The organism is Nocardia sp. NPDC058658 (assembly GCF_042716665.1).
Classification (GTDB): Bacteria; Actinomycetota; Actinomycetes; order Mycobacteriales; family Mycobacteriaceae; genus Nocardia.
Genome location: NZ_JBHXRR010000032.1, coordinates 1 through 51,240, shown reverse-complemented (window position 1 = coordinate 51,240; position 51,240 = coordinate 1). Strand labels below are relative to the sequence as shown.

Sequence of the window (51,240 nt, the reverse complement as noted above, 5' to 3'; positions counted from 1 at the left end):
CCCCGCGCTTCGCGCATGCGCAACGGCGGCTAACTCGCGGCCGGGCCGCTACCGCCGCTGCGCGGCGGGACCCTCCTCGAGGTCGGGTCGTGCGGGGTTGGGAATGCGGTTATGGCGGTTTTCGGGGTGTGCCTCGACGCAACCGCGGCTAGCTTCGCGGCAGTGCCGCTACCGCTGCTGCGCGGTGGGACCTTTCTCGAGGCTGGTCGTGCGTGGCTGGTGGTGCGGTCATGGGGGCCGGGGTGTGTGGTGGCTGGTGGTGCGGTAGGGCTGCGGGGTTTGAGGTGCGGTAGGGCGGCGGTTGTTGTTCGCCGCCCTACCTGGTGGGTCTACTTTGCGTCGAATTCTCTTGCGCGGAGGGAGCGTTCGATGCCTGCTCGGCCTTCGGAGACCAGGCGGTAGAGGGCGGGTGGGTGGTTGCCTGCGAGGAAGTCGTCGGCTTTGGTTACTGCTTCTTCGGTGATTGCCCAGTGGGGGTAGAGGCCGATGACGACGGTTTGGGCTACTTCGCTCGAGCGGCGGTCCCAGACTGCGGGGATTTCGGCGAAGTACTTGTCCACGTAGGGGGCCAGCAGGTCGCCCTGGCCTGCGGGGGCGAAGCCGCCGACGATGGCGCGGGCGGTGATGTTGGGGACCGAGTCGTCGCCCATCACGGTGTTCCAGGCCTTGGCTTTGACCTCGGCGATCGGGCGCGCGGTGGCCGCGGTGGCCGCCTGACGCTTGCCTGCCGCGGTCGGGTCGGCCTGCAGTTCGGCGTCGATGGTGGGGGTGTCGATGCCGTCGGCGTCGATCCGGCCGCCCGCTGCCAAGGCGGTGACGACGCGCCAGCGCAGGTCGGTGTCGATGGTGAGCCCGGCCAAACCGGCCGCGGCCGGGTCGCCGTCGAGTAGTTGGGCCAGTACGTCGAGGTGGCGTGCTTCCAGCTTCGACCCGGTCAGCGCGTTGACGAAGGCCAGCTGGTAGTCCGAACCGGCCTCGGCGCCGCGGGCCAGTTCGAGCAGCCGGTCGGCGAAGGCGGGCCAGCCTTCCTGGTCGGCCCACGCCGGGTCGGCGTAGCTCGAGATGGCGGTGGCGGCCTGCATGAGCAGGCGCTGCACCACCCCGATCTCGGATTCGGAGCCGATCCCGCGCTGGACGAGTGCGACGAAATCGCGGGCCTTCATCTCGGCCTGCCGGGTCATCTCCCAGGCGGCCGACCAGGCCAGCGTGCGCGGTAGCGAGTCGGCGATGTCACCGACGCGCTGCACGACCACGTCGAGGGAATCGGGGTCCAGACGCAGCGAGCAGTAGGTGAGGTCGTCGTCGTTGACCAGCACCAGCGCACCGCGCGGCACGCCGACCAGTTCGGGCACTTCGGTGCGTCCGGCGGCGTCGAGGTCGAGCTCGACTCGCTTGGTGCGCACCAGCTTTCCGTCGACATCGTCGTAGACGCCGATCGCGATCCGGTGCACCCGGTACTCGCCCGCACCGGGCGCGGCGCCTTCCTGCACGACCGCGAAGTTCGCGAAGGTGCCGTCGGCGGCGACGGTGAAATCGGGGCGCAGGATATTGAGCCCGGTGGTCTTGAGCCACTGCGCGCCCCAGTCGGACAGGTCACGCCCCGACGCCTTCTCCAGCGCGGCGAGCAGATCGTCGAAAGTGGCGTTGCCGTAAGCATGTTCGGCGAAGTAGTCGCGCAGTCCGGCCAGGAACGGCTGCAACCCGACGTAAGCCACGAGCTGCTTGAGTACCGAAGCGCCCTTGGCATAGGTGATTCCGTCGAAGTTGACCTCCACCGCGTGCAGGTCGGGGATGTCGGCGGCGATCGGGTGGGTGGAGGGCAGCTGGTCCTGGCGGTAGGCCCAGGACTTCTCCACATTCGCGAAAGTGGTCCAGGCACTGGTGTATTCGGTGGCTTCGGCCTGGCACAGCACCGAGGCGAAGGTCGCGAACGACTCGTTCAACCACAGGTCGTCCCACCACTTCATGGTGACCAGGTCGCCGAACCACATGTGCGCCATCTCGTGCAGCACGGTCTCGGCGCGACGCTCGTACGACGCGCGGGTCACCTTGGACCGGAACACGTAGTCCTCGAGGAAGGTGACCGCGCCCGCGTTCTCCATGGCGCCCGCGTTGAACTCGGGCACGAACAGTTGGTCGTACTTGCCGAACGCGTACGGCACGCCGAAGTTGTTGTGGTAGAACTCGAAACCCTGCTTGGTCTCGGTGAACAGCCGCTCGGCGTCCATGTACTCGGCCAGCGACGCACGGCAGTACAGGCCAAGGGGGATCTCGCCGCTCGCGTCGCTGAACGTGTCGGTCCACTTCGCGTACGGGCCCGCGATCATGGCGACCAGGTAGGTGCTCATCAGCGGGGTGGTGGCGAAGGTGTGGCGCACGACCGCGCCGATCTTGTGCTGTTCGATATCGGCACCGTTGGAGATGACCGCCCAGTCCTCGGGCGCGGTGGCGACGATGTCGAAGGTGGCCTTGAGATCGGGCTGATCGAAGCAGGCGAACATACGCTTGGCATCGGCGGTCTCGAACTGCGAGTACAGGTACACATTGTCGTCAGTCGGATCGACGAACCGGTGCAGGCCCTCGCCGGTGTGCGAGTACTCGCAGTCGGCCTCGACGACCAGTTCGTTGTTCTCGGCCAGCTCTGGCAGCGCGATCCCGGTCGACTCGTCATATCCACTCACATCGAGGGCAACCCCGTTGAGCACCGCCGACCGCACCCGCGCGGCCACCAGATCGATGTAGGTGCTCGCGCGAGGAGTGGCGGTAAAGCTGACCGTGGTCTTGGACCCGAACGTGTCCGACACCTCGGACCCGGCACCGCGCGGCTGATCGGTGAGGTCGAGTTCGATCCGATAGTTCTGCACAGCCACAACGGCGGCACGCTCGACCGCTTGATCGCGGGTGAGATTCGGGGCAGACATTGATCTCCTTCGCTCTACGACGTACACGGCTCTTCGGCGTCCACAATGCCACCCCGGCCGTAGCGGCGCGCGCAAGTTTTCCCTGCGATGATTTCGGCTCCTGGTCGGCCGAGTACATTCCCGATGACCATGAACGATCGTGGTCGCTCGATCGGCGCGACGGCGCCACGCTCGTAGGGAATTTCGTGATCATCTGGACCCGCTGGGGAATCTTGTTCTTTCTGCTCATCCCGGTGGTGATCCTGCCCGCGCTCGCGGTCGAGGAGTCGCTGATGGGTGGGCCTGCGCGCGGCGCGGGCGCGGCGCTGTTGTTCGGGCTGAACGCGCTGATCGTCACCGTGGTGTGGGCGTTGCTGTGGTACCTGATCGACGGGCTGGACAAGCCGCGCCGCCTCGAGGTCGTCGGTGTCGACGGCACGACGATGGTCGAGGTGACCCATCCCGAGACCGGTGAGCCGATCGAATACGCGCCGACGTCGTCGTTGTTCTTCGTTCCGATCAAGTATCTGCCCATGGTGTCGGGCACGGTCGCCTTCATCGCGCTCGTCGCCGGTGCCACGCTGACGGTCGCGACATAGGCGACGGTATCGTTTCCCCACGACAGGTTCGGTTCAGGGATTCGGAGGTCCACGGTGAAGCATGTGCACGCGGGGAAAGTTCGCGACCTTTACGAGGACGGCGATACCCTGCTGCTCGTCGCGTCGGACCGGGTTTCGGTCTACGACGTGGTGCTGCCGACGCCGATTCCGGACAAGGGCGCGCTGCTGACGCAGTTGTCGAACTGGTGGTTCGAGTACTTCACCGGGATCCCGAATCATGTGGTCTCGGCGACCGATGTGCCCGCGGAGTTCGCCGGGCGTGGGATTCGGGTGAAGCCGTTGAAGATGCTGCAGGTCGAGTGCATCGCGCGCGGGTACCTGACCGGCTCCGGTCTCAAGGAGTACCAGCGGTCGGGGACCGTGTCGGGGATCGCGCTGCCTGCGGGTCTGCGCGACGGGGACAAGCTGCCCGAGCCTATTTTCACGCCGTCGACGAAGGCGTCCGAGGGGCACGACGAGGCGATCAGTTTCGCCGATGTGGTGAACCAGGAGGGGCGTGAGGTCGCGGAGAAGCTGCGCGACCTGACCCTCGAGATCTACTCGCGTGGGGCCGAGCACGCCGCGAAGGCGGGCGTGATCGTCGCTGATACGAAGGTCGAATTCGGTTGGGACGGTGACGTTCTCACCCTCGGTGACGAAGTGCTGACCTCGGACTCCTCGCGGTTCTGGCCCGCCGACGAGTGGGAGCCGGGTCGCGCCCAGCGGTCCTTCGACAAGCAGTTCGTGCGCGACTGGTCGACCTCGACCGGCTGGAACAAGGAATACCCGGGCCCCGAGATCCCGGCTGACGTCGTCGAAGGAACTCGCCGCAAGTACGAAGAGGCTTACGAGCGGATCACCGGCCAGAAGTGGGCGGGGACGCAGGCTTGATCGGATGCGGCGCCAGGCGATAAGTTCTGGTGCCGCAACATCTTTGACGCAAGGTCACGCCGCGTTTTATCCGGGTACAGAAGGTCTTTTCGACGGCTGATCTTCGTCAGTGCACAGGCGCGTCTACGCCTTTGACTGCGCAGATGTGCGTCATGTTCTCCCTACCCCAGGCGCCGAGGGCGGCCAGCGCCGCGTTGAGTGAGACTCCGCGGTCGGTGAGCGAGTACTCGACCTTCGGAGGCACCTGCGCGTAAACCTCGCGGCTGATGATCCCGTCGTGTTCGAGCTCGCGTAGCTGCTGGATCAGCATCTTCTCGGTAACGCCCGGGATCAGGCGTTTCAGGTCGCCGAAGCGTTGGGTGCCGGTGAACAGAGCCCACAGGATCAGGGCTTTCCACTTGCCGCCGACGACGTCGAGAGCGGCGTCGAGTTCGCAGGAATATGGGCGCTCGCGTTGCTTCATGCTCGCCTTACTTACCTTTTGGTGGGTATTGCACTTCATAGTCGGTACTTGTCCAGTGTAGCGCAACAGGTGATTCTAGGAGGGCGTTGCTGATCGGCGGCGCAGAGCTTCGGAACTAGGAGAAAAATGGTCAACCAAGTTGCGGCACAGCATGTTTCGGTTATCGGACTCGGAGTGATGGGTACTGCACTGGCGAAGGCGCTGCTGGCCGGTGGCCACGAGGTGACGGTATGGAACCGCACTGCGGCGCGGGCTGAAGCGCTGGTTTCCGATGGTGCGAAGGTCGCGGCGAATTCCGCCGAGGCGATGGCGGCGGGGGATCTGGTCATCCTGTGCGTGCTCGATGATGCCGCGGTACGGGAACATCTCGAGCCCGCCGCGGACCAGGTACGCGGGAAGGTGGTGGTCAACCTGACCACCACCTCGCCCGAGCAGGCACGTTCGCTGGGTCGCTGGGCTGAGGCGAACGAGGTCGAATTGATCGACGGCGGCATCATGGCGGTGCCCGAAATGATCGGCGGACCTGAGGCTTTCGTGCTCTACAGCGGTGCGACCGCCGGATTCGAGCGATTCCGCGCGGTACTGGAGTTGTTCGGTCGCGCCGAATTCGTCGGCGAAGACCTCGGCGCCGCCGCTATGTACGACGTGTCGATCCTGGGTGCCATGTACGCCATGTTCGCCGCGTTCCGCCAGGGCGGCACGATGGTGCGTTCCATCGGTGGCTCAGCAGCACGACTGGCCGAGTTGACGGCGCCGTTCCTCCAGTCGGTGGCGGCCTTGCTCGAGGGGTTTGCCCCTGGCGTCGACAACCCGGCGGACTATGTACAGCCGCAGAGCGACGAGTTCACCGCCGCCGCCATCGACCTGATCGACAAGTCCGCGGCCGAATCCGGCAATCCCACCGAGCTTTACGGCGTGCTGCGCCGCGCGCTCGTCGGCTTGTGACCGAGAGTTCGACCGGCGTAATCGCACAAAACGGCGTCCGAGAATCAGTTTTCTGATTCTTTCGCGCCGAATTGTGTGATTACGCCGGACTGCGACACGGTCGGCCTGGCTCGGGAGGTGCACCCGAGCGCGCAGTGACCGGCCAGGGGCCACTGCGCGTCGACGGGGGTCAGGCCGTGACGAGGTCGACGGCGAGCAACTCGTCGACGAAGGCCTCGGCTTTCGCGTCGAACGCGGCGTAGTGGACGGTCCGCGCGTCACCGCTGATCGCCTCGCCGATCACGAGATTGCCCTCGGCGTCGATACTTTGGGGCTGCTCCTCGGCATCGGGGAGCAAGCCCACCCGGGAATTCGTGATGCCCGCGTATTCGGCCAGACCCACGTTGAGCTGGGCCTCCAGCAGCTGCTGCATGCCGGGGATGATCTCGTCATCCGCTGTCGCCCCTGCCAATCCGAGCCACAGGATGCGCTTGCCCGCCAGTCGGGGCTTGCTGCGGCCGTAGGCGAAACCGTAGTTCCAGACGCTGTCGATCCACCCCTTGAGCAGCGCGGGCACACTCTGCCAGTACACCGGGAACACCACGACCATGACGTCGGCGGCCAGCATGCGCCGCATGTGCGCCTCGACCGTGGGGGAGTAGACCTTGTCGCGATTGCCCCAGTCGGGCTGGTCGGCCACGGTCATGCGCGGGTCGAAGTTCTCGGCGTGCAGGTCGAGGAAGTCGATCGCGTAGCCGGCGGCGGTGAGCCGGTCGGCGGCCCGGCGGGCGATGTGGGCCGACAGTGAATCGGCGCGATGGTGGCCGAGGACGACGAGCGCGGTCGGGGCGGATCGGTCGGCGGTCGGCGCCGTGGTGTCAGGAGTTGCCGTGCCGCCTGCGACCGGCGACGTGCTCGGTGTCGGGGAGTCGGCGGTGCGCGATCCGGTGGTGGTCGGGTCGGCGGTGGCAGTCGTGGTAGCGGCGGACTGGGTCACGGTGGGCTCCTGTTCGATCGGATGCGGGCTTGTCGGCCCGGTCCATTCAGTGAACCGCGGATCACGTGGACGATCTATGGGTGATCATCTCCAGTCGATAGGAATTCGTCTACGCTGGTGAGGTGGACCCATTGAGTTCGTTGCTGAGCGGCATTCGTGCCGAAGGATCGGTCGTGGCCCATGCCGTGCTGCGCCCACCGTGGACGATTCGCTTCGCCGATCGTGCGCCGCTGATCATGGTGACGGTGCTGCGCGGCGGTGGCACGCTGGTGCTCGCCGACGGATCGCGCACGAGTCTGATCGCCGGTGACACCGCGCTCGTACAGGCCGGTGAACCGTTCCACCTCGCCGACACGCCCGCCGCGCTAGACCGTCCGCACGAGCGCTACGAGCTGTCCTGCTTCGTACCCGACGGCTTCGGACCCGCCGACTTCAACTGTGCCACACCGGAATTGATCGAGCTGCCGACGAGAACCGGTGTGCCAGGCGAGACTTCGCTGCTCGTCGGCGCCTACCGGGCCTCGGGGCGACGACACGAACGGTTGCTGCGAGCGCTACCGCAGGTGATGGTCGTCCACGAAGACCCCGAAATGTGCCGGTGGCTGGAACAATCCGCCGCCGACGCGGTTCGCATGAGCGCAGGCTCGCAGGCGCTGATGGACCGGCTGCTCGACTGGGCGCTGGTCTGCACGCTGCGCTCCTGGCTCGCCGAACAGCAACACTGCGCACCCGCCTGGTACCGGGGCATGGCCGACCCGGTGGTCGGACCGGCGCTGACCGCCATCCACGACCGGCCCTTCGACCGCTGGACCGTGGCGAGCCTGGCCACCGAGGCGGCGGTCTCGCGCGCCCTGTTCGCCCGGCGGTTCACCGAGGTGATGGGCGAACCGCCGCTGGCCTACCTCACCGAATGGCGGATGGCCGAAGCCGAGGAACTCCTGGCCGACCCTGCCCGCAGCGTCGCGCAGGTGGCGACCACCGTCGGCTATTCCGACGCCTTCGGCTTCAGCGCGGCGTTCAAACGACTGCGCGGCACCAGCCCCACCGAGTTCCGGGCCGCGCGGGTGTAGCGGTCGCCTCGTGCCGGGTGCCCACGCGCAGATTCGCCCGAGGCCACCCAGACGTGGAGCCTGTCTGGGGAGAGCTGCGCTTGTGTGGACCGGATCGTGGGGATCGCACCGTGGAGACCTGACTACGGCGCGGCGGGCGACCCCGAAGAAATTCGGAGTCTTCAGGTTCGCGGGGTGAGTAGGACGAGGGGAATCTCGCGGGTGGTCTTCTTCTGGTAGTCGCCGTAGCCCTTGTACGCGGCGACGACGCGCGGCCACAGCTGCGCGCGCTGTTCGGGGGTGGCGATGGTGGCCCGCATCGGGCGCTCCGGTCCGTTGCGCAGCGAGACCTCGACGTCGGGGTTGTCGCGCAGGTTGAGGAACCAGGCCGGGTGGGTGTCGTCGCCACCGCGTGAGGCGACGACGACGATCGTGTCACCGTCGATGATGGGGGCGGTCAGCATGGACTTGCGTGGCGAGCCGGACTTGCGCCCGATCGTGGTGAGTTCCAGGGAGGCCATCCCCATGAACGAGGTGCCGATACGGCCGCCGCTCACGGTGAGCAACGCGCGATGGACGGTGTTCATGATCTTCAGCTGCAGGTCGCTGGGCATACTGTGAAATCTACTCCGAGCGCCCCGGATCTCAACCGAGCTCGATGACCAGACGGTTCAGGAACGGTCGCTGGCCTTTACCGAGCTTCTCCGCCGCGGTGGCGAGGTCGAACCAGTCCGCCCGGTCGATCTCGGGGAACTCCGCGACCTGCCCCGATCGCGGCGGCCACTCCATCTCGAACGTGCCGGGCACCACCTCGGCCGGGTCGAGATCGCCCTCGACGGCCCACACCTTCAGGATCTTGCGCTTGGCCCCGCTGCGATAACTCACCTGACCGAGTTCGGCGAACTCACCCTCGGGTGCGGGCAGTCCGAGTTCTTCGGTGAACTCGCGACGGGCGGCGTCACGCGCGGATTCCTCCTCCGACACGTACTCACCCTTGGGGATCGACCACGCCGAGGCATCCTTCTTCGCCCACAGCGGCCCGCCCATGTGCCCGAGCAGCACCTCGACCCCGGCCTCGCGGCGGCGATACACGAGCAGGCCAGCACTGAATACGTCCGTCATAACCGTGAGTCTGCCAGGCGCGGTGGTGTGACCCGGTCGTGGCGTCAGTCGAGTGCGCCGACGAATCGGGGGCAAGCGGGTGAACTCGGCCCGGTCGGCGTCGGCCCAGCCGGTCATCGCGCGATCGAAGGCACCCGCGGATGGTCTCGGCGTCTACGCAGTGGCCTGCGGGCGGTGCGGTGTCGGACCTGATCCGTTGCGGTCGCCGGGTCGCAGTGCTCGGCGGCGGTGTGATCACCGCGGGGTGTCACTCGCGCGCAGGTGAGCGGTTACTCGCGTGCAGGCGAGTGGTCAGTCGCGCGCAGGCGGGCGGCGCGCAGGAGTAGGTAGTCGCGCTCCGGGACGCTCGCGGTCTGCCGCGCGGCGCGCTGGTATTCGCGCACGGCGCCAGCGGAATCACCCGCCATTTCGTGCAGGTGGCCGCGCACCGCGGCGAGGCGATGGGAGCGCGCGAGCGGCTCGGCGACGGTGTCGGTGACGGCGAGCCCCGCAGCCGGGCCGTGCACCATCGCGGTGGCGACGGCGCGATTGAGGGTGATCATCGGGTTGGGAGTCCTGCGTTCGATCATGTTGTACAACAGCAGGATTCGCGACCAGTTGGTGTCTTCGACCTGGCGCGCCCCGGCGTGCAGACCCGCGATGGCGGCCTGCATCTGGTACAGCCCAGTCAGCCCGGCGGGCAGGGTCGCGGTGAGCAGGCGCAGGCCTTCGGTGATCTGCGTGCGGTCCCAGCGCGAGCGGTCCTGTTCGGTGAGCGGGATCAGTTCGCCGTGCGGTCCGGTGCGGGCGGCGCGGCGGGCGTCGGTGAGCAGCATCAGCGCGAGCAGGCCGGTGACCTCGGTGTTGTCGGGGATCAGCGAACTGAGCGCGCGGGTCAGCCGGATCGCTTCAGCGGACAGGTCGCCGCGTCGCAAGCCGGCGCCGGAACTGCTGGTGTGGCCTTCGGTGAAGATCACGTACAGCACCTGCAGCACCGCATCCACTCTGGCGCTGTCGTGTGCGCCGTCGGCGAACGGCCGCTCCGACTCCGTCAGCCGCTTTTTCGCCCGTGAGATCCGTTGTCCCATGGTCGATTCGGGGACCAGGAACGCGGCGGCGATCTCGGCGGTGCTGAGGCCGCCGACCGCGCGCAGCGTCAGCGCGACCGCGCCCGCGGGTGGTAGGTCGGGGTGGCAGCACAGGAAGTACATGTCGAGGGTGTCGTCGTGCGCGACCGACTCCACGGGCACTTCCCGCAGGAAATCCGTTGTCTCCCTGCGTCGCCGCGCCACCTCGGCCCGCACCGCGTCGGCCATCCGACGCTGGGCGACCTGGATCAGCCAGCCGCGCGGATTTTCCGGCACGCCGTCGCGCGCCCACTGGGTCGCCGCCGCCAGCAGCGCATCCTGCACCGAGTCCTCGGCCAGGTCGAAATCGCCGAAGCGGCGGACCAGAACGCCGAGGACCTGCGGCGCGAGTTCACGCAGCAGGTCCTCGACACGGCGGATCACGCGGGTTCGGGCGCGCTCATCACCTGACGCACCTCGATGTACTCACCGATCGGCACGCCGCCCGGCCCTGGCGCCTCCGAGGCCTGCGCCGCGATCTCGACCGCCCGCTCGGCGGAGTCGACATCGACGATCCAGTACCCGGCCAGGAACTCCTTGGTCTCCGGGAACGGTCCGTCGGTCACCACCGGGGCCGAGCGACCATCGGAGCTCACGATCATCGCCTGATCGGGGGCGGCGAGGCCCTGTGCGTCGACGAGTTCGCCCGCGGCGGCGAGCTGTTCGCCCAGTGCTCGCTGGAAATCGATGTGGGCGGCGATGTCCTCCGGTGCCCATTCCGGCAGCGGGATATCGCAGTTGGCGGCGGGGGAGTAGGTCTTGACCAGCATGAATTTCATGATTCGGCTCCTGTTCGGTGCGCCGTGGTGGCGCATTCGACAACTGGTCGGAGCCGAGCCGCCGTCTTCGACACAACCGGCGATGTGAACTGGATCACAGTGGAATATTCGTGTCCGCGAGTCGGTCGGGATCGACGGGCTCTTCGGAGCCGATCAGCTCCTTGATCCGGTCGGTCACATCCCAGACGTTCACGTTCATCCCCGCGCGCACCTTGTTCTGCTTGTCGAGCCAGAACGCGACGAACTCGCGCTTGTCGAGATCGCCACGCACCACCACCCGCACATCGTCGCCGCGCCCGACGTAGCCGGTGTACTCCATCCCGACGTCGTACTGATCGCTGAAGAAGTACGGAAGCCGGTCGTACACAGCGACTTTGCCCAGCATCGTCTTCGCCGCCACCGCGGGCTGATTCAGAGCGGTCGCCCAGTGCTCGACGCGCACCAGCCGATGCAGCAGCGGATGCTCCTCCTCGGCGATATCGCCCACCGCGACCACATCGGGGTTGCTGGTGCGCAACGCCGCGTCCACCAGCACGCCGCCGTCGACCGCGAGCCCAGCCGCGGTCGCCGCCTCGATATTGGGCTGGGCGCCCACCGCGACCAGCACCGCCTGCGCGGGAACCACCGTGCCGTCGCCGAGCTGCACGGCCGTCGCATCGCCTTCGTCGGTGAGGATCGCGTCGACGGTGGTGTTGGTGCGCAGGTCGACGCCGTGCGCGCGATGCAGGTCGGCGTAGAACTTGCCCATTTCGGGGCCGAGGATGTTGACCAGCGGCAGGTCGGCCGACTCGATGATCGTGACCTCGACACCCTTGGCGCGGGCCTGCGCGGCGACCTCGAGACCGATCCAGCCCGCGCCGATGATGACCAGGCGCTTGTCGGTGTGCAGGACCTCGACGAGCGCGTTCGAATCGTTGATGGTGCGCAGCGTGTAGACGTTCGGGGCGTCGGCGCCGGGAATGTCGAGGGTGCGCGCGCGGGAACCGGTGGCCAACGCCAGCTTGTCGTAGTCGAGGGTGGACCCGTCGGGCAGCGTCACCGTCTTGGCGATCGGATCGAATGCGGTCGCGGTGGTGCCCAGGCGCAGGTCGACGTGGTGATCGCGGTACCAGGCGGCCGGGTCGACGGTGAAATCGGGCAGTTGCTGGGTGCCTGCCAGATGCTGTTTGGACAGGGGCGGGCGCTCGTACGGTAGCTCGTCCTCGGCGGCCAGCAGGGTGACGCGGCCGTCGAAGTCGTTGGCGCGCAAGGCTTCGGCGATCTTCGCCCCGCCCAGACCTCCACCGATGACGACGAAATGCTGATTCGAGCTCATGAACGGACTCCTTCTCGCGGACGACTCCGGACTCCTCGCAACTCGAGCCTAGTGCGCGTTCGGGTCGACGGGAACGATTCCGGCGGCGCCGCGGTTGCACCAGGCGACGGGCGGACAATCCCGCCGCAGGCTGACCCGAGAGGAACCCCACTGTGAGCGAACCGGCCACCAAGGATGTCGCCGATTTCTGGTTCGACCCGCTGTGCCCGTGGTGCTGGATCACCTCCCGATGGATCCTGGAGGTCGAGAAGGTGCGCGATATCGAGGCGCGTTTCCATGTGATGAGCCTGTCCGTGCTCAACGAAGGCAAAGACGATTTGCCACAGCGCTACGTGGACTTGATGGCCGCCGGGTGGGGACCGGTTCGGGTCGCCATCGCCGCCGGTCAGAAGTACGGCGACGAGATCCTGCTGCCGCTCTACACCGCGCTCGGCTCGCGGATCCACGACCGCAAGGCCGAATACGAGCGCGAGACGCCGCAGCAGACCTACGCGGCGGTCGTCGCCGACGCCCTCGCCGAGCTGAACCTGCCCGCCGAACTCGCCGAGGCCGCCACCTCCACCGAGTACGACGAGGCGCTGCGGGCCAGCCACCACGCGGGCATGGACAAGGTCGGCCCCGACGTCGGCACCCCGACCATCCACGTGAACGGCACCGCGTTCTTCGGGCCGGTGCTCTCGCGCATTCCGCGCGGTGAGGATGCGGGCCGGGTGTGGGACGGCGTGGTCGCGCTGGCCTCGTACCCGCACTTCTTCGAACTCAAGCGCACCCGCACCGAGGAACCGGTCTTCGACTGAGCGCACAACAGGGGGTGCCGGTAGCGGCACCCCCTCTGCGCGCTAGACCGGCTTCGGCGGCAGCGCGGGCGGTGCCGAATTCAGCGGATAACCACCCGGTGGCGGGATCATGCCGGGGTGCGGTGCGCTGGGCCGCCAGAACATCGGGCCCGGCTTACTGCGGTCGCGCAACGCCCACATCCGCCAGGTGAGCACCGGGTGGCTCGACATCGCGTTGACCAGCCAGATGAAACCGCCCCGGTCGGTGGCGGCCCGATCGGCCATCTCGTCGACACCCACATCGGTGTTGAGGTACTTGCCCGCGGCCAACGTCGCCATCGCGCTCGGCGCACCCTGCGGACGGAAACAGAAGCCGTGATTGTCGGCGGTGTACTCCTGCGCGCGGATCAGCGACGACCCGAGCAGCGGCAACCACTGCGCGGCGAACATGCCGAGCTGGCGCCAATACGACACGTGACCGGCGGCGATATGGCCGACCTCGTGGCCGATGATGAAGGCGAGACCCTCGGGTTCGCGTGCGGCGCCGCCGATTTCGAACAGGTCGCTGTAGACCACCACGAACCGGCGGAACCCGTGCCCGGAGGCGAACGCGTTGATCTGGCCGTTGCCCAGGATGACGTAGGCGTCGGGCGCCTTGGACATCCCGAATCGCGCCGCCGCCTCCTGCACCATCCGGTACCCCTCGGGGAACTGGGTGGGTGACATCTTCACGCCGTTCACCCGCTGGGTCGCCATGTTCAGACCACGACCGGCCCACAGCAGCACCGGCGCGAACAGCAACAGCAGCACATACGGACTGCTCAGGATCGAACTGGATTGCTCGACACCGTTCTCGTCGACGATGGGATCGGCGAAGATCGCGAAGGCCGTGAGCAGCAACGCCAGCAGGTACGCGACCGCGGTGATCATGATGACCACGATCAGCAACGGGATCTCCCACGGATGGCGGGCGGGGCGATCCCACGGCATCAGGCCGCGCGGGCGGTGCTGGGGTGGGGGCGGCGGGACGTGGCCGGGGGTGTAGTGACCGGGTGTGACGGGCGGATAGGCACCCGTCGGGCCGGGGAACGGCGAGTTCGGGTGCGCGCTCCCGGGGAACTGAGGCGGCGCAGGGTTGTCCTGTGCGCGGAAATCGCCGGGCCGCGAATCGGGTTGGGCCCACGGTGACGGCGGCGCGGCGTCTTTGTTCAGCGACGGCGTGTGCTCGGGTGCGGCGTCGGTGTGCTCCGGCGGGGGACCTGCCGAATGCGGGGAATGCGGTTCGTGCGGGTGCATGAAACGACTCTAAGCGGGCCTGCGACAATCGCAGCCATGCGCGTTTACCTGGGTGCCGACCATGCCGGTTTCGAACTGAAGAATCACGTCAAGGCCCATCTGCAGGAGGCCGGACTGGAGGTCGTCGACTGCGGCGCCCTCGAGTACGACGCCCTCGACGACTACCCCGCCTTCTGCATCGAGGCGGCCCGTCGCACCGTCGCCGATCCCGGCTCGCTCGGCCTGGTCTTCGGTGGCAGCGGCAACGGCGAGCAGATCGCCGCCAACAAGGTCGCCGGCGCCCGCTGCGCCCTGGCCTGGAGCGTCGAAACCGCCGTGCTGGCCCGCGAACACAACAATGCCAACCTGATCGGCATCGGCGGCCGCATGCACTCCACCGCCGAGGCGCTGGCCATCGTGGACGCGTTCATCGCGACCGCGTGGTCGGAGGAGGCGCGCCACCAGCGCCGCATCGACATCCTGGCCGAATACGAGAAGACCGGCATCGCCCCCGAGATCCCCGCGTACTGATACTGCTCCGCGTATCGCTCGGTTTGTCGACAGGAGTGTTTCTTGCCTGAGGGGCACACGCTCCATCGGATCGCACAGCTCCACCAGGATCGCTTTGCTGGTGGAGCTGTGCGGGTTTCGAGCCCGCAGGGGCGGTTCAGCGAAGGTGCGGCGCTGGTGGACGGGCAGGTGCTCGAGCGGGCCGAGGCCTACGGCAAGCATCTGCTGCATCACTATGCGTCCGGCCTGACGGTGCATGTGCATCTCGGGTTGTACGGCACCTTCAGTGAGGTCGAGTTGCCGATGGCGGCGCCGGTCGGGCAGGTGCGGATGCGAATGCTCGGGGCCGCAACAGATTTCGGCACCGACCTGCGCGGACCCACCGCCTGCGAAGTCCTGCTGCCACCCGAAGTGGAGGCGCTCACCGCGCGCCTGGGCGCCGACCCGTTGCGTGCCGACGCCGACCACGAACGAGCGGGAGAGCGAATCCGCCGCTCCCGCAGAGCAATCGGCGCCCTGCTGATGGACCAGGCTCTGATCGCGGGCGTCGGCAACGTCTACCGCGCGGAAGTCCTCTTCCGCCACGGCATCTCACCGTTCCGCCCCGGCACCTCGATCACCGCCGACGAATGGGACGCCCTCTGGGCGGACTTGGTCGACCTGATGCCCATCGGTGTCACCACCGGCCGCATGCACGTGGTCCGCCCCGAACACGACACCGGCGCACCGTCCTACAACAAGGACCGCCCCCGCACCTACGTCTACCGCCGCCAAGGCGAACCGTGCCGAGTCTGCGCGACCCCCGTCGCGCACAAGGTCATGGAGGGCCGAAACCTCTTCTGGTGCCCCACCTGTCAGCCCGACTAGAAAGAATCGGCTGAGCCGGATCGCGAAGTGCAGGCTTCGCGATCCGACTCAGCCGGCGACCGCCGTTCCCAGTTCGGGGTCGCCCGATTCAGCGAGCGCGAAACGCCGCCCGCCCGCCGATTTCGCCGAGTACATCGCGCGGTCGGCGCGGCGTAGCAGGTCGGTGAAATCGCACGTTTTTCCCGGTGGGCAGAAAGCGGTGCCCACGCTGGCCGAAACCGGTACCGGACCCGCGCTCGACCACACCGGGTCGCGCAGCGCCGCGACCACGCGGTGAGCCAGCTCGCCGAGGGTGTCGCGGCGCGGGTTGGCCGCGACCACGAACTCGTCGCCGCCGTACCGGCAGATCACCGTGTCGGGCGGGCACACCTCGCGCAGGCGGTTGGCCAGTTCGACCAGTACCTCGTCGCCGATCGCGTGTCCGTAGCCGTCGTTGATCTGTTTGAAGCGGTCGAGATCCACCACCAGCACGCCGACACCGCGGCTCGGGTCGGCGGCGAACGCACGGACCCGTTCCTGCAGGAGCGTGCGGTTCGCGAGATCGGTGAGTGCGTCGTGGGTCGCCTCGTGGCGCAAGCGGTGCTGCAGCGCGGCGATCTCCTGTACGCGCAGTGACACTTTCGCCGAGATGTTCTGTTCCTGTTGCGCCAGCGCGCGTTCCTGCAATGCCTGTGCGTAGCTGTCGATGGCCTGGCTGGCCACCAGCGGCCAGCGGGTCGCCACCAGCGAACCCGGAACCCCGGAGGGGAAACCGAGCAGCCAGCGACTGGCATGCGCCAGCATTCTGGTGCGTTCGAAGGGTGCCTCGGCCAATCGCGCGCCGAGCTTACGCGCCTGTGGGACCGGGAACGGTTCGGTACGGGCCAGGTGCAGCAGCCGCTCGACGATCTCGACGAGCACCGGCTCCAACTGGTGCGGCGCCGTGGAAGAGCCCGGTTCGGCGCAGACCGCGCGGGCCCAGGCGCGGGCCATCGCGGCGACCGGTGGCTCGATGTGGGTCATCGACATCACCGGCAATCATTCGCACTGCTACGCGGTTGGGTCCACCGAGTTCGGTACACGCTCACCGCCCCCTTTCCAGATACCCCCGTCCGGCAAAAAGGATCCTAGCAAGCCACCCGAGACCGAAAAGTCACGTTATAGAACGTGTTCTCGCGTCTCTCGCGAATGGCGATCGGCTATGACATCGCTGCAGCGTCTCCGGCGTTACACATTTCCCGAAAAGAATTTCGGGAGCCCGAAACATGCAGCGTGGAGCCCCTCTCGGGGTGGTGGACGTTGCGTTGCCATGGTCCCTCCTGGCACGGGGTGCAGGTCGTGACGATGTGGCAATAGTCGTCACGCGCACTCTCATGGTGGCCTACTCGCCGCCCACGTGCCAGGTTTTTAAGGAAAATTCTCCTATTTAATCCCCCGGTGGAGCTGACGCCGGTCCCCATGGGCGCACCAACCATCGTCGCGGGGCGGCTGTTTCAGGGATAGGGTCATTAGGCCCTAATCGGGCACGGTGACGATTGATCGCGTGCGGAGTGGGGTGCACCGGCTCACCGATGGCGCATCAATCGGGCAGGCAGAGGCCGGATTGGCATTTATCGCGCGGGGTTCGGTACAGTCGTGTCGCACACGACATCGTGGCGATCCCATCGATGTCGTATGCCTGCGGGTGTAGTTCAATGGTAGAACCTCAGCCTTCCAAGCTGATGGTGCGGGTTCGATTCCCGTCACCCGCTCAAACATGTATTGCCTCGACGGTGTTCTCGCTGATGAGGTATCGGGGTGTAGCGCAGCTTGGTAGCGCATCCGCTTTGGGAGCGGAGGGTCGCAGGTTCAAATCCTGTCACCCCGACCATCATTCGAATCCAGCCCCGGACCAGGGACTTTCCCCGGACCAGGGGCTTTTTTCGTTCTCGGGGCGCGATAGGGTGGCGCTCATGTCTGCAAACTCCAGGGTCGCGATCGTCACCGGTGCCGCACGTGGGATCGGCGCCGCCGTCGCCATCAAGCTCGCCGCCGACGGTAATGCTGTCGCCGTGCTCGACCTCGACGAAGCCGCCTGTGCGGGTACCGTCGCCGCCATCGAGGCCGCGGGCGGCACCGCGCTGGCCGTCGGCGCCGACGTCTCCGACGAAGCGGCGGTCGCGGCCGCGGTGGAGCGGATCGCCACCGAACTGGGCGCGCCGACGATCCTGGTCAACAACGCGGGCGTGCTGCGCGACAACCTGCTGTTCAAGATGTCAGTGGACGACTGGGACACCGTCATGAACGTGCACCTGCGCGGCGCGTTCCTGATGACGCGCGCGGTGCAGAAGTACATGGTCGAGGCGAAGTACGGTCGCATCGTCAACCTGTCGAGCACCTCGGCGCTGGGCAACCGGGGCCAGGCCAACTACTCGGCGGCCAAGGCGGGCATGCAGGGCTTCACCAAGACCCTCGCCCTCGAACTCGGCAAATTCGGGGTCACCGCCAACGCGATCGCCCCGGGCTTCATCGAAACCGACATGACCGCGGCCACCGCCGCACGGGTCGGCGCCGACTTCGAGGCGTTCAAAGCGGCTGCCGCAGCCGCGATTCCGGTCAACCGGGTCGGCACGCCCGCCGATATCGCCAACACGGCCTCGTTCTTCACGAGCGAGGGTGCCGGCTTCGTGTCGGGTCAGGTGCTCTACGTGGCGGGCGGCCCGAAGGACTGAGCAGGCTCCGGCCGTGCGCGCGTAATGGACGCTGTCGTGCCGGCTACGCGCAGCCGAAGCGGAAGTCGGCGCGTGACTCGGTGCCTGCCGTCAGGGTGACTCGAACGGGTTCGGTGACGGCCAGCCCGCAGCCACCGGGCACCGTCACGACTTTCGCCTCGTAGCAACCCACCGGCAGCGCCACGCTCGCCCGTCCGTCGGCCCCGCTGACCAGCGTGGCGACCACCTGCTCGGCGCCGCACGGTGTCACGGCGATATCGGCTCGATTCACCGGAATCGGTTCGCTGCCGGTGAAGGCCCAGGCGGTCAGGGTTCCCGTTCCCGGCGGGGCGGGGTCGGCGGTGGCCACCCCGGTGACCATCAGTGGTGCGAGTACGGACAGTGCGAGAAATGTGGCGCGCATGAACCTCTCCTCGTCGATGAGTCGGGTCGTCCGGTGCTGATGGTAGGCCTATCTCGGCGCGAATCCGCATGTCACGCGGGGGTTCGTCGTTGACGATTCGGCGACAGTCGGCGTCCGGATCGGCGGGCGCGCGACTCGGGTGGCGAAAACCGCTGGTCGTGCCGTTTTCGAGGCATCGGCTGTGTCATCATCCGTCGATGACCTATGTCGCTGATCCGCGCGTGGACGCCTACATCGACGCGCTACCCACTTGGCAGCAGGCGATTTGCCGCCAGGTGCGTGAGCTCGTCCACGCCGCCGATCCGGAAGTCACCGAGACGGTCAAACGTCGCGTCCAGCCCTACTTCGTTCTCGACGGCAACATCTGCGCACTGCTCGCCGCCAAGACCCACGTCAATATTTTTCTCTACGACGGCGCGATCGTGCCCGACCCGGACCACATCATCACCGGTGGGCACGACAACAAAACCGCCAGGACAGTGGCGGTCTACGAGGGCCAGATCCTCAACGAACGCGCGCTGTCGAAGATGCTGAAACAGATCATCGCCGACAACCGTGCGGGCGGCTGGCGCAAGATCAAGAAGGAGCGCGGTGCGTCGGAGTGATTCCCGCGCGTTCGCTCCAGACCTGTTCGGCGGCAACGGAGACGGTGGTCTGCTCCGGGTAGCGCACCGCCGACAGGGTGCCGCCGAAGACCGCGCCGGTGTCGAGGCACAGGGTGTTGTTCACCCAGGTGAGGGTGTGGACCGGGGTGTGGCCGTAGAGGACGGTGGCGCTGCCACGGTAGTCCTGGGCCCAGTCGTAGCGGACGGGGTAGCCGTGTTCGTCGAGTTCGCCGGTGGGGGCGCCGTAGAGGGCGAAGGAGCGGGCCCGGCCCGTGGTGGCGCCGTGCAGACTCTCGGGCAGACCGGCGTGTGCCACCACGAGCTTGCCTCGGTCCAGGAGGTAGTGGGCGGGTAGGTCGCCGAGGAAAGTGTGTGCGGCGGTGCGGAATTCGAGGTCTTCGTCGGCCAGCTGGGACAGCGACTGTTCGAGGCCGTGCGCGATGCGGACATTGCGGCCGTCGAGGGCGCGCATCAGCTTGTGATCGTGGTTGCCCGCGACGCACAGGGCGGTTCTCGCCGCCACCATTCCCATGACCAGGCGCAGCACGCCGGGCGTATCGGGGCCGCGGTCGACGAGGTCGCCGACGAAGACCGCAATGCGGTTGCCGGGGTGGGTGGCGCCGATCGGGCGGGCGCGGTCGTCGCGGTCGATGTCGTAGCCGAGCTCGCCCAGCAGGGTTTCCAGTTCGCTGCGGCAGCCGTGGACGTCGCCGATCACGTCGAACGGTCCGGTCAGGTCGCGGCGGTCGCGGGGGAGCAGGTCGGGGCGGCGGGGTTCGGTCATCTCCCCTTCATCGTCGTGCAGAGCGGGCTCGTGCCGCAACTGCGTTACTCGGCGGTGGGGATCGCCGAGTCCGGCCAGACCCAGTTCGCGACGACCGGGATGTCGGCGCCCTGTTCGCGGGTCCACCGGCGCGCGATCAATCGGGCATCGACGATCTCCTGGCGCAGGCCCGCCGCCCGCTCGCGTAGCCCGGGAACGCGGTCGATCACGTCGAGCACCAGGTGGAAGCGGTCGAGGTCGTTGAGCATCACCATGTCGAAGGGGGTGGTCGTGGTGCCCTTCTCCTTGTAGCCGCGCACGTGCAGGTTGGCGTGGTTGGTGCGGCGGTAGGTGAGCCGGTGGACCAGCCACGGGTAGCCGTGGAAGGCGAAGATCACCGGGCGGTCGGTGGTGAACAGGGCGTCGAACTCGGCGTCGGGCAGGCCGTGCGGGTGTTCGTCTGCGGGCAGCATGCGCATCAGGTCGACGACATTGACGAATCGAATCCGTAAGTCCGGCAGTCGATCTCGCAGGATCGCGACCGCGGCGAGGGTTTCCAGGGTCGGCACGTCGCCCGCGCAGCCGAGTACCACATCCGGTGTCGTGCCGAGATCGTCGTTGTGACAGGCCCATTCCCAGATCCCGAGTCCACGCGTGCAGTGCAGCGCTGCCTCTTCGGCCGAAAGCCAGTCCGGCCCAGGCTGTTTGCCTGCCACCACCACGTTGGCGTAGTGCAGCGACCGCAGGCAGTGGTCGTAGGTCGAGAGCAGGGTGTTGGCGTCCGGCGGGAGGTACACGCGCACGATGTCGGGGCTCTTGTTCGCCACCACGTCGAGGAAACCGGGGTCCTGGTGGGTGAACCCGTTGTGGTCCTGGCGCCACACGTGGGAGGTGAGCAGGTAGTTCAGGCTGGGGATCTTGCGCCGCCACGGCACGGCCAGGCTGGCGTCGAGCCACTTGGCGTGCTGGTTGAACATGGCGTCGACGATGTGGATGAACGCCTCGTAGCAGGTGAACACGCCGTGGCGGCCGGTGAGCAGATAGCCCTCGAGCAGGCCCTCGCACATGTGCTCGGACAGCACCTCCACCGCGCGCCCGACTGTCGACAGATCGACATCCCAGCGCCCGACTTCCTCCTGCCAGTCGCGTCCCGTCACCTCGAGAATGTCCTGCAATCGGTTGCTGACCAGTTCGTCGGGGGCGAAGGTGAGGAAGTTGTGCGGATTGCGCGCGGTGACATCGCGCAGCCAGCTGCCGAGCCCCCGGGTGGCCTCGTGCTGACCGGCGCCGGGTGCGACGACCTCCACGCAGTAGGTGCGCCAGTCGGGTAGGTCGAGATCGCGAATCAGTAAGCCGCCGTTGGCAACCGGGTTCAGGCTCATCGGCTGCGTGGGGACCTGCTCCAGCAGGGCGGGCACCGGCGAGCCGTCCTGTTCGAACAATTCCTCCGGCCGATACGACCGCAACCACAGCTCTAGCACCCGCCGGTGTTCGGCGTTGGTGCGTGCGTTGGGAAGGGGCACCTGGTGCGCGCGAAAAGTGCCCTCGACCTGGACGCCGTCGACCACCGGGGGACATGTCCAGCCCTTCGGGGTGTGCATCACGATCATCGGCCAGCGGGGACGTTTCATGTCGCCGTCTTCACGGGCGGCCTTCTGGAACTGCGCGATCCGGTCCATGCAGGTGTTCATCGCGGTGGCCATGGCCTGGTGGACCGGGGCGGGGTCGTTGCCGGAGACGATCAGCGGCTCGTAGCCGTAGCCACGCAGCAGCTCGACCAGTTCCTCTTTGGGGATACGGGCGAAGATCGTCGGATTGGCGATCTTGTATTCGTTGAGCGCCAGGATCGGCACCACCGCGCCGTCGCGACCGGCGTTGAGGAATTTGTTCGCGTGCCAGCTGCCCGCCAGGGGGCCGGTCTCGGCCTCGCCGTCACCGATCACACAGAACACGACCAGATCGGGGTTGTCGAGGGCGGCGCCGTAGGCGTGCAGCAGGCAGTAGCCGAGCTCGCCGCCCTCGTGGAACGAGCCGGGAGTTTCGGGTGCGCAGTGGCTCGGCACGCCGCCGGGGAAGGAGAACCGGTGGAAGAATCTGCGCATGCCGTCGGCATCGCGCGGGATGTCGGGTTCGAGTTCGGTGTAGGCGTTCTCGAGCCAGGCGCAGGCATTGGGGCCGGGTCCGCCGTGGCCGGGGCCCGCGACATACACCGCGTTCAACCCGCGCTCGCGGATCACCCGATTGGCATGGGCCCACACCAGATTCAGGCCGGGCACGGTGCCGAAATGGCCGAGCAGCCGCGGCTTGATGTCGGTGGGGACCAGCGGGGTGCGCAGCAGCGGGTTGCCCATCAGATAGATCTGGCCGACTGCGAGATAGTTCGACGCGCGCCACCACGCGTCCACCGCGACGAGTTCGGCGCGCGAGAGCGGACCGGGCGCGTCGGTGAGGATGTAGGGCTTCGGGGCGATGGTCTTGCCATGACCGTCGCCCACATTGTCCGCGGCGGTATCGGTCGTTGCAGTCATCGCGGACTCTCCTCGTGCTCGGTGAGCGGCGCAGTCCGCGCCGCGGGGCCTGTACGGGCACCGATCGAGGACCGGTGACACCGGTGGAGAAACGCACCGCCGAGCCTACCGTCGTGCCGGTTCCCGACCCCGTCACGGCGGTCGATTACTGTGCGGGCCATGCATTCTCTCGCCAGGTTCATCGGAATCGGACTCGTCGCGGCCGCCGCGATCACCACTGCGGCCTGCGGCTCTGACTCGGATTCGAGCGGATCACCGAGCACCACCGGCGGCAAGAGCACGGGACTGGAATGCACCGCTGACGACGTGAAGGTCACCGGCGGGTTCGGTGAGGCGCCCACCATCACCATCCCCGACACCTGCGAGGCACCCAAGACCCTGATCACCAAGGACCTGGTGGTCGGCAGCGGGCCCGGTGCGGTGGCCGGACAGCCGCTGACCATGAACTACGAGCTGGTCACCTGGTCGGACAAGCAGGTACTCGACAGCTCGTTCAAGCGCGGTAAGGCGTTCGGGCTCACCCTCGGTACCGGCCAGGTCATCCAGGGTTGGGACGAGGGTTTGGTCGGCGTGCAGCAGGGCACCCGCCGACTGCTGATCGTGCCGCCGAACCTGGGCTACGGCGAAGGTGGCAACGGCGTCGCGCCCAACGAGACGTTGGTCTTCGTCACCGACGCGGTGCAGGTCGGCCGCTAGCGCCACCCACCGATTGCGCGACCGCGCAGGCGGTCAACTACCCTGGTCGGGATGCGCATTATGCGCCGCACCTGGCTTAGCCGTGCCTGACTTTGGCGCGTCGCCCCTTTGCGGGGACACCACCATGAACTACGAACCGAGGAGTATGTCCGTGAAGAGCACCGTCGAGCAGCTGAGCCCGACCCGGGTCCGGATCAACGTCGAGGTGCCCTTCGAGGAGCTGAAGCCCGACTTCGACAAGGCGTACAAGGCACTGGCCAACCAGGTCAAGATCCCCGGCTTCCGTCCCGGCAAGGCCCCGGCCAAGCTGATCGAAACCCGCGTCGGCCGTGGCGCCGTGCTCGAGCAGGTCGTCAACGACGCGCTGCCGAACAAGTACGCCGAGGCCGTGCAGGCCGGCGAGGTGAAGGTCATCGGCCAGCCCGAGATCGAGATCACCAAGATCGAAGACGGCGAAGAGCTGGCGTTCACCGCCGAGGTCGACGTGCGTCCCGAGATCGCGCTGCCCGACTACTCGGGCATCGAGGTGAGCGTCGACTCCTTCACCATCGGTGACGACGACATCGAAGAGCAGCTGCTCTCGCTGCGTCAGCGTTTCGGCACCCTCACCGGTGTCGAGCGTCCCGTGGCCGACGGTGACTTCGTGTCGATCGACCTGTCGGCGACCGTCGATGGTGAGGACGTCCCCGAGGCGTCCACCACCGGCTTGTCGCACGAGGTCGGTTCGGGTCAGCTGATCGAGGGCCTCGACGAAGCCGTGATCGGCCTGAAGGCCGGCGAGTCCGCCGAGTTCACCTCCACCCTGGTGGCGGGCGACCACGCCGGCAAGGAAGCCGTGATCACCGTGGCCGTGCAGTCGGTCAAGGAGCGCGAGCTGCCCGAGGCCGACGACGAGTTCGCCCAGCTGGCCAGCGAGTTCGACACCATCGACGAGCTCAAGGAAGACCTCAAGGGCCGCGTCGAGCGCGTCAAGAAGGTCGAGCAGGCCGGTTCCATCCGCGACAAGGTGCTCGACACTCTGCTCGAGACCGTCGAGGTCCCGCTGCCCGAGGCCGTCGTCAAGGCCGAGGTCGACGCCGTGGTCCACGACGCCGTGCACGGCTTCGACCACGACGAGGCCAAGCTGGCCGAGGCCCTCGAGGCACAGGGCTCCTCGCGCGAGGAGTTCGACAAGGACACCCAGGAAGCCGCCGAGAAGTCGGTGAAGACCCAGCTGCTGCTGGACGCCATCGCCGAGGCCGAGGGCACCCAGGTCGGCCAGCAGGAGCTGACCGAGCGAATCCTGTTCCAGGCGCAGCGTTACGGCATGTCGCCCGAGCAGTTCATCCAGCAGGTGCAGCAGGCCGGTCAGCTCGGCGCGGTGTTCGCCGACGTGCGACGCGGCAAGGCGCTGGCCGGAGTTGTCGGTCAGGTGAAGGTCACCGACTCCGACGGCAATGTGGTCGACACCACCGAAATGTTCGGTGACCCTGCGGATTCCGCTGAAGGCGAGCAGGTCGAAGCCGCTGCTGAGTAGGTTTCAGCGGCGTGATTTGATTGCGCTGTGAGCGAAGAAGGGCGGTACCGGGAGTTCGGTGCCGCCCTGCTTCGTTAGTGTTTGTGACGACGAACCGTATTCGTATGGCCGTAGCAATCGGTGAGAAGAGAAGGCAGGTATCCGTGACGATCAACCAGGCAGGGGTCATGACAGCCGCTACCGCTGGACTCAACCTCAGTGATTCCGTGTACGAACGGCTGCTTCGCGAGCGCATCATCTTCCTGGGCACCCAGGTCGACGATGAGATCGCGAACAAGATCTGCGCGCAGATCCTGCTGCTCTCGGCCGAGGACGCGACCAAGGACATCGCGCTCTACATCAACTCGCCCGGTGGCTCGGTCACCGCGGGCATGGCCATCTACGACACGATGCAGTTCGCCGAGTGCGACATCAAGACCGTCGCGATGGGTCTGGCCGCATCGATGGGACAGTTCCTGCTCACCGCGGGAACCAAGGGCAAGCGTTTCGCGCTGCCGCACACCCGGATCATGATGCACCAGCCGTCGGCGGGCATCGGTGGTTCGGCGGCCGATATCGCGATCATGGCCGAGCAGTTCGCCCACACCAAGCGTGAGCTCAACGAACTGCAGTCGCTGCACACCGGCAAGTCGGTGGAGCAGGTGACCGAGGACGCGGACCGCGACCGCTGGTTCACGGCGAAGGAAGCCCTCGAGTACGGCTTCATCGACCACGTGGTCGCGCACGCGAACCAGGCGAAGTAACCGCCGCCGTCCCCCCTCACTCGAGACAAGCTTGGAGATAAAGATGGCCAACCTCTTCGACCCGCGCGCCGGCCACGGCTCCGGTGCGAGCCTGCCGCAGTCGCGCTACATCCTGCCGCAGTTCACCGAGCAGACTTCGTTCGGCGTCAAGACTTCCGACCCGTACAACAAGCTGTTCGAGGAGCGCATCATCTTCCTGGGCAACCAGGTCGACGACGTTTCGGCGAACGACATCATGGCGCAGCTGCTGGTGCTGGAATCCCAGGACCCCGACCGCGACATCACCATGTACATCAACTCGCCCGGTGGCTCGTTCACCGCGCTGATGGCGATCTACGACACCATGCAGTACGTGCGCCCCGACGTGGTCACGGTCTGCCTCGGCCAGGCCGCCTCGGCCGCCGCGGTGCTGCTGGCCGCCGGTGCCCCCGGCAAGCGGGCCGCGCTGCCCAACGCGCGCATCCTGATCCACCAGCCGTCCTCGGGCGGTGTGCAGGGTCAGGTGTCCGACCTCGAGATCGCCGCGGCCGAGATCGAGCGGATGCGTCGCCTGATGGAAGTCACCATCTCGCGCCACACCGGCAAGTCCGAGGAGCAGGTCCGCAAGGACACCGACCGCGACAACATCCTGACCGCCGAGGAAGCCAAGGAATACGGCATCATCGATCAGGTCTTCGATTACCGCAAGCTCAGCGGACAGAAGTGACACGCCCGGGCCCGCTGCCATGATCTGGGCGGCGGGCCCGGCTTTTTCACCCGCGGTGGCTCACAATGGTGAGGACCCGCACAGCAGTCACGACAAACATGCGCGAGTTGTCGACCTCATTCGCGCACAACAGGTACGGTCGACTCAGGGACCATTGCTCTGATTGACGGCACCGAGACGTATTTGACGGCCCAATCGGGGGACGACGGTCGCACTCGGACAAGGAAGTAGGGACCTACGAGATGGCGCGCATCGGAGACGGCGGCGATCTGCTGAAGTGCTCGTTCTGCGGAAAGAGCCAGAAGCAGGTCAAGAAGCTCATCGCGGGCCCCGGGGTTTATATCTGCGACGAGTGCATCGATCTGTGCAACGAGATCATCGAAGAAGAGCTGGCCGAGTCGAGCGAAGTGAAGCTCGACGAACTGCCCAAGCCTTCGGAGATCCGGGATTTCCTGGAGAACTACGTGATCGGCCAGGACACCGCGAAGCGGACCCTCGCCGTCGCGGTCTACAACCACTACAAGCGCATCCAGGCGGGTGACAAGGGGCGCGACGCCCGCGGTGAGACCGTGGAGCTGGCCAAGTCGAACATCTTGATGCTCGGCCCCACCGGCTGCGGTAAGACCTACCTCGCGCAGACCCTGGCGAAGATGCTGAACGTGCCGTTCGCCATCGCCGACGCCACCGCGCTCACCGAGGCAGGCTATGTGGGCGAGGATGTCGAGAACATCCTGCTGAAGCTGATCCAGGCCGCCGACTACGACGTCAAGCGCGCCGAGACCGGCATCATCTACATCGACGAGGTCGACAAGATCGCCCGCAAGAGCGAGAACCCGTCGATCACCCGCGATGTCTCGGGCGAGGGTGTGCAGCAGGCGCTGCTGAAGATCCTGGAGGGCACCCAGGCGAGTGTGCCGCCGCAGGGCGGTCGCAAGCACCCGCACCAGGAGTTCATCCAGATCGACACCACCAACGTGCTGTTCATCGTCGCGGGCGCCTTCGCGGGCCTGGAGAAGATCATCTCCGACCGCACCGGGCACCGCGGCATCGGCTTCGGCGCCGAGGTTCGCTCCAAGGCCGAGGTCGACACCGATGACCACTTCGCCGACGTGATGCCGGAGGATCTGATCAAGTTCGGTCTGATCCCCGAGTTCATCGGCCGCCTGCCGGTCGTCGCCTCGGTGACGAACCTGGACAAGGAATCGCTGGTCACCATCCTGTCCGAGCCGAAGAACGCACTGGTCAAGCAGTACGTTCGCCTGTTCGAGATGGACGGGGTGGATCTGGAGTTCACCACCGACGCGCTCGAGGCGATCGCCGATCAGGCCATCCTGCGCGGCACCGGCGCACGCGGGCTGCGCGCCATCATGGAGGAAGTCCTGCTGCCGGTGATGTACGACATCCCGGGCCGCGACGACGTCGCCAAGGTGGTCGTGAACGCCGACACCGTCATCGACAACGTCCTCCCGACGATCGTGCCACGCAAGGCACAGCGTCCCGAGCGTCGCGAGAAGTCGGCGTAACAAACCAATAGCTGAGGGCCCCTTCGGATCTGATCCGGAGGGGCCCTTCGCTGTGCTGGGTTCTAGGGCTGCGGGAGGCGGCTAGTTGGCGGCCGGATCGCCGAGCTTCGGCGCCGCGAGCAGATCGTCGCCGTCGTCGGCGGGGATCTCCGCACTGGCACGGGCAATGGCGGTGCTGTAGCGGGCGCTGGCGGCATTGTGGATGAGCAGGGCGACACCGATCATCACCGGGGCGATGGCGTGCACAGCGGCGTCGTACCAGTGCCCTGCGCTCAGGTGGGGATAGGTGTTGAGGGCGATGGTCAGGGTGAGCAGGAACCCCTCGGCGATCAGCACCTGGTTGCGGTTGCCCATCACGCCCCACTCGGCGACCCGGGTGGTGCCGATCATGATGATGATCAGACACACGCTGATCATCGCCTCCAGGCCGAAGCTGGCCCAGTAGAGCGGGTCGCTGGGTCCGCCGGGGGCGATGTTGTGCTGGACGTTGACCGCCGACCACAGCATGCCGACGATCACCACGCCCGCCAGTCCGCGCAGCGACCAGGTGCGGTGCTGATACAGCGAGGCCAGCCGCGCGCGCGGGTTGGATTCACGACGCTGCGCGGCGATCGCCTTGCGGGCGACCATCAGGTCCGACATCTCGGCCCGCTCGAGCGCCGCGGTGGTGTCGCGCAGGCGGTCGGAGTGCGAGGAGGCGGCCTCGATCTGCTTCCAGCGCTGGTCGCGCTCGTAGGTGCGGATCTTCTCGGCGAGCTCGCGTTCGGCGCGCAGTTCGTCTTCCGACAACGCATCGGTCAGCGCAGGATCGGACTGATAGGCGATGCGACGCCTTGCCCGTTCCACCCGCACGGGCAGGGCGGTGACCTCGTGGTCGAGCGGGTGTTCCTCGCGCATCGCAACTCCAGGTAGCAAAAAGGGTTCGCCGGGTCGCGTCATTGTTGCGCATCGAGCGGGAGAACTACACCCGCGGGCCCGGATCAGCAGGCCCGCGGGGGCTCAATATGTCTGGCGCACAAGATGTGTAGCTCTTCGATGCACCAGAACGGGGATGCGGTGACGACAGGAAAACCGTCGCGCCCGGGTCGAGGAGCTTCGTTGATCCTCCGTGGTTCGCCGTTGAACCTTGATCCCGTGAAGTGCTTCTGGATGGTGTGTCGTCGCTGGTCATCGGGGTGTTACTCGGATGTTTAAGGCCAGGGGAAATGGATAGGGGACAGGTTCCGCGAAAACCGTCCTTTCGTCCGTTTGGTCCGTCTTGGGAGGGCCTTCACTGATTACGACGGGTTCGGCACGCAAAACTCATCGGCGTATCCTCGCGGTGTGTCGGACTGGTGCTGCCGATTTCGTGCTGTTTACTCGGTCCGTCAATCAGATGTTCGAGTGACGAGTGGAAGCGGAGGAGACATGGCACTGCCTACGATGACCGCCGAACAGCGCACCGAGGCGTTGGCCAAAGCGGCTGCCGTGCGCAAGGCGCGCTCGGAACTGATCGGCAAGGTGAAGGAGGGCAAGGTCACCGTCGCCGATCTGCTCAAGAAAGCCGACAGCGACGACCTGGTGAAAAAGACCAAGGTCGCTGCCGTGATCAAGGCACTGCCGGGCGTGGGTCCGGTCAAGGCCGCCAAGTTGATGGATCAGGCCGAGATTCCCGAGGATCGTCGTATCGGTGGGCTCGGTGCTCGTCAGCGCGCGGCACTGCTCGACGCCCTCGAGGCCTGAGCCGATTCGCGATCCGACGCCCGTGGAGCTGGATGCACGGGCGTCGGGATGGTCTATCTAGACGCAGTAGGTCAGCAGGAAGTCGTTGATCCGCAGGCGCCAGCCCGGTTGCAGTTCGATCGGGAGGGTGCCGACGCGTGACCAGCGTTCGCTGTCGGGGGCGGCGAAGAAGGTTCCGGAGGTCGCGGGGGCTTCGCGGACGAACACCTTGCCACGGTCGGGGGCGACGAAGGCATGGACCCGCGAGACGAGCCGATCGCGTTCGATCAGGATCGGCGTCGCCGCAGAAGCACGAACCGATTCTTCCCCCGAGGGATTGCGGCCGAGGACGTACGGCCGGTCCAGTGGGTAGCTCAGCCCGTCTTCGGTGACCAGGGCGCCGCGCGAACCAGCCCCTTTGCTCAACGCCACCGGTTCGGCCCGTTTGGCGGCATCGAGTGCCTGGGACCAGGCGCGGGGCGCGTTGGCGGCGGGGGAGTTGCGTGGGCCGGTGCTCACCGTGACACCGTCGGAGTTGGCGACACCGGCGCTGCCGTTTTCGCCGGTGTTGGGTCGGGCGCTCACCGTCTCGATGTCGGGTCGGCCGGCATCTGGCTGGAAACCCGAGGTCGCGGGTTGTTCGGGGAACCCGGCGGGCGCGGGGAGCGCATCGCTGGTGTCGGTGGGGCGCGTCGGTGGGCGAAGGGCCTGGAAGCCGGTGGCCTCGGTCGGCGGCGGTTCGTCGATGGCCTCGACCCGGCGCGGCGGGGGATTGCGGCGTCGGCCCAGGTTCAGCACGAAACCGTTGCCGGTGACGATGCCCGCACGCAGATCGGTGCGCGGGTTGGCGCTGGTCGGGTCGGCCATCTCGGCGCCGACCGCGATCCGGCGGACCGGTTCGCGGATGATCTCGTCCACCCAGGTGAAGGCCCGGTCACCGGCGAGGCGACGATTGCCCTCGGCGCCGGAGATCTCGGCGATCACCGCGCCGCGCAACAGGATCAGCATCCCGTCGGCGGTCGGGGCCAGCACGCCGAAAGGTGGTGGGGCGGAGCCGCCCCCGAAGACAACGCCCGCCAGTCGCTGGGCCAGTGCCGCACCGGGTGCGCTCGCCGCCGTGCTGTTGGCGACGGTTTCCACCGCGCCGAGCAATCGATCGGTCGAGGGTGTCTCCCCGGCCAGATAGACGACGACATCGCCGAAGCGAGCGACGATCCCGGTCCCCGGCACGATGGCCACGGTGGACGAATGCGCGTGCATCAACGCCTCCTAATCGGACTGGCCTTCCCCCACGGCCACGCCGACCTCGCAGACCGCGACCGAGGGCCCGTCGCCAGCATAGATGGCCGGACGCCCGGGGATAAGGCTCGAAGGGAAATTTCGAACGCCGTTCGTACCAAACGACGTTCGTTGCGCGCGTAGGATCGGCGCATGAACGCCGCACCTGTCAGTCGCAGGGCCAGACCGGCGAAAGTGCCACTGAGCCGCGAACTCGTCATCGAAACCGGCTTGCGCATCCTCGACACCGACGGCTCCGGCGCGCTCACGATGCGCCGGGTCGCCAAGGAACTCGACACCGGTGCCGCGTCGCTGTACGTCTACGTCGCCAATCGCGACGACCTGCTCACGGGCATGCTCGATCACGTGCTCGCCCAGGTCCCCGTGGTTACCGAGGGCGACTGGCGGGCGCGGGTGACGCAGCTGGTCGAGGGCGCGATCGAGGTGCTCGGTCGCCACGACGGTCTCGCGCTCGTCGCCTTCGGCCGGTTCCCGACCACCGAACACGCGCTCGGGCTGATCGAGCAGATCCTCGCGCTCCTGCGTGAAGGCGGTGTCGATCCGGTGACCGCGAGCTGGGCCTGCGATCTGATCTACCGGCACATCGCCGCCGAGGCCGTCGACGACGGTGGGGAGCGTGCGCGCTGGAACCTGCGCACGCTGCTCAACGGGATCGTCGCGACCCCGGTGGGCGGTGGGCCGGTGCGGCTCGCGCGCGCGGACGAGATCGCCGCGCTGCAGGAGATCGAGCGACGGGCGGGGGCGCCGTTCGCCGAGGTGGGGATGAGTGCGGTGGCCGAGGACGAGCCGCCGTCGCGGGAGGTGCTCGGCAGCTTCGTCGCCGACGGCCGGGCGTGGGTGTGGCCGGACGAGAACGGCCGTCCGGTCGCGTATCTGGTGCTCGGTCTCGTCGACGGTCAGGCCCATATCGATCAGGTTTCCGTCGACCCGGCGCACGCGGGGGCGCGGATCGGGAAGCGGTTGATCGATCATGCGGTGGAATGGGCGAAGGGCAACGGTCTGCGTGAGATCACGCTCACCACGTTCACGCAGGTTCCGTGGAACGGGCCGTATTACGAACGCGTCGGGTTCAGCTATATCCCGCCCGCCGACGAACCGCCGGGCCTGCGGGCGATCCGGGCCGACGAGCTCGCGCACGGGCTCGACGAGTGGCCGCGCGCGTGTATGCGTGCCGACCTGGCCACCTGGAGAACCGGCTGATCCGCGGTTCTCCAGGCTCGTGCGTCAGGCGGTGATGTTGTGCCTGGCGAAGGCGGCGACGGCCGCGGGGGTGGCGGCTTCGCGGTCGGCGGGGACCAGGCCGATGCGGGTGCGGCGGTCGAGGAGGTCGTCGACGGTGAGGGCGGCCTCGTGGGTGATGGCGAAGTCGAATTCGGCTGCGGTGACGTCGATTCCGGGGGCGACCGGTTCGGCGAGAGTGGGGTCGGCCAGCCAGGCGGCGACGATGTGGGTCGCCTCGCTGCCGTAGCGCTCGATGAGGACCGGTGGAGCGTCGACGCGGTCGCGGGCGGCACCGGCGACGGCGCCGACGAGGGGGAGCCGGGTGGTGCGGCAGGGGCCGGCTGGGAGGGTTGCCTGAGTGACGGCTGCGTCGACCGCGTCCTGGGCCATCTGCCGGTAGGTGGTGAGCTTGCCGCCGACGACGGTGATCAGGCCGTCGGGGGCGGTGAGAACCGCGTGTTCGCGGGAGATGTCGGCGGTGCTGTCGTCGGCGGTTTTGAGCAGCGGGCGCAGGCCGGCGAAGGTGCCGCGGATGTCGTTGCGGGTCAGGGGTTCCCGCAGCGCGGTGTTGATGGTGTCGAGGAGGAAGTCGATCTCGGACTCGGTGGGCTTCGGCTCGTCGGGGATCGGGCCAGGGGCGTCCTCGTCGGTGAGACCGAGGTAGACGCGGCCGTGCGCGGCGGGCAGCGCGAAGACGAACCGGCTGATGCTGCCGGGGACGGGCACCGTCAGTGCGGCGCTGAGCCCACCGAAGGCGGCGGCGTCGAAGACGAGGTGGGTGCCGCGGCTGGGACGCAGCTCGATGCTCTGGTCGACCTCGCCAGCCCACACGCCGGTCGCGTTCACCACCGCGCGCGCCCGCACCTGCAGGGTTTCGCCGGAAAGAGTGTCGCGCAGCTGGACCGAATCACCGGTCGCGGCAACGGCTTCCATGCGGGTGAGCACCGTAGCGCCCTGGGCGGCCGCCGTGCGAGCCAGCGCCACCACCAAGCGGGCGTCGTCGACGAGCTGTCCGTCCCATGCCTGCAACCCGCCGCGCAGCCCCTCGCGTCGCACGGTCGGCGCCAGCCGGAGCGCCTCGGCGGCGGCGACCCGGCGTGAGCGCGGCAAGGTGTCCACGGAGGTGCGCGCGGCGATCCGCAGCGCGTCACCGGCGGCGAAACCCGCACGGATCAGCGAACTCTGACTCAGCGTGATGCCCGGCAGCAACGGCACGAGCTGCGGGAGCGGGCGCACCAGGTGCGGTGCGGTGGTGCGCAACAGGATCCCGCGCTCGACCGCGCTCTCGTGTGCGATACCGACCCGGCCGCTCGCCAGATACCGCAGACCGCCGTGGACCAGTTTCGAACTCCAGCGGCTGGTGCCGAACGCGAAGTCGTTGCGCTCCACCAGGATTGTGCGCAGGCCGCGTGCGGCGGCGTCGAGGGCGACGCCGGTTCCGGTCACGCCGCCGCCGATCACCACCAGGTCGACCTCGGGACGGTCGCCGAGGGTGCTCAGTTCGGCGGTGCGGCGGGCGGCGTTGAGCGAGGCATCAGCAGACATCGGGTTCCTTGTCGGGTAGCGGGAGTAGATAACCCTCGATAGCCCTGGACAATTCGGCGTCGAACTCCGCACCGGCCAGCAGTTCCGACACCGTGCCCGCCGACTGCACCGCCGACTGGGTGATGAGCAACAGCATGGTGCCCATCTGCTCGGCATCGCCTGCCCGGATCGACCCGTCCTTGTGGCCGCGCCGGATGACGGTCGCGAACAGCTCGATCAGCGTGCGCTGATTGCGGCCCAGCCGGCCGAACACGTAGGTGAGCATCAGGTCGGTGTCGGTGCGGAAGATCTTGGCGAACACCGCGTTCGACCGAATCGCCGCCGCGCCCGAGACGATGCCGTGGACCAGCCGATCCCGGCCGAGGCCGGTGTCGGGCATGGTCTCGGCGACGATCGTGCGCAGTTCTCGGACCAGCAGTTCGGCGATGAGCGACCCGGTGTCGGGCCAACGGCGGTAGACCGTCGGCCTGCTCACGCCCGCGCGCCGTGCCACCTCGGTGAGGGTGGTTCGGCGGACACCGAAATCGACGACGCAGGCCCGCGTGGCATCGAGAATCGCCACATCGGTGGGCGAAAGCTGGTCAGCGTGGGTCGCGAGGTCGATCATCGTGCTTCACCGCCGGTGTGTTCGGAAGGCGCCGGAGCGGGCGCCCTGGTCGAGTTGGAACCGCCCAAGGGTATCGAGCGGACCAGCAGGGTTGCGGTCGCGAATGGCCGGTGGTGACATCCGACAGCGGTGCGGATGTCGACTCTGGGACATATCGTTGATTACTGCTTGACATTATATGTCAGTATGTAACGCATGGTCGAGATGCAAGACGAACTCTCCGGATCCGCCACTGTGTCATCGAACATGGCTGCGGTGGCGCCGAACATGGTGTGGGACGCCTGGGGCGTCGCCGCCGGTCACCAGCCGCTGTCGGCACAGATCCGTGGCCTGCTCGGGCAGGTTTTCGGGATCTCGGGTGAGCCGGCCGCGCGCCGCGACGCGAGCGAGGTGGCGCTCGTCCCCAGCACGCTCACCGTCGCCGACCGGACCGGTCTGACCGCGATCGTCGGTGACGAATATCTCACGACCGCCGATCTCGACCGGCTCCGGCACGCGGGCGGCAAAAGCACCCCCGACCTGTTGCGCCGACGCGCGAGCGAACCGCAGAACGCACCCGACGCGGTCGTCTTCCCTGCCGATCACGCGCAGGTCCTCGCGCTGCTGACCTATTGCGCCGAGCACGCCGTCGCCGTGGTCCCGTTCGGTGGCGGAACCAGCGTGGTCGGCGGCGTCGACCCGGTGCGCGGGCAGTTCGACACCGTGATCGCGCTCGATCTGCGCAGGCTCGACACCCTCACCGAGGTCGATCCGGCCAGCGGTACCGCCACCCTCGGCGCCGGACTCACCGGTCCGCAGGCCGAGGAACTGCTCGGCGCGCACGGCCTCTCGCTCGGACATTTCCCGCAGAGTTTCGAATTCGCCAGCATCGGCGGGTTCGCCGCGACCAGGTCGTCGGGCCAGGCGTCGGCGGGCTACGGCCGCTTCGACGACATGGTCGAACGCCTGGTGATCGCCACGCCGCAGGGCACCCTCGACCTCGGTCGCGCGCCCGCGTCAGCGGCCGGGCCCGACCTGCGCGAGCTGTTCGTCGGGTCCGAAGGCGCGCTCGGCATCATCACCTCGGTCACCCTGCGGGTGCATCCGGTGCCGGAAACCGTTGGCTACCAAGCCTGGTCGTTCCCCGACTTCGCCACCGGCGCGGCCGCGCTGCGCACCGTGGTGCAGGCCGGTGCCGCGCCGACGGTGATGCGGTTGTCCGACGAGGCCGAAACGGGACTGAACCTGGCCCGCTCGGCCGATGTCGGCGGCAACCCGGTGTCGGGCTGCCTCGCCGTCACCACCTTCGAGGGCAGCAAGGCCCATGTCGAGGCCCGCTCCGCCGAGGCGAGCGCGCTGCTCGCCGCCGCCGGTGGCACCGCACTCGGCGAGGCGCCCGCGCAGCAGTGGGAGCACGGCCGGTTCGCCGCGCCGTACCTGCGCGACGCGCTGCTCGATGTCGGCGTGCTGTGCGAAACCCTCGAAACCGCCACCAGCTGGGCGAATCTGGCCAATCTCAAGGTGAAGGTCACCGGCGCGCTGATGGACTCGCTCGGCGCGCAGGGCACACCCGCGCTGGTCATGTGCCACATCTCGCACACCTACCCGACCGGGGCGTCGCTGTACTTCACCGTCGTCGCCAAGCAGCTCGACGATCCGATCGCGCAGTGGCGCATCGCCAAATCCGCCGCGAGCGACGCGATGGTCGCCGCGGGCGGCACCATCACCCACCACCACGCCGTCGGCGCCGACCACCGTCCGTGGATGCGCGCGGAGATCGGTGACCTGGGTGTTCGGGTATTGCGTGCGGTGAAACGCGAACTCGACCCCACCGGGGTGCTCAATCCTGGAAAGCTGGTGCCGTGAAGCAGCTTCGGCTGACGGAACCGAGTGCGGGCGAGGTGAAGTCGTGAGCGAACAGTCGGTGCGGCGGGTCGTGGTCGTCACCAACCCGCATTCCGGAGCGGGCCGGGGCGACGGTGTCGCCGAGACGGTGCTGACCGAACTGCGGGCGCGCGGTGCCGAAGTGGTCGAGGTCCGCGCGCCGAGCGCGGACGAATCGGTGGCGCAGGTCAGGACCCTCGTCGCGGGCGAGAGCCGACCGGATGCGGTGGTCTGCGTCGGCGGCGACGGGCTGATGAATGTGCTGCTGGCCGCCGTCGCGCACAGTGGGGTGCCGCTCGGACTGGTCCCGGCCGGCACGGGCAACGATCTGGCGCGCGAACTCGGCATCCCGACCGGTGACCCGCGCGCCGCCGTGGCGATCGTGCTCGGCGGGCGGACCCGCACCATCGATCTGGGCCGGATCGAATCGCCCGACGCCACACCCACCTGGTTCGCGACCGTGGTCGGCACCGGCTTCGACGCGCGAGTCACCTTGCGCGCCAACAAGATGCGATACCCGCGTGGACCACTGCGCTACACCGCCGCCGCCGTTGTCGAATTGATGGGCAGCTACACCCTGCCGTTCCGGATCGAGATGTCGGGCCTGGCGCCCGGTGTGCTCGACAACCCGCCGGACTCGCACGTGGTGGTCCTCACCGACGCGGTGATGGCGCCGATCGGCAACACCCGCACCTACGGCGGCGGGATGCTGGTGTGCCCGGAAGCGCTCGCCGACGACGGGTATCTCGACATCACGGTGGTCGGCGCGGTGTCGCGGCTGGAGATGGCGCGACTGCTGCCCGCGTTGTCGTCGGGCAAGCGGATCGACCATCCCTCGACCAAGCGGTACCGGGCGCGACGGATCACGGTCAGCGCCGAAGGCGGGTTCGCGACGGCCGATGGTGAGCCGGCGGGGATGTTGCCCGTGACGGTGCAGGCGATGCCGGGGGCGTTGACGGTTCTGGTGCCGTAAGCCTGGGCGCAGTGGTGACGCCGTCGACCCGGCCCTCTGGAGATCAGTCGGCGTCGAAAGCGATGCGCGACACGGCATGTAGCGTCGGTCGGTCGATGATCACCACCGACGTCGAGGACAGTGGGTGGGCGTCCGGCGCCAGAGCGGTGTCGCGGGCTCCGAGGGAGTCCATCATCGCTTCCCAGCGCCGGCAGTGGGCGGTGAAGGCGAGCCCGTTGACGCTGCGGCCACGGGTGATCTGACCGCGCCTGGCCTCGTCGGCGGGCACGTCGATGAGCACCATGTGCAGTTCGCGCCTGCCCTCGGCGGCCCAGCGGGTGATCAGGCGTCGGCTCCAGCGGAAGGTCGCGCAGTCGTGGATCGCGACCGGTCCGTCGCTGTCGTGGAGGGCGTCGCGGATCGCGCGGTAGTGCGCGAGGTGGACCAGGGGGCGCCACAGGGAGTACGGGGCCCAGCCGAGGCGGTGGCGCAGGCGATTGCGGGTGTGGTTGGAGTCGAGTACCAGGGCGCCGGAGTCGGTGCGCACCGGGTGTTCGGCGTCGGGGCCCGCGCCGAAGAAGCGGTGTAAGGCGGTGGACTTTCCCGCGCCGGGGACACCGGCGAAGACCAGCACGGTGGTGGCGGGGTAGCGCAGTTCTTCGACCTCGCTCGCGCGTAGGTCCACCAGGGCGACCGGGGCGATGGTCCGCGGTGCCGACGGGGGAACGGGGGAGGAGGCTTCGAGCGGGGGCGTCACCCTCTCCAGGGTCCGGTAATTCGGACAAAACGGCAATCGGGGGTTTCCCGGATTCTCGGTTCGACGCTTGGGGGACAAGGGTTTCCGCGTGTCGTCGTGGCGCGTCACATGGCCTTGCTGACCAGCGCAATCCGAAGCTGAGAATTCCATATGGATTCTGCTGGGTGCCGTTGATCGCCGGTAGTATCAGTGTCGTAGACGGAGTCTTCGGTGTCCCTCATCCACCGAAGACTCCGTCTCCTTATTTGGAGCGCCGGGGCGCTCGAGTTCGCTGTGCTTGTTGGAGCGCTGGCGCGCTCGAGTTCGCGCCCCCTTGTGTCCCGTCGATCAGGCACCGTTGCTTGCTCCTTCGTCGCCTGCGCAACGGCACCTGATCGACGGGACGGGCGCGAACCGCCGACTGCGTCGGCGGACCCTCCTCGAGGTCGGGTCGTGCGTGGTTGCGTTTCATGGCTGCGGCGGGCGGGGAAAAACCTGTCGCCGCCTCCCCTTAGGATTGGGACGTGACCGCCACAGCCTCTGACAACTCGCGTAATCGTGCCGATGCCCTGCCCAAGAGCTGGAACCCCGGCGAGGTAGAGGCCGACCTGTACGAGGGCTGGGTAGACGCCGGGTACTTCGCCGCCGACGCGTCCTCGGACAAGCCGCCGTACTCGATCGTGCTGCCGCCGCCGAACGTCACCGGCACCCTGCACATGGGCCACGCGCTCGACCACACGATCATGGACCTGCTCACCCGCCGCAAGCGGATGCAGGGCTACGAGGTGCTGTGGCTGCCGGGCATGGACCACGCCGGTATCGCCACCCAGACGGTGGTGGAGAAGCAGCTCGCCGTCGACGGCAAGACCAAAGAGGACTTCGGTCGCGAGCTGTTCATCGACAAGGTGTGGGACTGGAAGCGTGAGTCCGGTGGGCAGATCCAGTGGCAGATGCGTCGCCTCGGCGACGGCGTCGACTGGAGCCGCGACCGCTTCACCATGGACGACGGTCTCTCGCGCGCGGTGCAGACGATCTTCAAGCGCCTCTACGACACGGGCCTGATCTACCGCGCCGAGCGCCTGGTGAACTGGTCGCCGGTGCTGCAGACCGGTATCTCCGATCTCGAGGTGGACCACAAGGAGGTCGACGGCGAGCTCGTGAGCATGCGGTTCGGCTCGATGAACGACGACGAGCCGCACGTGATCGTGGCCACCACCCGCGTGGAGACGATGCTCGGCGACACCGCCGTCGCGGTCCACCCGGACGACGCGCGCTACAAGGCGCTGATCGGCACCACGCTCTACCACCCGATCACCGGGCGCCAGATCCCGATCGTGGCCGACGACTACGTCGACCCCGAATTCGGTTCCGGCGCAGTGAAGATCACCCCCGCGCACGACCCCAACGACTTCGAACTCGGTCTGCGCCACGGCCTGCCGATGCCGACGATCATGGACAAGGCAGGCCGGATCGCCGACAGCGGCACCGAATTCGACGGCATGGACCGGTTCGAAGCCCGCGTGAAGATCCGCGAGCGTCTCGAGGCCGAGGGCCGCATCGTCGGACGCAAGTTCCCCTACAAGCACCAGGTCGGTCACTCGGAGCGCTCCGGCGAGCCGATCGAACCGCGCCTGTCGATGCAGTGGTGGGTCAAGGTCGACACCCTGGCCAAGGCGGCCGGTGACGCCGTGCGCGAAGGCGACGTGAAGATCCACCCGGCCAGCCAGGAACCGCGCTGGTTCGACTGGGTCGACAACATGCACGACTGGTGCATCTCGCGTCAGCTGTGGTGGGGCCACCGCATCCCGATCTGGTACGGCCCCGAAGGCGAGATCGTGTGCCTCGGCCCCGGTGAGGAAGCGCCCGAGGGCTGGGTGCAGGACCCCGATGTGCTCGACACCTGGTTCTCCTCGGGTCTGTGGCCGTTCTCCACGATGGGCTGGCCCGACGCGACCCCTGAGCTGGCGAAGTTCTATCCGACCAGCGTGCTCGTCACCGGTTACGACATCCTGTTCTTCTGGGTGGCCCGGATGATGATGTTCGGCATGTCCGTCAGCGACGATCCCGCGATTACCGCGTCGCGGAGCGACTCCGTGGGGGGCGGTGGTCGGGCGACGGGTGGGCCCGCCGGTAAGGGTTCGCAGAAGCAGGTCCCGTTCGAAGACGTCTTCCTGCACGGCCTGATCCGTGATCAGCACGGCAAGAAGATGTCGAAGTCGCGCGGCAACGGCATCGACCCCCTCGACTGGATCGACTCCTACGGCGCCGACGCGCTGCGCTTCACCCTCGCGCGCGGTGCCCAGCCCGGCGGCGACCTGTCCGTCGGCGAGGCGCACGCGCTGGCCTCGCGCAGCTTCGTCACCAAGCTGTTCAACGCCACCAAGTTCGCGCTGATGAACGGCGCGCGCACGGGCGAACTGCCCCCGCGTGACACCCTCACCGACGCCGACCGGTGGATCATCGACCGGCTCGACGAGGTCCGCGCCGAAGTCGACACCGCCTTCGACGCCTACGAATTCGGCAAGGCCTGCGAGGCGCTCTACCACTTCGCGTGGGACGAACTCTGCGACTGGTACCTGGAACTGTCCAAGGTCCAGTTCGCCGAATCCGACGCCCGCGCCGACAGCACCGCGGTGGTGCTCGGCAGCGTGCTCGACGCGGTGCTTCGCCTGCTGCACCCGGTGATCCCGTTCGTCACCGAAACCCTGTGGAAGGCACTGACCGGCGGTGAATCGCTGGTGATCGCCGCGTGGCCGCAGGCCAGTGGCATCGCCACCGACGAACTCGCCGCCCAGCGCGTGGCCGACACACAGCGGTTGATCACCGAGATCCGCCGGTTCCGCGGCGACCAGGGTCTGGCCGACAAGCAGAAGGTGAAGGCCACCCTCGTCGGCATCGACGAGGCCGGGCTCAGCGGGTTCGCCGACTCGGTCGCCAACCTGGCCCGGCTCACCGAACCGGGCGAGGACTTCGCCACCACCGCCGAGGTGGAGGTGCGACTGTCGGGCGGCACCGTCACCGTGCAGCTCGACACCTCCGGCGCGATCGACCTCGACGCCGAAAGGCGCAGGCTGGAGAAGGATCTCGCGGCCGCGCAGAAGGATCTCGACACCACCACGGCCAAGCTCGGCAACGAGGCCTTCCTGGCCAAGGCGCCGCAGCCCGTCGTCGACAAGATCACCGCGCGTCGCGATGTGGCCACGGCCGAAGTGACCCGCATCGGCGCTCGCCTGGCGGAGCTGAGTGCCAAATGAGCGACCTGGGCCCCTTCGACATCGACCCCGAGGACATCGAGCCCGACAGCGGTGACTTCGGTGGCACCGGCTACGAGGAGGCCCGACCCGACACCGGGCCCTCGCCGGTCGACCTCGCCGAAATGGCCCTGGTGGAAGCCGAACTCGACAAGCGCTGGCCCGAAACCAAGATCGAGCCCTCGCTCACCAGGATCTCCACCCTGATGGACCTGCTCGGCAACCCGCAGAACAACTACCCGGCCATCCACGTCGCCGGCACCAACGGCAAGACCTCGGTGACCCGGATGATCGACGCCCTGCTCACCGCGCTGCACCGGCGCACCGGCCGGATCACCAGTCCGCACCTGCAGCTGGCGACCGAGCGGATCAGCATCGACAACCGGCCGATCAGCCCGGCCGACTACGTGGCGACCTACCACGAACTCGCCCCCTATATCGGCATGATCGACCAGCGTTCCGCCGAAAACGGCGGGCCCGCGATGAGCAAGTTCGAGGTGCTCACCGGCATGGCCTACGCGGCGTTCGCCGAGGCGCCGGTCGACGTGGCCGTGGTCGAAACCGGCATGGGTGGCACCTGGGACGCCACCAATGTGATCCAGGCGCAGGTCGCGGTGATCACCCCGATCGGCCTCGACCACACCGACTACCTCGGCCCCGACCTCGAGTCGATCGCCAAGGAGAAGGCCGGGATCATCAAGCGCGCCCCCGAGGCGCTGATCCCGACCGACACCGTCGCGGTGATCGCCGAGCAGGAGCCCGAGGTGATGGACGTGCTGCTGCGCAGGGCCGTCGCGGAGGACGCCGCGGTGGCGCGCGAGGGCGCGGAGTTCCGGCTGCTGGAACGGGCCGTCGCCGTCGGCGGACAGTTGCTGACGCTGCAGGGCCTCGGCGGGGTCTACGACGAGATCTTCCTGCCGCTGCACGGTGAGCACCAGGCCCGCAACGCCTCGCTCGCCTTGGCCGCGGTGGAGGCGTTCTTCGGGGCGGGCGCGGAACGTCAGCTCGATATCGATGCTGTGCGCACCGGTTTCGCGAGTGTGGCCAGCCCGGGGCGGATGGAACGGATGCGCAACGCGCCGACCATCTTCGTCGACGCCGCCCACAATCCGGCGGGTGCGCAGGCACTGGCGAAAACGCTCACCGGCGAGTTCGACTTCCGCAAGCTGGTCGGGGTGGTCGCGGTGCTCGCCGACAAGGACGCGGCCGGGATCCTCGACGCGCTCGAACCGGTCTTCGACGAAATCGTCGTCACCAGCAACGGTTCCCCGCGGGCCATGGATGTGGACGCACTGGCCGACCTGGCTGTGCAGCGGTTCGGCGACGAACGCGTGATCACCGCCGAGACGTTGCCCGACGCGCTGGAATCGGCGATCGCGCTGGCCGAGCAGGCCGGTGACGAGGGCGATGTGATCTCGGGTGCGGGCGTGATCGTCACCGGATCGGTCGTCACCGCCGGTGCGGCGCGCGCCCTGTTCGGAAAGGGTCCGGCGTGAGCGGTCAGCGACCGGAGGAGGAAGCGGAGCGTGACCACGGAGGTCGCCCGAGCACGCCGAATGGACACAGCATGAGTGAAGTGCCTCCTCCCGCGACCGATCCCTGGAAGGGGTTGCGCGGGGTCATGGCGGGGACGTTGGTTCTCGAGGCGATCGTGGTGTTGCTGGCGCTGCCGGTGGTCGCCGACGTCGGCGGCGGGGTCACGTGGTTCTCCGGGACCTACCTGGTGGTGCTCTCGCTGCTGATGATCTTGGGCGCGGGCGTGCAGCGGAAGTCGTGGGCTATCCCGTTCAACCTCGGTCTGCAGGTGCTGTTGCTGGCAGGCGCGTTGATCCACCTGTCGATCGGTGTGATCGCGGTGGTGTTCATCGCGGTGTGGGCGTTCATCCTCCTCCTGCGCGCAGACGTCCAGCGTCGGATGGACGCAGGTTTGCTCCCCAGCCAGCGAATGGGTACGAAGTCCTGACGGTTGCCGGGTACGCAGGTTTGCTCCCCAGTCAGCGAATGGGTACGAAGTCCTGACGGTTGCCGGGTACGCAGGCTTCAGCTAATGCGCGCGAGGCCTGCGCTCGAGGGCCCGATCGGCGTGCTGACACGGCCGACGCTAGGGTAAGCGCGTGACTGAGCAGACGTTGGTACTCATCAAGCCGGACGGTGTCTCCCGGGGCCTCACCGGCGAGATCCTCGCGCGGATCGAGCGCAAGGGCCTCACCTTCCAGGCCCTCGAACTGAAGAACGTGTCCCCGGAGCTCGCGGCCGAGCACTACGCCGAACACGCCGAGCGGCCCTTCTTCGGCTCGCTCATCGAATTCATCACCTCCGGCCCGGTCGTCGCGGCCGTGCTCGAGGGCCCGCGCGCGATCGCGGCGTTCCGTCAGCTCGCCGGTGGCACCGACCCGGTGGAGAAGGCCGTGCCCGGCACCATCCGCGGCGACTTCGGCCTGGAGACCCAGTTCAACCTGGTCCACGGCTCCGACTCGCCCGAGTCCGCCAAGCGCGAGATCGCCCTCTGGTTCCCCGAATTTCCCGCCTGATCCGTCGCGGTCAGCAAGTAGGTAGAAGGTAGTAGGACACCCGGTCAGGCGGTATCGAACTCCGCTCGACCGGGTCGCCCTCGCTCGCTGGATCCGCCGGGTGAAACGGCGGCCGTGAGCGGGGCACAGTTCGCGTGAGTTGCGCCGATGGCGATCCCCGCGCGAACCGTATGGGATACTGATGACGGATGTGTTCGACGCCGACCTGTCGCGCAGGTACGCGACGCGGCGGCGAACATGACCGGATGACACCGCGGTTGATGCCGATCATCGCTGCCACGCACGGACAACCCTGTTGCTGGGGTCGTCCGCACAGGCATGCTGGATGAGCGCTCGAAAGCGCGGTGCCACGCCGTACAGCCAGGCGCCGCGTGACCGGTTGGCCCGCCAGATGATCGATCGAGGTGCGACCGGACACGCGGGGCGAGACCAGATGACCCTCGTACCATCGGGTACGAGGTGCACGGACGATGCCCCCGCGTCGGCCGCGTCACTCCCGTACCGGGGAAGGACGCGCCCGGGGGCCCGAGGAGACTTCGTGGCCGAAAAAGAGCCGCTGGACACAACACAACAGGATGCCGATCAATTGCCGGAGCGAATTCGAGTTCATGCACTGGCCAAACGGTTGGGAGTGACCAGCAAACGCATCCTGGCCAAACTGGCCGAGCTGGGCGCCGAGGCGCGCAGTGTGCAATCGAATGTCGATCGCGCCGTCGCCGAGACGGTGCGCGACGCGATCGCCGCCGCTGACGCCGAACCCGGCGAACCTTCAGCACCCGCCCCCAGTACGCGCGCGAAGAAGCGCGCCACCCCCGTCGCCGAGCAGCCGGCCGACACCACCGCATCGCTTTTCTCCGCACCCCACGTCGCGGGCACCAACGAGGTGTTCGCCGCGATGCGCGAGGACGCGCACACCGACCTGTTCACCCACCGCCCCTCGGACGCCCCCGTGCAGGCCGAGCCGGTGACCTTCGAGGCACCCGCCTCGGTGGGCATGCCGCTGTTCGTGGCGCCGGACGCCACCGCCGCCGAGGAGACCCGCAAGCGCCGTCGCGCCGAGCGGACCCCCAAGCGCGAAGAGCCCGTCGAGGCGCCGGTCGAGGAGATCGAGGCCGAGGTCGAGGTCACCGAGGAATCGGCCGCCGACGCCGCCGATGACGACAACGACGCCGACGGCCAGCCCCGTCGCCGCCGTCGTGGCCGCCGTGGCCGTGGCCGCGGTCGTGGCGAGCAGTCCGCCGACGGCGAGGACAACGAGTCCGACGACGACGAGTCCGACGAGACCGAGCAGCAGGCCGAGCCGGTCGCCGCCGAGGCCGAGCAGGCCGACGACAGCGATTCCGACACCGACGACGAGGACGGCACCTCCGATGGCGCGAGCCGTCGCCGCCGTCGTCGTCGCCGTCGCAAGGTGGGCGGCGAGTCCGCCGATGCCGAGACCGCGACCGAAGACGATCCGCCGAACACCGTCGTGCACGAGCGCGAGCCCCGCAACAAGCGGCGCGAGCGTTCGAGCTCGAACAACAACCCCGACGAAGTGCAGGGCATCTCCGGCTCCACCCGCCTCGAGGCCAAGCGTCAGCGTCGCCGGGACGGTCGCGAGGCCGGGCGTCGTCGTCCGCCGATCCTGACCGAGTCGGAGTTCCTGGCTCGCCGCGAGGCGGTCGACCGGGTGATGGTCGTGCGCGAGAAGGCGTTCGATCCGGCCGAGCACGCGCCGGGCCACCAGACCACCACCCAGGTGGCGGTGCTGGAGGACAACATCCTCGTCGAGCACTTCGTGACCAGTTCCGGTCAGGCGTCGATGGTGGGCAATGTCTACCTCGGCAAGGTGCAGAACGTGCTGCCGAGCATGGAAGCCGCGTTCATCGACATCGGCCGTGGCCGCAACGGTGTTCTCTACGCCGGTGAGGTGAACTGGGAGGCCGCCGGTCTCGGTGGTCGCGAGCGCAAGATCGAGCAGGCGCTCAAGCCCGGCGATCAGGTGCTGGTGCAGGTGTCCAAGGACCCGGTGGGTCACAAGGGCGCCCGCCTGACCACCCAGATCTCCCTCGCGGGTCGCTTCCTGGTGTACGTGCCGGGTGGGACCTCGACCGGGATCAGCCGCAAGCTGCCCGATACCGAGCGCAAGCGGCTCAAGGAGATCCTGCGCGACATCGTTCCGTCCGATGCCGGCGTGATCATCCGGACCGCGTCGGAGGGTGTCAGCGAGCCCGAACTGGCTCGCGACGTCGAGCGACTGCAGGCCGCGTGGCGCACGATCGAAGAGGCCGCCGCCAAGGAGACCAACGCACCGAAGGCCCTCTACGAAGAGCCGGACATGCTGGTCAAGGTCATCCGCGACCTGTTCAACGAGGACTTCGCCAAGCTGGTCATCGAAGGCGACCGCGCGTGGAGCACCGTCGAGAACTACGTGCGCACCGTCGCCCCCGACCTGCTGGTGCGGGTCGACCGGCACGAGAACAACGGTGTCGACGTGTTCGACGCCTACCGCATCGACGAGCAGCTCGCCAAGGCCCTCGATCGCAAGGTGTGGTTGCCCTCGGGCGGCACCCTGGTGATCGACCGCACCGAGGCGATGACCGTCGTCGACGTCAACACCGGCAAGTTCACCGGCTCGGGCTCGTCGAACCTCGAGGAGACCGTCACCAAGAACAACTTGGAAGCGGCCGAGGAGATCGTGCGCCAGATGCGGCTGCGCGATATCGGCGGCATGATCGTGGTCGACTTCATCGACATGGTCCTCGAATCCAACCGTGACCTGGTGCTGCGTCGTCTCACCGAGGCACTCGGACGCGACCGCACCCGCCACCAGGTGTCGGAAGTCACCTCGCTGGGCCTGGTCCAGATGACCCGCAAGAAGCTGGGCACCGGGCTGGTCGAGGCGTTCTCCACCACCTGTGAGCACTGCCACGGTCGCGGCATCCTCGTGCACTCCTACCCGGTGGATTCCGGGTCGGGCGTCGAGGAACCGCGTTCGAAGGAGAGCGGTTCGCGCCGTCGGCGCGGCAAGGATCGCGACAAGCCCGCCGTCGCCGCTCCGGCGACCAACGGCACCGCACCGGCCGCCGAGCATCCCGAAGAGGAGATCGCGGTCAAGCGAGCTCATCCGGTGGTGCTGGCGATGGCCGGTCATCACGAGGACGACGAGCAGCCCACCGAGGTTGTCGAGGAGACGCCGGCAGAGCCGACGAGGTCGCGCTCACGGTCGCGTTCGCGCCGGTCGGGTCGTGGTTCCGCGGCCGCGAACACCGAGCCGAACACCGAGGGTCCGCTCACCGGGGTCATCGCCGGAGACGCCGAATCCGAGGAAGCGGTGACCGAGGACGCGGGGATCGCCGCGCTTGCGGTCGCTCCTGTTGTCCAGGAATCGGCATCCGCGCCCGCCGCGGTCACGCAGCAGCCCGAACCGGCTCCGGTCGCCGAGCCCGAATCGGCAGCAGGCGCCACCGAACCCGCACCGCGGGCACCTCGTAGGCGTCGTGTGGCCCGGTCGACCGCGGCACCCGCACCGGACAGCACGGGAGCCGTGTTCGTCCTGTCGGCCAGCGATCAGCCGCCCGCAGCGGCCGTCGTGGACTTCGCCGCCGAACCCGTCGTCGTCCCGGAACGTAAGCCGCGCCGTCGCGCGGTGGGTCGTCCCGCCGGCGCGCCCGCGGATTCGCAGTAGCTCGATGCTTGCCCCCGATTCGGCCCTTGACCGGCCGAATTGGGGGAGTGCATACCGCTCTGGTAACCTAGGTCGGTCGCTGCCCAGTGATTGAGCATCTGGCCGAACAGGCCGGGTGCGTACCGCAGGCAGCAAACGTTCTTCCCCCGCTCTGCGGGGATGAGCCCAGAAATACACGTCGCAGCTGCGGCGTGGACATGTGCAGCACCAATGTGAGTGGAGGAAGCCGACCGATGGCAGCGTACGCAATCGTCAAGACCGGCGGAAAGCAGTACAAGGTCGCGGTCGGTGACCTGGTGAAGGTCGAGAAGATCGAGGGTCCCGTCGGCACCGCCGTGGCGCTGACCCCGGTTCTCGTCGTCGACGGCGCCGATCTGACCACCGACGCCGACAAGCTGGCCAAGATCTCCGTGGCCGCTGAGGTCATCGACCAGACCAAGGGCCCGAAGATCCGGATCCACAAGTTCAAGAACAAGACCGGCTACCACAAGCGCCAGGGTCACCGTCAGCCGCTGACGGTCATCAAGGTCACCGGCATCAAGTAAGAATTTTCCCGAGGAGACGAAGCAATGGCACATAAGAAGGGCGCATCCAGCTCCCGGAACGGCCGCGATTCGAACGCCCAGCGCCTCGGCGTGAAGCGTTTCGGTGGCCAGAAGGTCAGCGCGGGCGAGATCCTGGTCCGTCAGCGTGGAACCCACTTCCACCCGGGCGTGAACGTCGGCCGTGGTGGCGACGACACGCTGTTCGCCCTCGAGGCGGGCGCGGTCGAGTTCGGCACCAAGCGTGGCCGCAAGACCGTGAACATCGTTGTACCGGAGCCGGTCCAGGCCTGACCGCCTGGAGCTTTCGCTCCCCACGGACACCAGAGCGGGTCAGGGTTTCCCTGACCCGCTCTGTCGTGTTCGCCCACCCTTACCGCAATCGACAAGTCAGAAGGAGGAGGATCAACCTCATGTCCAAATTCATCGACCGCGTCGTGCTGCATGTCAGTGCCGGTAGAGGTGGACACGGTTGCGCCTCGGTGCATCGTGAGAAGTTCAAGCCACTCGGTGGCCCCGACGGTGGCAACGGCGGCAGTGGCGGCGACGTGATCCTCGAGGTCGACGCCAACGTCCACACCCTGCTCGATTTCCACTTCCATCCCAACGCCAAGGCGGGCAACGGCAAGCCGGGCGAGGGCAGCAACCGCGAGGGCAAGAACGGCGCCGACCTGGTGCTGCAGGTTCCCGACGGCACCGTCGTCGTCGATGACGACGGCAAGGTGGTTTGCGACCTCGTCGGCGCGGGCAACCGGTTCATCATCGCCCGTGGTGGCCGTGGTGGCCTCGGCAATGCCTCGCTCGCGTCCAAGGCCCGCAAGGCGCCCGGTTTCGCGTTGCTCGGTGAAGAGGGCGACGTGGTCGATGTCGTCCTCGAACTGAAGTCGGTCGCCGACGTCGGGCTGGTCGGCTTCCCGTCCGCGGGCAAGTCGTCGCTGGTCTCGGTGCTGTCCGCGGCCAAGCCGAAGATCGCCGACTACCCGTTCACCACGCTGGTCCCGAACCTGGGCGTCGTGCTGTCGGGTGACACGACCTTCACCATCGCCGACGTGCCCGGCCTGATCCCCGGCGCCAGCGAAGGCCGCGGCCTGGGCCTTGACTTCCTGCGCCACATCGAACGCTGCGCGGTGCTCGCCCACGTCGTCGACTGCGCGACCCTCGAGCCGGGCCGCGACCCGGTCTCCGACGTCGACGCACTCGAAGCCGAGCTCGCCGCCTACAAGCCCGCGCTGTCCGGTGACGCCAGCCTCGGCGACCTGGCCGACCGCCCGCGCGTGGTCATCCTCAACAAGACCGACGTGCCCGACGCGGCCGAGCTGGCCGAGATGGTGTCGGCGGAGTTCGCCGAACGTGGCTGGCCGGTGTTCGAGATCTCCGCCGTGAGCCGCGCGGGCCTGCGCCCGTTGACGTTCGCGCTGGCCGACATGGTTCGCCAGTATCGCGAGGATCACCCCAAGGCCGCGCCCAAGCGCCCCATCATCCGCCCGATCGCGACCGACGAGACCGGTTTCAGTGTCATCGCCGATCCGGAGGAGGCCGACGGTTTCATCGTGCGTGGTACTCGCCCCGAGCGCTGGATCAAGCAGACCGACTTCAACAACGACGAGGCCGTGGGCTATCTGGCCGACCGGTTGGCTCGCCTCGGTGTCGAAGCCGAGCTGGTCAAGCAGGGTGCGCAGCCGGGTTGCCCGGTGACCATCGCCGGTGTCACCTTCGAATGGGAGCCGATGATCTCGGCCGGTGTCGACATGCAGCCGACCGGCCGCGGCACCGACCTGCGACTCGAGACCAACGACCGCATCGGCGCGGCCGAGCGCAAGCTCGCCTCGCAGGCGCGGCGTGGGCTGCTCGACGAAAACGGCGAACGCAAAGAGTGAGGTGTGTCGCGCCCGGCGAAATTCGCTGTCGGGCGCGGCTGTTGGATCGGCATACTGCGAGAGTTCTGAGTTGACTCGGTGATCGTGGTGCAGGGAGTTGAACGATGCAGGTGGGTTCAGAGCTGAGTCAGGGGCGCGCGGCGATCGTGTCGGCGCGGACCGTCGTGGTGAAGATCGGCTCGTCGGCATTGACCAGCCTCGAAGGTGGTCTCGACACCGCGCGCCTGGATCTGCTCGCCGACGCGGTCGAAGCGCGGATGCGCGCCGGTTCGGATGTGGTGGTCGTGTCCTCGGGCGCGATCGGCGCGGGACTCGCACCGCTCGGGCTCTCGAAGCGGCCCAAGGACCTGGCGACCAAGCAGGCCGCGGCCAGCGTCGGCCAGCTGGCTCTCGCGCACGCCTGGGGCACCTCGTTCGCCCGTTACGACCGCACCGTCGGTCAGATCCTGCTCTCCGCAGACGATTTCGCCCGGCGTGAGCATCACCGCAACGCTCAGCGGACGCTCGATCGGTTGCGGTCGCTCGGCGCGGTCGCGGTGGTGAACGAGAACGACACGGTCGCGACCGAGGAGATCCGGTTCGGTGACAACGATCGGCTCGCCGCGCTGGTGGCGCATCTGGTCGGCGCCGATGCGTTGATTCTGCTTTCCGATGTGGCGGGGCTCTACGACGGCGATCCGCGCAAGGGCGCGGCCAATTTCATTCCCGAGGTGCGGGGGAGCGCCGACCTCGACGGTGTGATCGCCGGCAGCGGTGGCGCGCTCGGCACCGGCGGGATGGCGTCGAAACTGTCCGCCGCGCGCCTGGCCGCCGACGCGGGCATCCCCGTGCTGCTGGCGTCCGCCGCCGACGCATCGGCCGCGCTCACCGATGGCACCGTGGGTACCGCGTTCGCCGCCCGCGCGGTCCGGCTGTCGGGGCGCAAGTTCTGGGTTCGCCATGCCGCCGACCCGCGCGGTGCGGTCGTGCTCGACGCGGGCGCGGTCGACGCTGTCGCGCAACGGCATTCGTTGCTCGCCGCCGGCGTGACCGGTATCCGGGGCCGCTTCTTCGGCGGCGACGTGGTCGACCTGGTCAGCCCTGACGATGAGGTGATCGCACGCGGTGTCATCGAATACGACAGCGCTGAACTCACTACCATGCTCGGTCGCTCCACCACGGACCTGCCCGAGACGATGCAGCGGCCGGTTATTCATGCGGATGATCTGGTGACGGTGTGAGATTTGGCGGTACGGCGTCGGCCGATCTGGGTTGGCGCAACCACGGCACCGCCGTCGTCGGCGAAATCAGCGGCGACCTCAACGCGGTGGCGGGTGAGTCGGTCGTTGAGGTCGTCGATATCGGGCTGCGGGATATCGATGCGGAGACCGGGGGCTGGTAGTCCAGGTGGGGGATGTTCGGGCAGGGCTTCGGGGTTTTGGTAGGTCCGGGCAAGTGGTGTGGCAGAGCTTCGGGGTTTGGGTGGTCCTGGGCAAGTGGTGTGGCGGGGCTGTGGCGGGGCTGTGGGGTTTGGGTGGTCCTGGGCCGGTGTGTGGCAGGGCTTCGGGGTTTGAGTTGTCCCGGGCCGGTTGTGTGGCAGGGCTTTCGGGGTTTGAGTAGTCCCAGAGGTTTGAGGCTGTGTTTGTTGGAGCGCTGGCGCGCTCGAGCGCGGCCCCCTTGGGGCCGCGAGTTAGCCGCCGTTGCTCGCGCTTCGCGCATG

Annotated in this window: 46 protein-coding genes and 2 tRNA genes; 30 read left to right on the top strand and 18 right to left on the bottom strand. The window is 67.9% G+C overall.

All coding sequences use genetic code 11. The features are described 5' to 3' along the window. Positions 1-329: 329 nt before the first annotated feature. A complete protein-coding gene (gene pepN / locus ACFWUP_RS29320; protein WP_379239209.1) occupies positions 330-2,921 on the bottom strand; it encodes an aminopeptidase N in 2,592 nt (863 codons plus the stop codon). Positions 2,922-3,106: 185 nt separating this feature from the next. Here pepN and ACFWUP_RS29315 point away from each other — a divergent pair, with 185 nt between their 5' ends. Both ACFWUP_RS29315 and ACFWUP_RS29310 read left to right on the top strand, forming a co-directional pair. After that, positions 3,107-3,499 (top strand): hypothetical protein, encoded by a 393-nt coding sequence (locus ACFWUP_RS29315; RefSeq protein ID WP_379239208.1) that lies wholly within the window; start codon positions 3,107-3,109, stop codon positions 3,497-3,499. A gap of 54 nt (positions 3,500-3,553) precedes the next feature. Beyond that, complete coding sequence (locus ACFWUP_RS29310; RefSeq protein WP_379239207.1) at positions 3,554-4,390, top strand: phosphoribosylaminoimidazolesuccinocarboxamide synthase; 837 nt, start codon at positions 3,554-3,556, stop codon at positions 4,388-4,390. Positions 4,391-4,496: 106 nt separating this feature from the next. On the opposite strand, the gene ACFWUP_RS29305 is transcribed toward ACFWUP_RS29310, so the two are convergent. Continuing rightward, entirely contained in the window at positions 4,497-4,853 is a 357-nt protein-coding gene (locus tag ACFWUP_RS29305; protein ID WP_379239206.1) for a winged helix-turn-helix transcriptional regulator, read from the bottom strand. Between the two features lie 126 nt (positions 4,854-4,979). Between ACFWUP_RS29305 and ACFWUP_RS29300 the strand changes: the two genes are divergently transcribed. Next, positions 4,980-5,798, top strand: coding sequence for an NAD(P)-dependent oxidoreductase (locus ACFWUP_RS29300; RefSeq protein ID WP_379239205.1), 819 nt, complete (start codon positions 4,980-4,982; stop codon positions 5,796-5,798). Between the two features lie 169 nt (positions 5,799-5,967). On the opposite strand, the gene ACFWUP_RS29295 is transcribed toward ACFWUP_RS29300, so the two are convergent. Continuing rightward, entirely contained in the window at positions 5,968-6,774 is an 807-nt protein-coding gene (locus ACFWUP_RS29295; protein WP_379239204.1) for an NAD(P)H oxidoreductase, read from the bottom strand. A gap of 122 nt (positions 6,775-6,896) precedes the next feature. Here ACFWUP_RS29295 and ACFWUP_RS29290 point away from each other — a divergent pair, with 122 nt between their 5' ends. After that, complete coding sequence (locus ACFWUP_RS29290) at positions 6,897-7,844, top strand: AraC family transcriptional regulator (protein WP_379239203.1); 948 nt, start codon at positions 6,897-6,899, stop codon at positions 7,842-7,844. Between the two features lie 161 nt (positions 7,845-8,005). Here the strand turns inward: ACFWUP_RS29290 and ACFWUP_RS29285 are convergent, their stop codons facing one another. The 5 genes from ACFWUP_RS29285 to ACFWUP_RS29265 form a co-directional block, all read right to left on the bottom strand. Then, positions 8,006-8,437, bottom strand: a complete 432-nt coding sequence (locus tag ACFWUP_RS29285) for a nitroreductase family deazaflavin-dependent oxidoreductase (protein ID WP_379239202.1) — start codon at positions 8,435-8,437, stop codon at positions 8,006-8,008. A 31-nt stretch (positions 8,438-8,468) separates the two neighbouring features. After that, positions 8,469-8,945 (bottom strand): NUDIX domain-containing protein, encoded by a 477-nt coding sequence (locus ACFWUP_RS29280; protein ID WP_379239201.1) that lies wholly within the window; start codon positions 8,943-8,945, stop codon positions 8,469-8,471. 269 nt (positions 8,946-9,214) lie between these two features. Beyond that, the gene (locus ACFWUP_RS29275; RefSeq protein WP_379239200.1) at positions 9,215-10,435 is read right to left on the bottom strand and encodes an RNA polymerase sigma factor; all 1,221 of its coding nucleotides are present in this window, start codon (positions 10,433-10,435) and stop codon (positions 9,215-9,217) included. Next, positions 10,432-10,830, bottom strand: coding sequence for a YciI family protein (locus ACFWUP_RS29270; protein WP_379239199.1), 399 nt, complete (start codon positions 10,828-10,830; stop codon positions 10,432-10,434). Before ACFWUP_RS29270 ends, ACFWUP_RS29275 begins: the two co-directional genes overlap by 4 nt. Before the next feature lie 94 nt (positions 10,831-10,924). Next, positions 10,925-12,145: an NAD(P)/FAD-dependent oxidoreductase gene (locus ACFWUP_RS29265; RefSeq protein WP_379239198.1), complete on the bottom strand. Its 1,221-nt coding sequence runs from the start codon at positions 12,143-12,145 to the stop codon at positions 10,925-10,927. A 152-nt stretch (positions 12,146-12,297) separates the two neighbouring features. On the opposite strand from ACFWUP_RS29265, the gene ACFWUP_RS29260 reads away from it, so the two are divergent. Next, positions 12,298-12,942, top strand: a complete 645-nt coding sequence (locus tag ACFWUP_RS29260) for a disulfide bond formation protein DsbA (protein WP_379239197.1) — start codon at positions 12,298-12,300, stop codon at positions 12,940-12,942. Between the two features lie 42 nt (positions 12,943-12,984). Here ACFWUP_RS29260 and ACFWUP_RS29255 read toward each other — a convergent pair whose 3' ends face one another. Then, on the bottom strand, positions 12,985-14,217 hold the full coding sequence (locus ACFWUP_RS29255) for a M48 family metallopeptidase (protein WP_379239196.1): 1,233 nt from the start codon (positions 14,215-14,217) through the stop codon (positions 12,985-12,987). Positions 14,218-14,253: 36 nt separating this feature from the next. On the opposite strand from ACFWUP_RS29255, the gene ACFWUP_RS29250 reads away from it, so the two are divergent. Then, on the top strand, positions 14,254-14,727 hold the full coding sequence (locus tag ACFWUP_RS29250) for a ribose-5-phosphate isomerase (RefSeq protein WP_379239195.1): 474 nt from the start codon (positions 14,254-14,256) through the stop codon (positions 14,725-14,727). A 42-nt stretch (positions 14,728-14,769) separates the two neighbouring features. After that, entirely contained in the window at positions 14,770-15,573 is an 804-nt protein-coding gene (locus ACFWUP_RS29245; protein ID WP_379239194.1) for an Fpg/Nei family DNA glycosylase, read from the top strand. A gap of 48 nt (positions 15,574-15,621) precedes the next feature. On the opposite strand, the gene ACFWUP_RS29240 is transcribed toward ACFWUP_RS29245, so the two are convergent. After that, entirely contained in the window at positions 15,622-16,575 is a 954-nt protein-coding gene (locus tag ACFWUP_RS29240; RefSeq protein WP_378918201.1) for a diguanylate cyclase domain-containing protein, read from the bottom strand. 657 nt (positions 16,576-17,232) lie between these two features. Here ACFWUP_RS29240 and ACFWUP_RS29235 point away from each other — a divergent pair. The 3 genes from ACFWUP_RS29235 to fabG all read left to right on the top strand — a co-directional run bounded on the left by ACFWUP_RS29235 (position 17,233) and on the right by fabG (position 18,263). Then, a tRNA-Gly gene (locus ACFWUP_RS29235) sits at positions 17,233-17,303 on the top strand. 42 nt (positions 17,304-17,345) lie between these two features. Next, positions 17,346-17,422: transfer RNA gene (locus ACFWUP_RS29230), tRNA-Pro, on the top strand. Between the two features lie 82 nt (positions 17,423-17,504). Continuing rightward, the gene (gene fabG, locus ACFWUP_RS29225; RefSeq protein WP_379239193.1) at positions 17,505-18,263 is read left to right on the top strand and encodes a 3-oxoacyl-ACP reductase FabG; all 759 of its coding nucleotides are present in this window, start codon (positions 17,505-17,507) and stop codon (positions 18,261-18,263) included. Positions 18,264-18,306: 43 nt separating this feature from the next. On the opposite strand, the gene ACFWUP_RS29220 is transcribed toward fabG, so the two are convergent. Beyond that, positions 18,307-18,666, bottom strand: a complete 360-nt coding sequence (locus ACFWUP_RS29220) for a hypothetical protein (protein WP_379239192.1) — start codon at positions 18,664-18,666, stop codon at positions 18,307-18,309. A 197-nt stretch (positions 18,667-18,863) separates the two neighbouring features. On the opposite strand from ACFWUP_RS29220, the gene ACFWUP_RS29215 reads away from it, so the two are divergent. Beyond that, positions 18,864-19,271, top strand: coding sequence for a DUF1801 domain-containing protein (locus tag ACFWUP_RS29215; protein WP_379239191.1), 408 nt, complete (start codon positions 18,864-18,866; stop codon positions 19,269-19,271). Here the strand turns inward: ACFWUP_RS29215 and ACFWUP_RS29210 are convergent. Together ACFWUP_RS29210 and ACFWUP_RS29205 are read right to left on the bottom strand one after the other, a co-directional pair. Then, positions 19,243-20,055, bottom strand: a complete 813-nt coding sequence (locus ACFWUP_RS29210) for a metallophosphoesterase (RefSeq protein ID WP_379239190.1) — start codon at positions 20,053-20,055, stop codon at positions 19,243-19,245. The two genes, ACFWUP_RS29215 and ACFWUP_RS29210, sit on opposite strands and share 29 nt — an antisense overlap. Before the next feature lie 44 nt (positions 20,056-20,099). After that, a complete protein-coding gene (locus ACFWUP_RS29205) occupies positions 20,100-22,562 on the bottom strand; it encodes a phosphoketolase (protein WP_379239189.1) in 2,463 nt (820 codons plus the stop codon). A 159-nt stretch (positions 22,563-22,721) separates the two neighbouring features. Between ACFWUP_RS29205 and ACFWUP_RS29200 the strand changes: the two genes are divergently transcribed. From ACFWUP_RS29200 to clpX, 5 genes are all read left to right on the top strand, one after another. Continuing rightward, on the top strand, positions 22,722-23,258 hold the full coding sequence (locus tag ACFWUP_RS29200; RefSeq protein ID WP_379239188.1) for an FKBP-type peptidyl-prolyl cis-trans isomerase: 537 nt from the start codon (positions 22,722-22,724) through the stop codon (positions 23,256-23,258). A gap of 151 nt (positions 23,259-23,409) precedes the next feature. Next, positions 23,410-24,774: a trigger factor gene (gene tig, locus ACFWUP_RS29195; RefSeq protein WP_379239187.1), complete on the top strand. Its 1,365-nt coding sequence runs from the start codon at positions 23,410-23,412 to the stop codon at positions 24,772-24,774. A 167-nt stretch (positions 24,775-24,941) separates the two neighbouring features. Further along, entirely contained in the window at positions 24,942-25,517 is a 576-nt protein-coding gene (locus tag ACFWUP_RS29190) for an ATP-dependent Clp protease proteolytic subunit (RefSeq protein ID WP_056821854.1), read from the top strand. 43 nt (positions 25,518-25,560) lie between these two features. Next, positions 25,561-26,223, top strand: coding sequence for an ATP-dependent Clp protease proteolytic subunit (locus ACFWUP_RS29185; protein ID WP_379239186.1), 663 nt, complete (start codon positions 25,561-25,563; stop codon positions 26,221-26,223). 242 nt (positions 26,224-26,465) lie between these two features. Further along, positions 26,466-27,746, top strand: coding sequence for an ATP-dependent Clp protease ATP-binding subunit ClpX (clpX, locus tag ACFWUP_RS29180; RefSeq protein ID WP_358117833.1), 1,281 nt, complete (start codon positions 26,466-26,468; stop codon positions 27,744-27,746). A gap of 81 nt (positions 27,747-27,827) precedes the next feature. Here clpX and ACFWUP_RS29175 read toward each other — a convergent pair whose 3' ends face one another. Then, complete coding sequence (locus ACFWUP_RS29175; RefSeq protein WP_379239185.1) at positions 27,828-28,643, bottom strand: hypothetical protein; 816 nt, start codon at positions 28,641-28,643, stop codon at positions 27,828-27,830. A gap of 510 nt (positions 28,644-29,153) precedes the next feature. Between ACFWUP_RS29175 and mihF the strand changes: the two genes are divergently transcribed. Continuing rightward, entirely contained in the window at positions 29,154-29,468 is a 315-nt protein-coding gene (gene mihF / locus ACFWUP_RS29170) for an integration host factor, actinobacterial type (protein WP_019045768.1), read from the top strand. 57 nt (positions 29,469-29,525) lie between these two features. Here the strand turns inward: mihF and ACFWUP_RS29165 are convergent, their stop codons facing one another. Continuing rightward, positions 29,526-30,707, bottom strand: a complete 1,182-nt coding sequence (locus ACFWUP_RS29165; RefSeq protein ID WP_379239184.1) for an FHA domain-containing protein — start codon at positions 30,705-30,707, stop codon at positions 29,526-29,528. 171 nt (positions 30,708-30,878) lie between these two features. On the opposite strand from ACFWUP_RS29165, the gene ACFWUP_RS29160 reads away from it, so the two are divergent. After that, a complete protein-coding gene (locus tag ACFWUP_RS29160; protein ID WP_379239183.1) occupies positions 30,879-31,946 on the top strand; it encodes a GNAT family N-acetyltransferase in 1,068 nt (355 codons plus the stop codon). 24 nt (positions 31,947-31,970) lie between these two features. Here the strand turns inward: ACFWUP_RS29160 and ACFWUP_RS29155 are convergent, their stop codons facing one another. Both ACFWUP_RS29155 and ACFWUP_RS29150 read right to left on the bottom strand, forming a co-directional pair. Beyond that, positions 31,971-33,512 (bottom strand): glycerol-3-phosphate dehydrogenase/oxidase, encoded by a 1,542-nt coding sequence (locus ACFWUP_RS29155; protein WP_379239182.1) that lies wholly within the window; start codon positions 33,510-33,512, stop codon positions 31,971-31,973. Next, positions 33,502-34,119: a TetR/AcrR family transcriptional regulator gene (locus ACFWUP_RS29150; RefSeq protein ID WP_379239181.1), complete on the bottom strand. Its 618-nt coding sequence runs from the start codon at positions 34,117-34,119 to the stop codon at positions 33,502-33,504. Before ACFWUP_RS29150 ends, ACFWUP_RS29155 begins: the two co-directional genes overlap by 11 nt. Before the next feature lie 204 nt (positions 34,120-34,323). On the opposite strand from ACFWUP_RS29150, the gene ACFWUP_RS29145 reads away from it, so the two are divergent. Beyond that, positions 34,324-35,964, top strand: coding sequence for an FAD-binding oxidoreductase (locus tag ACFWUP_RS29145; protein WP_379239211.1), 1,641 nt, complete (start codon positions 34,324-34,326; stop codon positions 35,962-35,964). 43 nt (positions 35,965-36,007) lie between these two features. Continuing rightward, positions 36,008-36,955 (top strand): diacylglycerol kinase family protein, encoded by a 948-nt coding sequence (locus ACFWUP_RS29140; protein WP_379239180.1) that lies wholly within the window; start codon positions 36,008-36,010, stop codon positions 36,953-36,955. Between the two features lie 43 nt (positions 36,956-36,998). On the opposite strand, the gene ACFWUP_RS29135 is transcribed toward ACFWUP_RS29140, so the two are convergent. Then, positions 36,999-37,691, bottom strand: coding sequence for an AAA family ATPase (locus ACFWUP_RS29135; RefSeq protein WP_379239179.1), 693 nt, complete (start codon positions 37,689-37,691; stop codon positions 36,999-37,001). Between the two features lie 503 nt (positions 37,692-38,194). On the opposite strand from ACFWUP_RS29135, the gene ACFWUP_RS29130 reads away from it, so the two are divergent. The 10 genes from ACFWUP_RS29130 to ACFWUP_RS29085 all read left to right on the top strand — a co-directional run bounded on the left by ACFWUP_RS29130 (position 38,195) and on the right by ACFWUP_RS29085 (position 50,922). After that, entirely contained in the window at positions 38,195-40,924 is a 2,730-nt protein-coding gene (locus ACFWUP_RS29130; RefSeq protein WP_379239178.1) for a valine--tRNA ligase, read from the top strand. Positions 40,925-41,046: 122 nt separating this feature from the next. Then, positions 41,047-42,417, top strand: coding sequence for a bifunctional folylpolyglutamate synthase/dihydrofolate synthase (locus ACFWUP_RS29125; protein ID WP_379239210.1), 1,371 nt, complete (start codon positions 41,047-41,049; stop codon positions 42,415-42,417). Positions 42,418-42,488: 71 nt separating this feature from the next. Then, complete coding sequence (locus tag ACFWUP_RS29120) at positions 42,489-42,884, top strand: DUF4233 domain-containing protein (protein WP_379239177.1); 396 nt, start codon at positions 42,489-42,491, stop codon at positions 42,882-42,884. A 151-nt stretch (positions 42,885-43,035) separates the two neighbouring features. Beyond that, entirely contained in the window at positions 43,036-43,452 is a 417-nt protein-coding gene (gene ndk, locus ACFWUP_RS29115; protein ID WP_379239176.1) for a nucleoside-diphosphate kinase, read from the top strand. 538 nt (positions 43,453-43,990) lie between these two features. Beyond that, positions 43,991-47,122 carry a translation initiation factor IF-2 N-terminal domain-containing protein gene (locus ACFWUP_RS29110; RefSeq protein WP_379239175.1) on the top strand — a complete coding sequence of 1,044 codons (3,132 nt, stop codon included), beginning with the start codon at positions 43,991-43,993 and terminating at the stop codon, positions 47,120-47,122. 233 nt (positions 47,123-47,355) lie between these two features. Next, entirely contained in the window at positions 47,356-47,667 is a 312-nt protein-coding gene (gene rplU / locus ACFWUP_RS29105; protein ID WP_056821499.1) for a 50S ribosomal protein L21, read from the top strand. Positions 47,668-47,691: 24 nt separating this feature from the next. Further along, positions 47,692-47,958 carry a 50S ribosomal protein L27 gene (gene rpmA / locus ACFWUP_RS29100; RefSeq protein ID WP_056821498.1) on the top strand — a complete coding sequence of 89 codons (267 nt, stop codon included), beginning with the start codon at positions 47,692-47,694 and terminating at the stop codon, positions 47,956-47,958. Between the two features lie 119 nt (positions 47,959-48,077). Further along, a complete protein-coding gene (gene obgE / locus ACFWUP_RS29095; RefSeq protein WP_379239174.1) occupies positions 48,078-49,541 on the top strand; it encodes a GTPase ObgE in 1,464 nt (487 codons plus the stop codon). 104 nt (positions 49,542-49,645) lie between these two features. Beyond that, entirely contained in the window at positions 49,646-50,761 is a 1,116-nt protein-coding gene (gene proB, locus ACFWUP_RS29090) for a glutamate 5-kinase (protein WP_379239173.1), read from the top strand. Then, complete coding sequence (locus tag ACFWUP_RS29085) at positions 50,758-50,922, top strand: hypothetical protein (protein ID WP_379239172.1); 165 nt, start codon at positions 50,758-50,760, stop codon at positions 50,920-50,922. Before proB ends, ACFWUP_RS29085 begins: the two co-directional genes overlap by 4 nt. The last annotated feature ends 318 nt before the right edge of the window (positions 50,923-51,240 follow it).

Excerpts from the sequence above, each read along its gene's own strand:
- pepN (WP_379239209.1), bottom strand. The coding sequence starts at position 2,921 with ATGTCTGCCCCGAATCTCACCCGCGATCAAGCGGTCGAGCGTGCCGCC.
- ACFWUP_RS29305 (WP_379239206.1), bottom strand. The coding sequence starts at position 4,853 with ATGAAGCAACGCGAGCGCCCATATTCCTGCGAACTCGACGCCGCTCTC.
- ACFWUP_RS29300 (WP_379239205.1), top strand. The coding sequence starts at position 4,980 with ATGGTCAACCAAGTTGCGGCACAGCATGTTTCGGTTATCGGACTCGGA.
- ACFWUP_RS29285 (WP_379239202.1), bottom strand. The coding sequence starts at position 8,437 with ATGCCCAGCGACCTGCAGCTGAAGATCATGAACACCGTCCATCGCGCG.
- ACFWUP_RS29280 (WP_379239201.1), bottom strand. The coding sequence starts at position 8,945 with ATGACGGACGTATTCAGTGCTGGCCTGCTCGTGTATCGCCGCCGCGAG.
- ACFWUP_RS29270 (WP_379239199.1), bottom strand. The coding sequence starts at position 10,830 with ATGAAATTCATGCTGGTCAAGACCTACTCCCCCGCCGCCAACTGCGAT.
- ACFWUP_RS29265 (WP_379239198.1), bottom strand. The coding sequence starts at position 12,145 with ATGAGCTCGAATCAGCATTTCGTCGTCATCGGTGGAGGTCTGGGCGGG.
- ACFWUP_RS29255 (WP_379239196.1), bottom strand. The coding sequence starts at position 14,217 with ATGCACCCGCACGAACCGCATTCCCCGCATTCGGCAGGTCCCCCGCCG.
- ACFWUP_RS29250 (WP_379239195.1), top strand. The coding sequence starts at position 14,254 with ATGCGCGTTTACCTGGGTGCCGACCATGCCGGTTTCGAACTGAAGAAT.
- ACFWUP_RS29240 (WP_378918201.1), bottom strand. The coding sequence starts at position 16,575 with ATGACCCACATCGAGCCACCGGTCGCCGCGATGGCCCGCGCCTGGGCC.
- fabG (WP_379239193.1), top strand. The coding sequence starts at position 17,505 with ATGTCTGCAAACTCCAGGGTCGCGATCGTCACCGGTGCCGCACGTGGG.
- ACFWUP_RS29220 (WP_379239192.1), bottom strand. The coding sequence starts at position 18,666 with ATGCGCGCCACATTTCTCGCACTGTCCGTACTCGCACCACTGATGGTC.
- ACFWUP_RS29215 (WP_379239191.1), top strand. The coding sequence starts at position 18,864 with ATGACCTATGTCGCTGATCCGCGCGTGGACGCCTACATCGACGCGCTA.
- ACFWUP_RS29210 (WP_379239190.1), bottom strand. The coding sequence starts at position 20,055 with ATGACCGAACCCCGCCGCCCCGACCTGCTCCCCCGCGACCGCCGCGAC.
- ACFWUP_RS29205 (WP_379239189.1), bottom strand. The coding sequence starts at position 22,562 with ATGACTGCAACGACCGATACCGCCGCGGACAATGTGGGCGACGGTCAT.
- ACFWUP_RS29200 (WP_379239188.1), top strand. The coding sequence starts at position 22,722 with ATGCATTCTCTCGCCAGGTTCATCGGAATCGGACTCGTCGCGGCCGCC.
- ACFWUP_RS29190 (WP_056821854.1), top strand. The coding sequence starts at position 24,942 with ATGACAGCCGCTACCGCTGGACTCAACCTCAGTGATTCCGTGTACGAA.
- ACFWUP_RS29185 (WP_379239186.1), top strand. The coding sequence starts at position 25,561 with ATGGCCAACCTCTTCGACCCGCGCGCCGGCCACGGCTCCGGTGCGAGC.
- clpX (WP_358117833.1), top strand. The coding sequence starts at position 26,466 with ATGGCGCGCATCGGAGACGGCGGCGATCTGCTGAAGTGCTCGTTCTGC.
- ACFWUP_RS29175 (WP_379239185.1), bottom strand. The coding sequence starts at position 28,643 with ATGCGCGAGGAACACCCGCTCGACCACGAGGTCACCGCCCTGCCCGTG.
- mihF (WP_019045768.1), top strand. The coding sequence starts at position 29,154 with ATGGCACTGCCTACGATGACCGCCGAACAGCGCACCGAGGCGTTGGCC.
- ACFWUP_RS29165 (WP_379239184.1), bottom strand. The coding sequence starts at position 30,707 with ATGCACGCGCATTCGTCCACCGTGGCCATCGTGCCGGGGACCGGGATC.
- ACFWUP_RS29160 (WP_379239183.1), top strand. The coding sequence starts at position 30,879 with ATGAACGCCGCACCTGTCAGTCGCAGGGCCAGACCGGCGAAAGTGCCA.
- ACFWUP_RS29155 (WP_379239182.1), bottom strand. The coding sequence starts at position 33,512 with ATGTCTGCTGATGCCTCGCTCAACGCCGCCCGCCGCACCGCCGAACTG.
- ACFWUP_RS29150 (WP_379239181.1), bottom strand. The coding sequence starts at position 34,119 with ATGATCGACCTCGCGACCCACGCTGACCAGCTTTCGCCCACCGATGTG.
- ACFWUP_RS29145 (WP_379239211.1), top strand. The coding sequence starts at position 34,324 with ATGCAAGACGAACTCTCCGGATCCGCCACTGTGTCATCGAACATGGCT.
- ACFWUP_RS29125 (WP_379239210.1), top strand. The coding sequence starts at position 41,047 with ATGGCCCTGGTGGAAGCCGAACTCGACAAGCGCTGGCCCGAAACCAAG.
- ACFWUP_RS29120 (WP_379239177.1), top strand. The coding sequence starts at position 42,489 with ATGAGTGAAGTGCCTCCTCCCGCGACCGATCCCTGGAAGGGGTTGCGC.
- rplU (WP_056821499.1), top strand. The coding sequence starts at position 47,356 with ATGGCAGCGTACGCAATCGTCAAGACCGGCGGAAAGCAGTACAAGGTC.
- rpmA (WP_056821498.1), top strand. The coding sequence starts at position 47,692 with ATGGCACATAAGAAGGGCGCATCCAGCTCCCGGAACGGCCGCGATTCG.
- obgE (WP_379239174.1), top strand. The coding sequence starts at position 48,078 with ATGTCCAAATTCATCGACCGCGTCGTGCTGCATGTCAGTGCCGGTAGA.
- proB (WP_379239173.1), top strand. The coding sequence starts at position 49,646 with ATGCAGGTGGGTTCAGAGCTGAGTCAGGGGCGCGCGGCGATCGTGTCG.